At 71.3% G+C, this 55630-nt stretch carries 57 protein-coding genes (2 of these 57 running past the window's edge); 19 read left to right on the plus strand and 38 right to left on the minus strand.

What is annotated here, in order from left to right; all coding sequences use genetic code 11:
* Nucleotides 1-1329, minus strand: partial view of a DUF3152 domain-containing protein gene (locus ACGFZK_RS12555; protein WP_393848825.1) — the 5' portion only. 27 nt of this gene lie to the left of the window's left edge; the window shows 1329 of its 1356 coding nt (coding positions 1-1329); the start codon lies at nucleotides 1327-1329; its stop codon lies beyond the left edge, outside the window.
* A 5-nt stretch (nucleotides 1330-1334) separates the two neighbouring features.
* Nucleotides 1335-2330 (minus strand): alpha/beta fold hydrolase, encoded by a 996-nt coding sequence (locus tag ACGFZK_RS12560; protein ID WP_393848826.1) that lies wholly within the window; start codon nucleotides 2328-2330, stop codon nucleotides 1335-1337.
* Between the two features lie 133 nt (nucleotides 2331-2463).
* Between ACGFZK_RS12560 and ACGFZK_RS12565 the strand changes: the two genes are divergently transcribed.
* From ACGFZK_RS12565 to ACGFZK_RS12580, 4 genes are all read left to right on the plus strand, one after another.
* Nucleotides 2464-2679 (plus strand): hypothetical protein, encoded by a 216-nt coding sequence (locus ACGFZK_RS12565; RefSeq protein ID WP_393848827.1) that lies wholly within the window; start codon nucleotides 2464-2466, stop codon nucleotides 2677-2679.
* A gap of 172 nt (nucleotides 2680-2851) precedes the next feature.
* Nucleotides 2852-3490 (plus strand): TetR/AcrR family transcriptional regulator, encoded by a 639-nt coding sequence (locus ACGFZK_RS12570; protein ID WP_202199848.1) that lies wholly within the window; start codon nucleotides 2852-2854, stop codon nucleotides 3488-3490.
* A gap of 155 nt (nucleotides 3491-3645) precedes the next feature.
* Nucleotides 3646-3873: a DUF3107 domain-containing protein gene (locus ACGFZK_RS12575; protein WP_030011334.1), complete on the plus strand. Its 228-nt coding sequence runs from the start codon at nucleotides 3646-3648 to the stop codon at nucleotides 3871-3873.
* 109 nt (nucleotides 3874-3982) lie between these two features.
* Entirely contained in the window at nucleotides 3983-4285 is a 303-nt protein-coding gene (locus tag ACGFZK_RS12580; RefSeq protein WP_393848828.1) for a hypothetical protein, read from the plus strand.
* 111 nt (nucleotides 4286-4396) lie between these two features.
* On the opposite strand, the gene ACGFZK_RS12585 is transcribed toward ACGFZK_RS12580, so the two are convergent.
* The gene (locus ACGFZK_RS12585) at nucleotides 4397-5155 is read right to left on the minus strand and encodes a ferritin-like fold-containing protein (RefSeq protein ID WP_393848829.1); all 759 of its coding nucleotides are present in this window, start codon (nucleotides 5153-5155) and stop codon (nucleotides 4397-4399) included.
* A gap of 471 nt (nucleotides 5156-5626) precedes the next feature.
* Here ACGFZK_RS12585 and ACGFZK_RS12590 point away from each other — a divergent pair, with 471 nt between their 5' ends.
* The 3 genes from ACGFZK_RS12590 (at nucleotide 5627) to ACGFZK_RS12600 (ending at nucleotide 8806) form a co-directional block, all read left to right on the plus strand.
* Nucleotides 5627-7591, plus strand: coding sequence for a DEAD/DEAH box helicase (locus ACGFZK_RS12590; RefSeq protein WP_393848830.1), 1965 nt, complete (start codon nucleotides 5627-5629; stop codon nucleotides 7589-7591).
* A 107-nt stretch (nucleotides 7592-7698) separates the two neighbouring features.
* On the plus strand, nucleotides 7699-8556 hold the full coding sequence (locus ACGFZK_RS12595) for an alpha/beta fold hydrolase (protein ID WP_393848831.1): 858 nt from the start codon (nucleotides 7699-7701) through the stop codon (nucleotides 8554-8556).
* Between the two features lie 97 nt (nucleotides 8557-8653).
* Nucleotides 8654-8806: a hypothetical protein gene (locus ACGFZK_RS12600; RefSeq protein WP_167745535.1), complete on the plus strand. Its 153-nt coding sequence runs from the start codon at nucleotides 8654-8656 to the stop codon at nucleotides 8804-8806.
* 73 nt (nucleotides 8807-8879) lie between these two features.
* On the opposite strand, the gene ACGFZK_RS12605 is transcribed toward ACGFZK_RS12600, so the two are convergent.
* The 4 genes from ACGFZK_RS12605 to ACGFZK_RS12620 all read right to left on the minus strand — a co-directional run bounded on the left by ACGFZK_RS12605 (nucleotide 8880) and on the right by ACGFZK_RS12620 (nucleotide 11774).
* Nucleotides 8880-9485 (minus strand): MarC family protein, encoded by a 606-nt coding sequence (locus ACGFZK_RS12605; RefSeq protein WP_393848832.1) that lies wholly within the window; start codon nucleotides 9483-9485, stop codon nucleotides 8880-8882.
* 74 nt (nucleotides 9486-9559) lie between these two features.
* Nucleotides 9560-10423, minus strand: coding sequence for a PHP domain-containing protein (locus ACGFZK_RS12610; protein ID WP_393848833.1), 864 nt, complete (start codon nucleotides 10421-10423; stop codon nucleotides 9560-9562).
* 61 nt (nucleotides 10424-10484) lie between these two features.
* On the minus strand, nucleotides 10485-11129 hold the full coding sequence (locus ACGFZK_RS12615) for a DUF6758 family protein (protein WP_393848834.1): 645 nt from the start codon (nucleotides 11127-11129) through the stop codon (nucleotides 10485-10487).
* A 60-nt stretch (nucleotides 11130-11189) separates the two neighbouring features.
* Complete coding sequence (locus ACGFZK_RS12620) at nucleotides 11190-11774, minus strand: suppressor of fused domain protein (RefSeq protein WP_393848835.1); 585 nt, start codon at nucleotides 11772-11774, stop codon at nucleotides 11190-11192.
* A 394-nt stretch (nucleotides 11775-12168) separates the two neighbouring features.
* Between ACGFZK_RS12620 and ACGFZK_RS12625 the strand changes: the two genes are divergently transcribed.
* Together ACGFZK_RS12625 and ACGFZK_RS12630 are read left to right on the plus strand one after the other, a co-directional pair.
* Complete coding sequence (locus ACGFZK_RS12625) at nucleotides 12169-13284, plus strand: magnesium and cobalt transport protein CorA (protein ID WP_393848836.1); 1116 nt, start codon at nucleotides 12169-12171, stop codon at nucleotides 13282-13284.
* Nucleotides 13285-13342: 58 nt separating this feature from the next.
* A complete protein-coding gene (locus ACGFZK_RS12630) occupies nucleotides 13343-13858 on the plus strand; it encodes a hypothetical protein (RefSeq protein ID WP_393848837.1) in 516 nt (171 codons plus the stop codon).
* A 209-nt stretch (nucleotides 13859-14067) separates the two neighbouring features.
* Here the strand turns inward: ACGFZK_RS12630 and ACGFZK_RS12635 are convergent, their stop codons facing one another.
* Nucleotides 14068-14859, minus strand: a complete 792-nt coding sequence (locus ACGFZK_RS12635) for a hypothetical protein (protein WP_393848838.1) — start codon at nucleotides 14857-14859, stop codon at nucleotides 14068-14070.
* A 187-nt stretch (nucleotides 14860-15046) separates the two neighbouring features.
* Here ACGFZK_RS12635 and ACGFZK_RS12640 point away from each other — a divergent pair, with 187 nt between their 5' ends.
* From ACGFZK_RS12640 to ACGFZK_RS12650, 3 genes are all read left to right on the plus strand, one after another.
* Complete coding sequence (locus ACGFZK_RS12640) at nucleotides 15047-16318, plus strand: magnesium transporter MgtE N-terminal domain-containing protein (protein WP_393848839.1); 1272 nt, start codon at nucleotides 15047-15049, stop codon at nucleotides 16316-16318.
* Nucleotides 16319-16403: 85 nt separating this feature from the next.
* Nucleotides 16404-17000, plus strand: a complete 597-nt coding sequence (locus ACGFZK_RS12645) for a DUF1003 domain-containing protein (RefSeq protein ID WP_393848945.1) — start codon at nucleotides 16404-16406, stop codon at nucleotides 16998-17000.
* Nucleotides 17001-17087: 87 nt separating this feature from the next.
* Entirely contained in the window at nucleotides 17088-18203 is a 1116-nt protein-coding gene (locus ACGFZK_RS12650) for an Mrp/NBP35 family ATP-binding protein (RefSeq protein ID WP_393848946.1), read from the plus strand.
* Between the two features lie 110 nt (nucleotides 18204-18313).
* On the opposite strand, the gene ACGFZK_RS12655 is transcribed toward ACGFZK_RS12650, so the two are convergent.
* The 5 genes from ACGFZK_RS12655 to sigE all read right to left on the minus strand — a co-directional run bounded on the left by ACGFZK_RS12655 (nucleotide 18314) and on the right by sigE (nucleotide 22562).
* Nucleotides 18314-19045 carry a hypothetical protein gene (locus tag ACGFZK_RS12655; RefSeq protein WP_393848840.1) on the minus strand — a complete coding sequence of 244 codons (732 nt, stop codon included), beginning with the start codon at nucleotides 19043-19045 and terminating at the stop codon, nucleotides 18314-18316.
* A gap of 139 nt (nucleotides 19046-19184) precedes the next feature.
* Nucleotides 19185-19637, minus strand: a complete 453-nt coding sequence (locus tag ACGFZK_RS12660) for a sec-independent translocase (protein WP_393848841.1) — start codon at nucleotides 19635-19637, stop codon at nucleotides 19185-19187.
* 118 nt (nucleotides 19638-19755) lie between these two features.
* Complete coding sequence (locus ACGFZK_RS12665) at nucleotides 19756-21066, minus strand: S1C family serine protease (RefSeq protein WP_393848842.1); 1311 nt, start codon at nucleotides 21064-21066, stop codon at nucleotides 19756-19758.
* Nucleotides 21067-21120: 54 nt separating this feature from the next.
* Entirely contained in the window at nucleotides 21121-21786 is a 666-nt protein-coding gene (locus tag ACGFZK_RS12670; protein WP_393848843.1) for a zf-HC2 domain-containing protein, read from the minus strand.
* Nucleotides 21783-22562 carry an RNA polymerase sigma factor SigE gene (gene sigE, locus ACGFZK_RS12675; protein ID WP_393848844.1) on the minus strand — a complete coding sequence of 260 codons (780 nt, stop codon included), beginning with the start codon at nucleotides 22560-22562 and terminating at the stop codon, nucleotides 21783-21785. The genes ACGFZK_RS12670 and sigE overlap by 4 nt, the downstream gene beginning before the upstream one ends.
* Nucleotides 22563-22740: 178 nt before the next feature.
* On the opposite strand from sigE, the gene ACGFZK_RS12680 reads away from it, so the two are divergent.
* Nucleotides 22741-23403 carry an O-methyltransferase gene (locus tag ACGFZK_RS12680; RefSeq protein ID WP_393848845.1) on the plus strand — a complete coding sequence of 221 codons (663 nt, stop codon included), beginning with the start codon at nucleotides 22741-22743 and terminating at the stop codon, nucleotides 23401-23403.
* 51 nt (nucleotides 23404-23454) lie between these two features.
* Here the strand turns inward: ACGFZK_RS12680 and ACGFZK_RS12685 are convergent, their stop codons facing one another.
* Nucleotides 23455-24072, minus strand: a complete 618-nt coding sequence (locus tag ACGFZK_RS12685) for a hypothetical protein (RefSeq protein ID WP_393848846.1) — start codon at nucleotides 24070-24072, stop codon at nucleotides 23455-23457.
* Between the two features lie 129 nt (nucleotides 24073-24201).
* The gene (locus ACGFZK_RS12690) at nucleotides 24202-24369 is read right to left on the minus strand and encodes a DUF3117 domain-containing protein (RefSeq protein ID WP_003966491.1); all 168 of its coding nucleotides are present in this window, start codon (nucleotides 24367-24369) and stop codon (nucleotides 24202-24204) included.
* A gap of 333 nt (nucleotides 24370-24702) precedes the next feature.
* Here ACGFZK_RS12690 and ACGFZK_RS12695 point away from each other — a divergent pair, with 333 nt between their 5' ends.
* Complete coding sequence (locus ACGFZK_RS12695; protein ID WP_393848847.1) at nucleotides 24703-25506, plus strand: enoyl-CoA hydratase/isomerase family protein; 804 nt, start codon at nucleotides 24703-24705, stop codon at nucleotides 25504-25506.
* 19 nt (nucleotides 25507-25525) lie between these two features.
* On the opposite strand, the gene ACGFZK_RS12700 is transcribed toward ACGFZK_RS12695, so the two are convergent.
* Together ACGFZK_RS12700 and ACGFZK_RS12705 are read right to left on the minus strand one after the other, a co-directional pair.
* Entirely contained in the window at nucleotides 25526-26104 is a 579-nt protein-coding gene (locus ACGFZK_RS12700) for a DNA-3-methyladenine glycosylase I (protein ID WP_393848848.1), read from the minus strand.
* Entirely contained in the window at nucleotides 26101-26484 is a 384-nt protein-coding gene (locus tag ACGFZK_RS12705) for a DivIVA domain-containing protein (protein WP_393848849.1), read from the minus strand. Before ACGFZK_RS12705 ends, ACGFZK_RS12700 begins: the two co-directional genes overlap by 4 nt.
* A gap of 76 nt (nucleotides 26485-26560) precedes the next feature.
* Between ACGFZK_RS12705 and folP the strand changes: the two genes are divergently transcribed.
* The gene (gene folP / locus ACGFZK_RS12710; RefSeq protein WP_393848850.1) at nucleotides 26561-27421 is read left to right on the plus strand and encodes a dihydropteroate synthase; all 861 of its coding nucleotides are present in this window, start codon (nucleotides 26561-26563) and stop codon (nucleotides 27419-27421) included.
* A gap of 367 nt (nucleotides 27422-27788) precedes the next feature.
* Here the strand turns inward: folP and ACGFZK_RS12715 are convergent, their stop codons facing one another.
* Both ACGFZK_RS12715 and dapE read right to left on the minus strand, forming a co-directional pair.
* Nucleotides 27789-28556, minus strand: a complete 768-nt coding sequence (locus ACGFZK_RS12715; protein ID WP_393848851.1) for a TIGR00730 family Rossman fold protein — start codon at nucleotides 28554-28556, stop codon at nucleotides 27789-27791.
* Between the two features lie 64 nt (nucleotides 28557-28620).
* Complete coding sequence (gene dapE / locus ACGFZK_RS12720; protein WP_393848852.1) at nucleotides 28621-29700, minus strand: succinyl-diaminopimelate desuccinylase; 1080 nt, start codon at nucleotides 29698-29700, stop codon at nucleotides 28621-28623.
* An 86-nt stretch (nucleotides 29701-29786) separates the two neighbouring features.
* On the opposite strand from dapE, the gene ACGFZK_RS12725 reads away from it, so the two are divergent.
* Nucleotides 29787-30749, plus strand: a complete 963-nt coding sequence (locus ACGFZK_RS12725; protein ID WP_393848853.1) for a hypothetical protein — start codon at nucleotides 29787-29789, stop codon at nucleotides 30747-30749.
* 260 nt (nucleotides 30750-31009) lie between these two features.
* Nucleotides 31010-31387: an ATP-binding protein gene (locus ACGFZK_RS12730; RefSeq protein ID WP_393848854.1), complete on the plus strand. Its 378-nt coding sequence runs from the start codon at nucleotides 31010-31012 to the stop codon at nucleotides 31385-31387.
* A 90-nt stretch (nucleotides 31388-31477) separates the two neighbouring features.
* On the opposite strand, the gene dapC is transcribed toward ACGFZK_RS12730, so the two are convergent.
* Together dapC and fdxA are read right to left on the minus strand one after the other, a co-directional pair.
* On the minus strand, nucleotides 31478-32572 hold the full coding sequence (gene dapC, locus ACGFZK_RS12735) for a succinyldiaminopimelate transaminase (RefSeq protein WP_393848855.1): 1095 nt from the start codon (nucleotides 32570-32572) through the stop codon (nucleotides 31478-31480).
* Between the two features lie 107 nt (nucleotides 32573-32679).
* A complete protein-coding gene (gene fdxA, locus ACGFZK_RS12740) occupies nucleotides 32680-33009 on the minus strand; it encodes a ferredoxin (protein ID WP_030011906.1) in 330 nt (109 codons plus the stop codon).
* A 117-nt stretch (nucleotides 33010-33126) separates the two neighbouring features.
* On the opposite strand from fdxA, the gene ACGFZK_RS12745 reads away from it, so the two are divergent.
* Complete coding sequence (locus tag ACGFZK_RS12745) at nucleotides 33127-34113, plus strand: GNAT family N-acetyltransferase (RefSeq protein ID WP_393848856.1); 987 nt, start codon at nucleotides 33127-33129, stop codon at nucleotides 34111-34113.
* A complete protein-coding gene (locus ACGFZK_RS12750; RefSeq protein ID WP_393848857.1) occupies nucleotides 34110-34904 on the plus strand; it encodes a transglutaminase-like domain-containing protein in 795 nt (264 codons plus the stop codon). Before ACGFZK_RS12745 ends, ACGFZK_RS12750 begins: the two co-directional genes overlap by 4 nt.
* Before the next feature lie 203 nt (nucleotides 34905-35107).
* On the opposite strand, the gene ACGFZK_RS12755 is transcribed toward ACGFZK_RS12750, so the two are convergent.
* The 17 genes from ACGFZK_RS12755 to ACGFZK_RS12835 form a co-directional block, all read right to left on the minus strand.
* Complete coding sequence (locus ACGFZK_RS12755) at nucleotides 35108-36964, minus strand: peptidoglycan binding domain-containing protein (protein ID WP_393848858.1); 1857 nt, start codon at nucleotides 36962-36964, stop codon at nucleotides 35108-35110.
* A 342-nt stretch (nucleotides 36965-37306) separates the two neighbouring features.
* Nucleotides 37307-37690 (minus strand): DUF6113 family protein, encoded by a 384-nt coding sequence (locus ACGFZK_RS12760; protein WP_393848859.1) that lies wholly within the window; start codon nucleotides 37688-37690, stop codon nucleotides 37307-37309.
* Nucleotides 37687-38583 carry an N-acetyl-1-D-myo-inositol-2-amino-2-deoxy-alpha-D-glucopyranoside deacetylase gene (gene mshB, locus ACGFZK_RS12765; RefSeq protein ID WP_393848860.1) on the minus strand — a complete coding sequence of 299 codons (897 nt, stop codon included), beginning with the start codon at nucleotides 38581-38583 and terminating at the stop codon, nucleotides 37687-37689. Before mshB ends, ACGFZK_RS12760 begins: the two co-directional genes overlap by 4 nt.
* A gap of 23 nt (nucleotides 38584-38606) precedes the next feature.
* A complete protein-coding gene (locus tag ACGFZK_RS12770) occupies nucleotides 38607-38801 on the minus strand; it encodes a hypothetical protein (RefSeq protein WP_030012369.1) in 195 nt (64 codons plus the stop codon).
* A gap of 352 nt (nucleotides 38802-39153) precedes the next feature.
* On the minus strand, nucleotides 39154-40209 hold the full coding sequence (locus tag ACGFZK_RS12775; protein WP_393848861.1) for an ABC transporter ATP-binding protein: 1056 nt from the start codon (nucleotides 40207-40209) through the stop codon (nucleotides 39154-39156).
* Nucleotides 40202-41185, minus strand: a complete 984-nt coding sequence (locus tag ACGFZK_RS12780) for an ABC transporter ATP-binding protein (RefSeq protein WP_393848862.1) — start codon at nucleotides 41183-41185, stop codon at nucleotides 40202-40204. The genes ACGFZK_RS12775 and ACGFZK_RS12780 overlap by 8 nt, the downstream gene beginning before the upstream one ends.
* Before the next feature lie 12 nt (nucleotides 41186-41197).
* Nucleotides 41198-42124 carry an ABC transporter permease gene (locus tag ACGFZK_RS12785; protein ID WP_393848863.1) on the minus strand — a complete coding sequence of 309 codons (927 nt, stop codon included), beginning with the start codon at nucleotides 42122-42124 and terminating at the stop codon, nucleotides 41198-41200.
* Between the two features lie 88 nt (nucleotides 42125-42212).
* Entirely contained in the window at nucleotides 42213-43136 is a 924-nt protein-coding gene (locus ACGFZK_RS12790; protein WP_393848864.1) for an ABC transporter permease, read from the minus strand.
* A 31-nt stretch (nucleotides 43137-43167) separates the two neighbouring features.
* Nucleotides 43168-44799, minus strand: a complete 1632-nt coding sequence (locus tag ACGFZK_RS12795; protein WP_393848865.1) for an ABC transporter substrate-binding protein — start codon at nucleotides 44797-44799, stop codon at nucleotides 43168-43170.
* Nucleotides 44800-44906: 107 nt separating this feature from the next.
* Entirely contained in the window at nucleotides 44907-45833 is a 927-nt protein-coding gene (locus ACGFZK_RS12800) for a GNAT family N-acetyltransferase (RefSeq protein WP_393848866.1), read from the minus strand.
* Nucleotides 45834-45966: 133 nt separating this feature from the next.
* Nucleotides 45967-47019 (minus strand): ABC transporter ATP-binding protein, encoded by a 1053-nt coding sequence (locus ACGFZK_RS12805; RefSeq protein WP_393848867.1) that lies wholly within the window; start codon nucleotides 47017-47019, stop codon nucleotides 45967-45969.
* Complete coding sequence (locus ACGFZK_RS12810; protein WP_393848868.1) at nucleotides 47012-48103, minus strand: ABC transporter ATP-binding protein; 1092 nt, start codon at nucleotides 48101-48103, stop codon at nucleotides 47012-47014. Before ACGFZK_RS12810 ends, ACGFZK_RS12805 begins: the two co-directional genes overlap by 8 nt.
* A 9-nt stretch (nucleotides 48104-48112) precedes the next feature.
* Complete coding sequence (locus ACGFZK_RS12815; protein WP_393848869.1) at nucleotides 48113-49036, minus strand: ABC transporter permease; 924 nt, start codon at nucleotides 49034-49036, stop codon at nucleotides 48113-48115.
* A gap of 23 nt (nucleotides 49037-49059) precedes the next feature.
* Nucleotides 49060-49953, minus strand: coding sequence for an ABC transporter permease (locus ACGFZK_RS12820; RefSeq protein WP_393848870.1), 894 nt, complete (start codon nucleotides 49951-49953; stop codon nucleotides 49060-49062).
* 230 nt (nucleotides 49954-50183) lie between these two features.
* Nucleotides 50184-51839, minus strand: a complete 1656-nt coding sequence (locus tag ACGFZK_RS12825) for an ABC transporter substrate-binding protein (RefSeq protein ID WP_393848871.1) — start codon at nucleotides 51837-51839, stop codon at nucleotides 50184-50186.
* A 471-nt stretch (nucleotides 51840-52310) separates the two neighbouring features.
* Nucleotides 52311-54215 (minus strand): translational GTPase TypA, encoded by a 1905-nt coding sequence (gene typA, locus ACGFZK_RS12830; RefSeq protein WP_393848872.1) that lies wholly within the window; start codon nucleotides 54213-54215, stop codon nucleotides 52311-52313.
* 335 nt (nucleotides 54216-54550) lie between these two features.
* Nucleotides 54551-55630: the end of an ABC transporter family substrate-binding protein gene (locus tag ACGFZK_RS12835; RefSeq protein WP_393848873.1), read on the minus strand. The gene runs 1248 nt beyond the window's last position; 1080 of the gene's 2328 nt are visible here — the last part of the coding sequence; its start codon lies off the right edge, out of view; the stop codon is at nucleotides 54551-54553.

Raw genomic sequence — 55630 nt, forward strand, 5'->3', positions numbered from 1 at the left:
GGCCTTGCACTCGATGCCGTTGATGTTGAGGGACTTGGTCTGCTGCTGCATGATCGGCGCGAGCGCGCCCGGCGTGCGGCAGTTCACGTGGTCGTGTCCGAGCCGGTGGCCGACCTCGTGGTTGATGAGCATCTGGCGGTAGCTGAGCATCTGCTCCGGGCCGTAGGTCGCGGACCCCTGCGCCCAGCGGAACGCGTTGATCATCACCCGCTCGGTGCGCGCGGAGTCGCAGGAGACGTTGTCGACGGTGGTGTCCAGACCGGACTTGGCGCACCAGACCCCGGTGGTCCCGGGACTGCCCAGGGTGATCACGAAATCGGCCTCGCCGCCCGGCACCCGCTCGAAGGTCCGCTCGCCGTTGTGGGCCCAGCTGCGCGGGTCGTTGAGGGTGCGGTGGACGGCCTCGGCGAAGAGCTGCGGGTCCAGGTTCAGGCCCTGCTCGACGTCGACCCGGTAGCGCACGAGCTTGCCCTTGCCGGGTGCCTTGGCCACACCGGGCACGGTGTCGAAGGTCCCGGGTCCGGCGAGCTTCGCGTCGATCGGCAGCTGCTGGGCCATCTTCTGCTCGTACGTCGGCTCCACCGCGGGCGCGGCGCCGGCCGGCGCCGCGGGTGCGACCGCCTGCGGCGGCGTCGGGCGGCCCTCCGAACGGGAGGCGCCCTCGTCGGTGCGGCTGTCGCCGGCGGCGGCCTGCGCGCCGGCCCGGCCGCCGTCCCCGTCCGTGAGCACCTGGCCCGCGACGACGACGGCGAGGACGGTGGTGACGGCCGCGGCGGCCATGCCGCTGTACGTACGGACCTTCAGGCCGCGGCCGGATCCGGGCGCTTCCCCGTCGACACCACCCGCGTCCGCGGGAGCGACCGGATCGACGGGCTTGCGCGGCCCGGGCACCCGGCGGTGCGAGCCGGTGGAGGTGACGGGGCCGAGGTCGAACTCGCGCGCCGGCGCAGGGGCGGCCGGCGGCGTCAGCGTGACCTGCGGGAAGCCCACCGCGGGGGTGCCGAAGGCCGGGGTGTCGGAGTCGAGGAGGGCGGCGGGAGCCGCCGCGGCCGGTGCGGCGGCGCCGTGCGGGCGCCGTACCCCGTGCCAGTCCCCGTACACGGAGTCGGGGCGTGCGCCCCAGGCGCCGCCGGACTCGTACTGCCGGGGGTGGCCCCCGGCCCGCGCGTCGGCGTAGGGCCGGTCCTGGGACCCGTACCCCTGATGGGTGACGGTCGGTTCCGGCCGGCGCGCGGTGGGCGGTTCCTCGTACGGCAGCGGCGCGGGCTCCGGCTGCGGCCGGGCAGCGGCCGGCGCCGGCGCAGGGGCCTTGCGACTATGTCGTCCCACGGTCCTCAGCCTCTGCCGTCTTCGGTATCTCGGTCACCCTCGCCCGTTCCGGTGTCGCACAACAGCTCCCGGAAGGCGGCGGCCACCACCTCGGGGTACTCCATCATCGCCACGTGCCCGGCCTCGGGCAGGCACAGCAGCCGCGAACCCCGGTAGGCGGCGGCCGCCTTGTGCGCCATACGGTACGAGACCAGCTGGTCCCGGCCACCGTAGACCAGCAGGGAGGGCGCGAGAACCCGCTGCGCCTGCCGCCACAGTCCGTGCTGGCCACCGAGGGTGTAGGCGTCGACGATGCCGCGCGAGGAGCGGGTCATCGCCTCCCAGAAGTACGGCAGGGCCATCCGCCGCTCCATCTCCTCCACGGCGTGGCCGAACCCCTCGGGTGTCACCCGCGAGGGGTCCCCGTAGCAGAGGTCCGTCACCCCCCGGGTGCGCTGCTCGGCGCTGAGTCCGCGCGTCAGCCGGCTGAAGAGGGCGGCCACCCCGGGTACGGCGAGCAGCGCGGTCGGCACGGCCGACCTCTGCACGCGCAGCTCGGGCAGGGCGGGCGAGACCAGGGTCAGGGTGCGCACGAGGTCGGGGCGGGCGGCCGCGACGCGGGTGGAGACGGCGCCGCCGAGGGAGTTCCCGAAGAGGTGGACCGGGCCGCGCCCGGCAGCGTCGAGGTGCCGGATGACGGCGCGGGCGAACGCGGTGACGGAGTAGTCCCGGTCGGCGGGTGGCGGGGACCAGCCGAAGCCCGGCAGGTCGAGGGCCTCGCCGTCGACGGTGTCGGCCAGCTGCGCCATGAGATCCGACCAGTTCTGCGAGGAACCGCCGAGTCCGTGCACGAACAATGCGGGCGGCAGCCCCGTACGCAGGGGCGGACGGACCCGGACGGCCAGTTCCAGGCCGGGCAGCGCGATGCTGCGCAGCAGCTCCCCGTCGGCCACCCGAACGGCTCCCACCAGGGAGGACAGCTCGGCGGTGGACCGTACGCCCGGCAGCTCGGTCGAAGACATGCGGGCAATGTTACGAGACGATCACGCTCCTCCTCTTGTGTTCGCCGTCACAGACACAGGCCGGATCCGTCTAGCGGTGCATCCGCGATCCTCCTAGGCTCGTAAGTGAGCACAAGGAAGCGAGGGGAGCGGCATGACTGTCGACCCTGCGGAGCCGGACACCTTCCGGGAGCAGTTTCCGGAAACCCTCGATCCCGAGGCGCCCGAGGCGGATGTGGCGGAGCAGCTGGCCGATCTCCGGCCGGACGAGGACGACCCTGTCACCGCCGGTGCGGTGGGCGAGGCCACGGACGGGGATGCCGTCGAGCAGTCACGGGTGGTGCCGCTGGACGAGGACGACTACCGCTGACCCGCAGTTGACCGAGCACCGACCAAACCGCTGATCAAACCGCTGACCAGCGCCTCCGGCCCGTCCGTACCGCGAGAAAACTCGGCTTGAACCCTCCAGATTCGGTTACCGAAAAGTACGATGGCCGCGCGGCGCAGAGCGCACTGTGTTCTTAGAGAAAGTGGGAGGCGGCGTGACAGCCATCGAGCAGACCGAGGCAGCGCGTCCGCGGGGCACGCGACTGCCGCGCCGAGCCCGGCGCAACCAGCTGCTGGGCGCGGCCCAGGAGGTCTTCGTCGCGCAGGGCTACCACGCGGCGGCGATGGACGACATCGCCGAGCGGGCCGGAGTGAGCAAGCCGGTGCTGTACCAGCACTTCCCCGGCAAGCTCGACCTGTACCTGGCGCTGCTGGACCAGCACTGCGAGGCGCTGCTGCTGGCCGTGCGCACCGCCCTCGCGTCCACGACGGACAACAAGCTGCGGGTGGCGGCCACGATGGACGCCTACTTCGCGTACGTCGAGGAGGAGGGCGGCGCCTTCCGGCTGGTCTTCGAGTCCGACCTGACGAACGAGCCGGCGGTGCGCGAGCGCGTCGACCGCGTCTCGCTCCAGTGCGCGGAGGCCATCTCCGACGTCATCGCCGAGGACACCGGCCTGTCCAAGGACGAGTCGATGCTGCTGGCCGTGGGTCTGGGCGGGGTCTCGCAGGTCGTGGCCCGTTACTGGCTCTCCAGCGAGAGCCCGGTCGCCCGCGAGACGGCGGTCGGTCTGCTGACCTCCCTCGCCTGGCGCGGTATCGCCGGCTTCCCGCTGCACGGTACGGAGGCCTGACCTGACGGACCGCTCGCGACGGCGTCGGCGGCCCTCACCGGCCGCTGTTCGCTGCGAGCGTGTCCGCTCTGCGCAATCCGCGTCCCCTCCGGGCTAATGTGGACCGCGTACGGCGCGGCTGATCGCGCGAACCGGATCGTCGGAGGGACAAAGCCGTGGAGGTCAAGATCGGCGTGCAGCACGCACCCCGGGAGATCGTGCTGGAGAGCGACCTGAGCGCCGAGGAGCTGGAGAGCATCGTCACCGCCGCTCTGTCCGGCACCGCGCCGCTGCTGAGCCTCACCGACAACAAGGGCCGCAAGGTCCTGGTGCCGTCCGACCGCCTGTCGTATGTCGACCTGGGCGAGCCGAGCGTGCGCAAGGTGGGCTTCGGCGCGCTCTGAGAACTGTGGTGAACGGCCCGGTGGTTGATTCCACCGGGCCGTTTCTGTTTCTTCCGCTTCGGGTAGGACCGCAGTGACCCGGTTTGCCCTGACGTATGGGAGAGACCTCATGCTGCTGATGGAAGTGCTCGGCTCCGCACTCCTGGGCCTCGCCCTGTCCGCGACAGCTGTCCGAGTGCTCGCACGCCGGTTGCCTTCCCGCAGAGTGGTGCTGGTCAGCGGGGTGCTGGGAGCGCTGTTCGGGGCGTATCTCACCCACTTCGCCCTGGGCCCCGGGCACAACACCCTGACCGCGACCCTCATCGGCGCGGTGCTGGTGTCGGCCGTGGTCCTGTCGCTGCTGCTCCGTCCGGCCGCAGGGCCCCGCAGGCAGTCCCACAGGACTCCGTTTTCGCTCCCGTCGCGGGGCTGATCCCTGATCCACCGACGCCGTGAAGGCCTGAAGGCCTGAAGCCCTGAACGACATACGCCGGCCCCGGCGCGCACGGTGCGCGCCGGGGCCGGCGTATGGGGCGTGCTCCGGTCAGGCGGCGAGGCCGAGGGCAGCCATCCGCTTGGTGTGCGCCTTGGTGATCCGGGTGAACATCTCGCCGACGGCCGCGAGGTCGAAGCCCGCCGCCATCCCGTCGACCCCGCCGACCAGCATGGTCGAGAGCGCGTCGCGCTCGGCGACCACGCGCTGGGCCTGCGAGAGGGCCTCGCCCATCAGCCGGCGGGCCCACAGCGCGAGCCGGCCGCCGCAGCGCGGGTCCGCCTCGATCGCCGCGCGCACCTTCTCGACGGCGAAGTTGCCGTGGCCGGTGTCGTCGAGCACACCGAGCACGAGCGCGCGGGTGTCGTGGTCCAGGTGGGAGGCGACCTCACGGTAGAAGTCGCTGGCGATGGAGTCGCCGACGTAGGCCTTGACCAGGCCCTCCAGCCAGTCCGACGGCGCGGTCTGGCGGTGGAAGTCGTCGACGCCCTTCGCGAAGGGCTCCATGGCGGAGGTGGGCTCGACCTCGATCGCCGCGAGCCGGTCCCGCAGCCGCTCGAAGTGGTGGAACTCGGCGGAGGCCATCGCGGCGAGCTCGGCCTTGTCGTCCAGGGTGGGCGCGAGCTTCGCGTCCTCCGCGAGGCGCTCGAAGGCCGCGAGCTCTCCGTACGCGAGGGCGCCGAGCAGGTCCACGACGGCGGCCCGGTACTGCGGCGAGGCAGAGGCGGCGGCCCAGTCCTGGGAGGCGATACCCACGGCTTCGGCGGGGGCGCTGTCGTCGGCGGACGAGGCGTTTTCTACGGTCGACATGCTCCGCACAATAGCCCGCCGAATGGCTCTCCAAAGCACCATGCCGGATCGTTGCCTGTCCAGCTAAACGCGCCTACCCGGTGAATTCACCCGACACAGCTGCGCGATTCCGGGGTACAGTGGTAATGCGCCTGCCGAATACTCGGCGGGCCGTCCGAATGAGGATGCCCGGTCGGTGGCCCGATCGGCTCCAACCGACCGCCCTCGGTGTGGTGCGTACGTTCATGCGTACCGCCTCTTACGAGGGGCCCCCTCAGCGGCAGATGCGCCTGAGCGAAGGCTAGTGGTCCCGCGCAGCTTCGTACGTAGCAGTACTGCAAGCACGGCACGGTACGACCCCCCTCGCCGCCTCGCGCCGCGTCTCACAGAAGAGGCAGCACCCTGACTACGTTCCGAGACCTCGGGATCTTTCCCGAGACGGCCGAGGCCCTTGAGGCCGTCGGCATCGTGTCCCCCTTCCCGATCCAGGAGATGACCCTCCCCGTCGCCCTTTCCGGCACGGACGTCATCGGCCAGGCCAAGACCGGCACCGGCAAGACGCTCGGTTTCGGCCTTCCCCTGCTGGAGCGGGTCGTCGTCCCCGCGGACGTCGAGGCCGGCCGGGCCACGCCCGCGCAGCTGACCGACGCCCCGCAGGCCCTCGTGGTGGTTCCGACCCGCGAGCTGTGCACCCAGGTCACCAACGACCTCCTGACCGCGGGCAAGGTCCGCAACGTCCGCGTCCTCGCCATATACGGCGGTCGCGCGTACGAGCCCCAGGTCGAGGCGCTCAAGAAGGGCGTCGACGTGATCGTCGGCACCCCGGGCCGCCTGCTCGACCTGGCCGGCCAGAAGAAGCTCGACCTCTCGCAGGTCAAGGCGCTCGTCCTGGACGAGGCCGACGAGATGCTCGACCTGGGCTTCCTGCCCGACGTCGAGAAGATCATGGGCTACCTGCCCGTCAAGCGTCAGACGATGCTGTTCTCGGCGACCATGCCGGGCGCGGTCATCGGCCTGGCCCGCCGGTACATGACGCAGCCGACCCACATCCGCGCCGTCTCCGAGGACGGCGAGGGCGCGACCGTCGCCAACACCACACAGCACGTCTTCCGTGCGCACAACATGGACAAGCCGGAGCTCGTCTCCCGCATCCTGCAGGCCGAGGGCCGTGGCCTGGCCATGATCTTCTGCCGCACCAAGCGCACGGCGGCCGACATCGCCGAGCAGCTGGAGAAGCGCGGCTTCGCCTCGGGCGCCGTCCACGGCGACCTGGGCCAGGGCGCGCGCGAGCAGGCGCTGCGCGCGTTCCGCAACGGCAAGGTCGACGTGCTGGTGTGCACCGACGTCGCCGCCCGCGGCATTGATGTCGAGGGTGTCACCCACGTCATCAACTACCAGACGCCGGAGGACGAGAAGACCTTCCTGCACCGTGTGGGCCGCACCGGTCGCGCGGGCAAGAAGGGCATCGCCGTCACCCTGGTCGACTGGGACGACATCCCGCGCTGGCAGCTGATCAACAAGGCGCTGGAGCTGGACTTCCACGACCCGGTCGAGACGTACTCCACGTCTCCGCACCTGTTCGAGCAGATGAACATCCCGGCCGGCACCAAGGGCATCCTGCCACGCGCCGAGCGCACGCGGGCCGGCCTGAAGGCCGAGAACCTCGAGGACCTGGGCGAGACCGGCGGCCGCGGTGGCCGTGGCGGCCGCTCCGGCCCGGCGGCTGCCGCCGTGGTGACCGAGGAACGTCCGGCCCGTACCCGTACGCCGCGCCAGCGCCGCCGTACGCGGGGCGGAGCGGAGCTCGCCGAGGGCGCCGAGGCTCCTGCCGCGGTGACCCCGGCGCAGGCGCCCGAGGCCCCCGCGGCCCCGGCCGCCGACGAGCCGCGCAGGCCGCGCCGCCGCCGCACCCGTGTGGCCGCGGTGCCGGCCCAGGCCCCCGCGGCCGCGCCGGTCGTCGAGGCTGCGGCCCCGGCCGCCGCCCCGGTGACCCCGGTCGCCGAGGTCCCCGCCGAGGAGGCTCCGGCCAGGCCGAAGCGCGTCCGTCCCCGCAAGGTCGTCGAGACCGCCCCGGAGCCGGACTTCCAGATGGCCCCGCTGGTCGAGCCCGTTCGGGCCCGGCGCCCCCGCAAGGCGGCCCCGGCCGCCGCCCCGGTGACCCCGGTCGCCGCCCCGTTGACCCCGGTCGCCGAGGTTCCCGCCGTGGCCGAGGAGGCTCCGGTCAAGCCGAAGCGCACCCGCACCCGCAAGGTCGCGGAGGCTGCTCCGGCCGTCGCCGAGACCGTCACGGTGACGGTGGCCGTGGCCGAGGAGGCTCCGGTCAAGCCGAAGCGCACCCGGACCCGCAAGGTCGCCGAGGCCGCTCCGGCCGCCGAGGCCGCCGCCGTGGCCGAGGAGGCTCCGGTGAAGCCGAAGCGGACCCGCACCCGCAAGGTCGCGGCCGCGCCCGAGGCATAGGCCCCGCGCAGCACTGCGCCGATGGCCCCGATCCCCTTCCGAGGGGGCCGGGGCCATCGGTCTGCCCGGGCCGTGCCCGGCCCCGTACGGGCCGGTAACCTCGGGCCATGAGCAAGCCGCCGCGTCTGACCCTGCCCGCCGTCGCCCGCGCGTACGTCCTCACCACGGAGCGCGGCGGGTTCGCCGTGCACGAAGCCGGTGAGCCCGTCCGCGGCACCGCCCTGCTGGTCCCCGGCTTCACGGGCAGCAAGGAGGACTTCATCGGCCTCCTGGAGCCGCTGGCGGCTGCCGGGTACCGGGTCGTCGCGGTGGACGGCCGGGGCCAGTACGAGACGCCGGGCCCGCGCGAGGAGGCCCCGTACGCCCTGGAGGAGCTGGCGCGGGACGTCCTCGCGCAGGTCCGCGCGCTGGGCGGGGACCTCGTACACCTGGTGGGCCACTCGCTCGGAGGGCTGATCTCGCGCGCCGCCGTGCTGCGCGAGCCCGCCCCCTTCGCCTCGCTCGCCCTGATGAGCAGCGGGCCGGCCGCGATCTCCGAGGATCAGCGGGCCCGGACGAAGCTGCTGGTCGCCGCGCTGGAGGCGATGGGCGACGACATGCCGGGGATCTGGGCGGCGATGCGGGCCCACGATCCCGAGGACGCGGTCGCGGACTCCCCCGAGCTCGCGCACTTCCTGCGCGAGCGGTGGCTGGCCACCGTCCCCGAGCAGCTGGTCGTCACCGGCCGGACACTGATCTCCGAGCCCGACCGGGTGGCGGAGCTGAGCCGGGTCGACCTGCCGAAGCTGGTCCTGTCCGGGGCCGTGGACCAGGCCTGGCCGGTGCCGCTGCTGGACGACATGGCCCGGCGCCTGGGGGCGCAGCGGGTGATCGTGCCGGGGACGGACCACTCCCCGAACGCCGAGGATCCGGCCACCACGGCCGCTGCGCTGGCCGCGTTCTGGGGCTCTTGCACCCGCGCATAGTTAGCCAGTGAAAAAATTTCTTTAGCGTAGGGAATGATTGCGGCCTACACTTCGTTGTCACAGTGCAAGGAGAAACACTGACGAAGGGAGAAGCCCCATGCGCTTCGAGATTCTGCGCCTGGACGACGTCGACGGGTCCGCCGTGGACAGCACCGTCGTCGACGCGGCCTCCGTCAACCGGATCGTGCAGCAGGCCGCAGCCGTCGGCCAGCGCATTCTGATCCGACCGGCCGAGAGTGCGTCCTGCTGACGCATCGCACGAAGAACGTTCGCGCCCCCGCACCGATCCGGTGCGGGGGCGTTCGCATGAGCGGGCGCGCGCGTCAGGCTCCGCGGACGACCTGGAGCACGCCGTTGATGATCTGCTGCACGGCGATCGCCGAGAGCATCATGCCGGCGAGCCGGGTGACGAGGACGACGCCGCCGTCCTTGATGACCCGGATGATCACCAGCGAGTAGCGCATGGTGATCCACAGCACGACGTGCATGGCCACGATCGCGGCCCAGACCGAGACCTGACCGGCGGCGCCGTCCGCCTTCTGCACGGCCAGGATGACCGACACGATCGCACCGGGTCCGGCCAGCAGCGGCATGCCCAGCGGGACCAGGGCCACGTTCACGTCCTTGGTCTGCTTCGGCTCGTCGTTCTTGCCGGTGAGCAGGTCCAGGGCGATGAGCAGGAGCAGCAGACCACCGGCGATCATCAGCGCCGGGACGGAGACGTGCAGGTAGTCCAGGATCTGCTGGCCGCAGATGCCGAAGACCGCGATGACGCCGAAGGCCACGCAGACGGCCTGCCAGGCCATGCGGCGCTGCACCTTGACAGGGCGGCCCGAGGTCAGGGCGAGGAAGATCGGCGTGATCCCCGGGGGGTCCATAATCACGAAAAGGGTGAGAAAGAGGGATCCGAAGACGGCGAAATCAAACACAGTGATGCCTTGCAGGAGAGAGGGGTGTCGCGAAGAAGAGTGTGGGACGGGTGGAGCGGGCCGGGTCCGGCCGGTCAGCGCTCGCGTCCGCCCGCGCCCGGCACCGGGAAGGCCCCGGTCGCGCGGCGCGTGATCTCGCCGTAGATCTCGGGGTCGGTCGTGAACTCCCCGAGGCGGCAGGTCTTGCGGCTGCCGTGGTAGTCACTGGACCCGGTGGTCAGCAGGCCGACCTCGCCCGACAGACCGCGCAGCCGCGCACGGGTGCCGGCGTCGTGGTCCATGTGGTCCACCTCGATGCCGTCCAGGCCCGCGGCCGCCAGGGCTGCTATCGCGGACTCGGAGACGCACCGGCCGCGCTTGGCGGCGGCGGGGTGCGCGAGGACGGTGACACCGCCGGCCGCCTTGACCAGGCGTACGGCCTCGAAGGGGTCGAGCTCGTGCTTCTCGGCGTACGCGCGGCCGCCGTCGGCGAGCCATTCGGGCGTGAAGGCGTCCGAGACGGTGGGGACGACGCCCAGCTCGACGAGGGCGGTCGCGATGTGCGGCCGCCCGACCGAGCCGTCGCCGGCGATCCGGGCGACCTGCTCCCAGGTGACGTCGACGCCGAGGCCCTGGAGCTTTCCGATCATGGTCCGGGCGCGCGGGGCGCGGTCGTCGCGGACCAGCTCCCGCTCACGGGCCAGCTCGGGCTCCTGGGGGTCGAAGAGGTACGCGAGCATGTGCACGCCGATGCCGTCGAGACGGCAGGAGAGCTCGGCCCCGGTCACGAGGGTCAGTCCGGCGGGGAGGGCGGCGAGGGCCTCGCCGTATCCGTGCACGGTGTCGTGGTCGGTCAGCGCGACCACGTCCAGCCCGGCGGCGGCGGCGTTGCGCACCAGCTCGGCAGGGGTGTCCGTACCGTCGGAGGCCGTGGAGTGGGCGTGCAGGTCGATGCGCACAGCCTGGCTCCATGGGTCGTACGAACGGGGACACTCCAGGATAGCCGGGCCCGGGCACCCCTCAGGCAGGGCCCAGGATGCGCGGGCTCAGGGCCCCGCACGGAAGGAGCTCGACCTCGGCGCCCGCGTCACGCAGGTCGGTGAGGACGAGCTCGTCGTACATCAGGAGGCCGGACTGCTCCGGCCAGACGATCGCCCAGAGCCACAGGCCGCGCGCCTCGCCGGCGAAGACGGCCCGGTCGTCGGGGCCGCCGTTCACGTGCCACAGCGGTGTCGGGCGGCCCGCCGCGACCACCTTGGCGTGCGGCGGCGCCGACACGTTGATGGACGAGCCGGGGTCGAGGCCGTCGATGCCCGCGTACCGCGCGCCCAGGCCGACGCCCAGCTCCTCCGCGATCAGCAGCAACTCGCCGATGCCGCCCAGCGGGCCGGGACCGGAACAGGCCACGGCCGTCGCCCGGCCCCCGCTGCGGTCGTCACCGGCGGACGCCACCCCCGTGAACAGCCACCCCACGGGCAGCGGCCACGGCATCCACACCGGCACCTCGGCCCGGTGCGCGACCACGCTGAGGCCTTCGACACTCGGCGGGATGACGGGTTGCAGGGGGTGGACAGCACCGTGCACCGCGCACTGCCAGGAGTCGGAGAAGAGTCCGGGCGCCCTGACCCGGCCACCGCACTTCGGGCAACTTGGTTCACCCCTCATAGGAAGTTACGCTCCTCCCCGCCCGGCCCCCAGTCAAGGCACGCTCACCCGTCCGGGCTGTCAGTCCAGTGCGACAGCGGTACGCAAAGGGTCCCTCAGGTCGGTCCCGCGCGCGAGCCAGCGCTCCTGGAGGGCGGCCGCGCCGTGCACGCGTTTCCAGGCCGCCTCGTTCGCCGTCATCGGCAGCAGGGGGAGGAACTGCACCGGATCCATGGGCTCGTCGAGCTCCAGGTCCGCGACCAGACCGCCCGGTTCCGCCACGAGGACGGAGCTGAAGGGGGCCCCGTCCCAGAGCGGCTCGCCCACGTCCAGCGAGGCCCCGGGGGCCACGATCAGCCCCTCGACCTGCGGGGACGCGGCCAGCACCGCGAGCGGCCGCAGCAGTTTGTCGGTGGCCGCCAGCCCCGCCCGTAGGGTCAGCACGAGCTCGGCGCGCGGGCCCCGTACGGGGTCGGCGACCACGGCGGTCGGATCGGTCATCGGGTGCGCGGACATCCCGAGGGTCGCGTACCGCACGAGGTCGCCCTCGGCGAAACGGAGTACCTCGATGCGGTCGGTGCCCAGGAAGGTGACGGCGGCGCGTGCGTCGGGTTCACCGAACACCGTGCGCAGCCGGGCCTCCACGAGGGCCAGAATTTCTGCCATGAAGCGAGCATAGAACTCGTATCAGCCGGGTAAAGGGCGGGTCTTGACCATCCGTCGGCTGATAGTGTTGACAGCTGTTCGGGGCCGCACGCAGAAGCGGTGTTTCAGCGCCCCGGCTACAGGACGTCCCTCACGGGGGACCGGCCGGAGGAGGTGGGGCTGCGGTGGACCGAAGTCGATCGTGCAGTACCAATCGCTCTTCCACTTCTGTGACGGGCGCATCCCGCCCCCTTTGATCTGCCCGGTCCGCGCGATCCGCTGATCAGTAGAAGAGCGACGGCAGAACGTTGTCCTCCCGTCCTGTTCCCTCCCCCTGCCCGGGCCTGCCCGCCCGCTGCCGGTGGAGGGTCTCCCACCCGTACGGTCCACAGCCGTGCGTGCGAAGGAGCCTGCCATGTCGATGCTGCCCTACCTGCGTGCGGCCGTGCGCCCGTCCCTGCGCCGGGCCACCCCCGTACAGCCCGGCTACGACACGACCCGCGATCCGTCGGCGAGCAGCGCGGTGGTCGACTGCGCCGTGTACCGCGACGGGCGGCGGGTGCTGGGTCCGGTGTGCCTGACGCCCCGTGAGGCGATCCGCCGGGTCCGCGAGGACGGCGGATTCGCCTGGATCGGCCTGCACGAGCCGACGGAGGCCGAGTTCGCGGGGATCGCCGCCACCTTCGGGCTGCACCCGCTGGCCGTGGAGGACGCGGTGCACGCGCACCAGCGGCCGAAGCTGGAGCGCTACGACGACACCCTCTTCACCGTCTTCAAGACGATCCACTACGTCGACCACGCCGAACTGACCGCCACCAGCGAGGTGGTGGAGACCGGCGAGGTGATGTGCTTCACCGGCCCCGACTTCGTGATCACCGTCCGGCACGGCGGCCAAGGGTCCCTCAAGGGGCTGCGCCACCGGCTCCAGGACGACCCGGACCTCCTCGCCAAGGGCCCCTCGTCGGTCCTGCACTCCATCGCCGACCACGTCGTCGACGGCTACATCGCGGTCGCCGCGGCCGTGCAGGACGACATCGACGAGGTGGAGAGCGAGGTCTTCGCCGCCCCCGCCAAGGGCAGTGCGCGCGGCGGCGACGCGGGCCGCATCTACCAGCTCAAGCGCGAGGTACTGGAGTTCAAGCGGGCGGTCTCGCCGCTGCTGCGTCCGATGGAGCTGCTGAGCGAGCGGCCGATGCGGCTGGTGGACCCGGACATCCAGAAGTACTTCCGGGACGTCGCCGACCACCTGGCGCGGGTGCACGAGCAGGTGGTGGGCTTCGACGAGCTGCTGAACTCGATCCTCCAGGCCAACCTCGCGCAGGCGACGGTCGCCCAGAACGAGGACATGCGCAAGATCACTTCCTGGGCGGCGATCATCGCCGTGCCGACGATGATCTGCGGGGTGTACGGGATGAACTTCGAGCACATGCCGGAGCTCCACTGGCGCTACGGCTATCCGATGGTGATGGCCGCCATCGCCGCCTCCTGCTTCACCATCCACCGCGCGCTGCGCCGCCACGGCTGGCTCTGACCCGGGCCGGTCCCGGACGGCCGCTCGCGCGCGGGGAGCGACCCCCTACGCTGTCGGCATGACTCTCAGCACGCTCGACCTGGCCCTCGTCGAGGAGGCCACCAAGAAGTCCGGCCTGATCTGGGTGCGCGGTGGCGGGGCCGACCGCGCCCTGTGGCACGCCTGGGTGGACGGCGCGGCCCATGTGCTGGGCGACGGGCCCGGCGAGCAGCCGTTCCCGGGGCTGACGGACGGTGCGACCGCCGAGGTGACCGTGCGGAGCAAGGACAAGGGCGGCCGGCTGGTGGCCTGGACGGCGACGGTACGGGAGCTCCCGCCCCGCGGCGAGGAGTGGGCGGCGGCGGTCGCCGAGCTCAAGGGCAAGCGGCTGAACGCGCCCGACTCGCAGGACATGACCGAGCGGTGGGCGCGCGAGTGCCGGCTGCTGCGGCTGGAGCCCGAGTCGGTCCGGGCGCAGCTCCCGGACGGTTCGCTCACCGCGGCTCCGCTGCCGTCCCCGGCCACGACCCGCAGGGCCATGCCGGCGGGCCTGCCGAAGCTGCTGCTGAAGCGCAGGAAGGCCGCCCGGGGCTGAATGCCGCCCGCGCCCTGCCGTAAGGGGTGACGGGGCCGGGTGTGTGCCGGGGCGTCCCCGCAGGGCGCCGAACGCACTGCCGCCGCACTCTCCGCCCCCCGGCCACGTTCGTCGCCCGAGGAGACGCCCCGGCGCGCGCCCGGCCCCGGCGCGACCGGACCCGCCTGCGGCGCGGCCACCGCGAGCCCCGTCTGATCGGCAGGACTCCCCTACGGCTTCGTCGGGTTGGCGCCCTGGCCGGAGCCCTTGGAGGGGGCCGGGGCCGGGCCGCCGCCCTGGTCCTTGGTCGTCGGCAGCTGGGACCCGTAGTCGACCGTCTGGTCCTGCGCCGGCGGGTCGAGCGGGAACGTCTTGCCCCACTCCGCGAGTTCCACCCGGCCGGCGCCGCCCGCACGCTCCATCAGCAGCGGGTACGGGGTCCCCTCCAGGGAGACCGAGAGCTTGCCGCCCTTGCCCTCGTCCGCCGTGACCTGCACCGCGCGGGTGTGCCCGACCTTGGTGTACGAGCCCTTGGCGAGCTTGCCCTCCAGGCCTAGCAGCCCGTCCAGCAGCACGTCCATGTCGGTGAAGCCGCGGAACTGCTTGTAGGAGGGGTCGCCCTCGGGCACCCTCACGTACTTGTCGCCGAGCTTGCCGGCCGAGTCGGACTCGCCCCAGAACGCCGCGCTCGCCTTCAGGTACAGCTGCTCCCCCACCCGCAGCAGCTGGAAGGTGTCGTCCTTCGACTTCACCTCGCCGGAGCCGCCGTCCGCCTTCAGCCGCATGTCGAGCGTGAAGGACTTGCCGCCGCTCACCAGCGTGCCGGACAGGTGCACCGCCTCGGCCTCCGTCGCGGCCGCCTTCGCCTTCGCCTCGATCTTCTCCGCGGAGAGCTTGCCGACGCCGTTCGTGCCCTCGTCGGGGTCGTCCCCGCAGCCCGTACCGGTGACGGCGAGGCCCGCGCACAGCGCACCGATGAAGGCGGCCCGGCGCAGCCGCGCGGCAGGGAAGTAGGCGGTCACGTGCAGGTGCCTCTCGTCGGTCGTCTGCGAGCAGCAGGCAGCGTACCCGTCCGTACGCCGGGGCCCGCGACCGCGCCCCGGTGTTCCCCGGCCCCCGGGCGGACCGCCCCACCAGGACGCTTTCCCGCGGCACGGGCTAGCCTGAGGGGCGGCACGACTCTTGATCGACGCACTAGGAGGCGCTCGGATGGTTGCAGGCGCCCCGCGGATCTTCGTCTCGCATCTGTCGGGTGTGCCCGTCTTCGACCCCAACGGCGACCAGGTCGGCCGGGTCCGCGACCTCGTGGCGATGCTCCGGGTCGGCGGCCGCCCGCCGCGGCTGCTGGGCCTGGTCGTCGAGGTCGTCAGCCGGCGGCGGATCTTCCTGCCCATGACCCGGGTCACCGGTGTGGAGTCCGGGCAGGTCATCACCACCGGTGTCATCAACATGCGGCGCTTCGAACAGCGCCCGACCGAACGCCTGGTCCTGGGCGAGCTGCTGGACCGGCGGGTGACGCTGGTCGGGAGCGGCGAGGAGGTCACCGTCCTGGACGTGGCCATCCAGCAGCTGCCGGCCCGCCGGGACTGGGAGATCGACCGGATCTTCGTACGGAAGGGAAAGTCGGGGGCGCTGCGCCGGCGCGGCGAGGCCCTGACGGTGGAGTGGTCGGCGGTGACGGGCTTCTCGCTGGAGGAGCACGGGCAGGGCGCCGAGAACCTGGTCGCCACCTTCGAGCAGATGCGGCCGGCCGACGTGGCGAACGTGCTGCACCACCTGACGCCGAAGCGGCGCGCCGAGGTGGCCAGCGCCCTCGACGACGACCGGCTCGCGGACGTCATGGAGGAGCTGCCCGAGGACGAGCAGGTGGAGATCCTCGGCAAGCTGAAGGAGGAGCGCGCCGCCGACGTCCTGGAGGCGATGGACCCGGACGACGCGGCCGACCTGCTCTCCGAGCTGCCGGAGGACGACAAGGAGCGGCTGCTGACGCTGATGCAGCCGGACGACGCGGCCGACGTGCGCCGTCTGCTGTCCTACGAGGAGAACACCGCCGGCGGTCTGATGACCACCGAGCCGATCGTGCTGCGGCCGGACGCGACGGTCGCCGACGCCCTGGCCCGCGTACGGCAGGCGGACCTGTCGCCGGCGCTGGCGGCGCAGGTGTACGTGTGCCGGCCGCCGGACGAGACCCCGACGGGCAAGTACCTGGGCACGGTTCACTTCCAGCGGCTGCTGCGGGACCCCCCGTTCACACTGGTCAGCTCGATCGTGGACACGGACCTGCCGCCGCTGCGGCCGAACGCCTCGCTGCCCGCGGTGACCACGCACCTGGCCGCCTACAACATGGTGGCCGTGCCGGTGGTCGACGAGAGCGGCTCCCTGCTGGGCGCGGTGACCGTGGACGACGTGCTGGACCACCTGCTGCCGGACGACTGGCGGGAGACGGACTTCCATTCCGAGGAGGCCCTGGGTGGCCGCTGAGCGAGGACGCTTCGACCGGGGGCGGGGCGAGCAGGCGCGCGAGCGGCGCCGCGAGCAGATCAGGGAGCGGCGCGAACAGGCGCGGATGCAGGCCCGCGAGCACGGGCTGGCGGCGGACGCGGCGGAACGTTCCGGCGAGCGCGCGGCGAAGGCGGCGAGCACCGGTTCGAGCGCGCTGACGCGCTCGCGGGTGCGCCTGGACCTGCCGCGCGCGCCGCGCCGGTCGCTGCTGCCCGAGTACGACCCGGAGGCCTTCGGGCGGCTGTCGGAGCGGGTGGCGCGGTTCCTGGGCACCGGCCGGTTCATCGTCTGGATGACCCTGGTCATCATCGTCTGGGTGCTGTGGAACATCTTCGCGCCGGACGGCCTGCGGTTCGACCCGTACCCGTTCATCTTCCTGACGCTGATGCTGTCGCTCCAGGCCTCCTACGCGGCTCCGCTGATCCTGCTCGCGCAGAACCGGCAGGACGACCGCGACCGGGTCACCCACGAGCAGGACCGCAAGCAGAACGAGCGGTCCATCGCCGACACGGAGTACCTGACCCGGGAAATCGCCGCCCTGCGGATGGGTCTGGGCGAGGTCGCCACGCGCGACTGGATCAGGTCCGAGTTCCAGGACCTGATCAAGGAGATGGACGAGCGGCGGCTATTCCCGGCCGAACGTGATGAAGGCGACCGCTGACGGGCTTTCCTGCGGCCTGCTACCGAGCCGTACCATCGGGACATGGCTACCGACACAAGCTCCGCCTCCGTGCCCGAGCAGGACGCGATCCTGGACGCGCTGGCGACGGTGAACGACCCCGAGATCCACCGGCCGATCACCGAGCTCGGCATGGTCAAATCGGTGGAGATCGGCGAGGGCGGCGCGGTCGCCGTCACGGTCTACCTCACGGTGTCGGGCTGTCCCATGCGCGAGACCATCACGAAGAACGTCACCGAGGCCGTCGAGAAGGTCGCGGGCGTCACCTCCGTCGCCGTCACCCTCGACGTGATGAGCGACGAGCAGCGCAAGGACCTGGCGGCCACGCTGCGCGGCGGCACCGCCGAGCGCGAGGTGCCCTTCGCCAAGCCGGGCTCGCTGACCCGTGTGTACGCGGTCGCGTCCGGCAAGGGCGGTGTCGGCAAGTCGTCCGTCACGGTGAACCTGGCCGCGGCGATGGCTGCGGACGGCCTGAAGGTCGGCGTGGTCGACGCGGACATCTACGGCCACAGCGTGCCGCGCATGCTGGGTGTGGACGGCCGTCCGACCCAGGTCGAGAACATGATCATGCCGCCGTCGGCGCACGGGGTGAAGGTCATCTCCATCGGCATGTTCACCCCGGGCAACGCCCCGGTGGTGTGGCGCGGGCCCATGCTGCACCGCGCGCTCCAGCAGTTCCTGGCCGACGTGTTCTGGGGCGACCTGGACGTGCTGCTGCTGGACCTGCCGCCTGGTACGGGTGACATCGCGATCTCCGTGGCCCAGCTGGTGCCGAACGCCGAGATCCTGGTCGTCACCACCCCGCAGCAGGCCGCGGCCGAGGTCGCCGAGCGGGCCGGCTCGATCGCCGTGCAGACCCACCAGAAGATCGTCGGTGTCGTCGAGAACATGTCGGGCCTGCCGTGCCCGCACTGCGACGAGATGGTGGACGTCTTCGGCTCGGGCGGCGGCCAGAAGGTCGCCGACGGCCTGACCAAGACGGTCGGCGCGACGGTGCCGGTGCTGGGCTCGATCCCGATCGACGTCCGGCTGCGCGAGGGCGGCGACGAGGGCAAGCCCGTCGTCCTGTCCGACCCGGACTCCCCGGCCGGTGCGGCCCTGCGCTCGATCGCGGGCAAGCTGGGCGGCCGCGCGCGCGGTCTGTCGGGCATGTCCCTGGGCATCACCCCGCGCAACAAGTTCTGACGGTCCGCGGCACGCGGACACCCGACCACGCGCAAGGGGCGCCGCTCGGCGAGCGGCGCCCCTTGCGCGTACCTGGTACCGGCAGTCCGTTACCCGTTACCCGTTTCGCGTCACTCGTACGAGCCGAGGTCCGCGATGGCGGAGAACCCGAGCCCGTACGCGCTCATCCCGCGGCCGTACGCACCCAGGTGGACCCCGCTCCCGGTGGACCCGGCCAGCACCCAGCCGAATTCCGACTCGCGGTAGTGGAACGGCGTCGGCTCCCCGTCCACCGGCAGCAACAGCGTGGACCAGTCCTCACCGGCCAGGTCGTCCGCCAGTTCCCAGGCGGCCTCGGTCTGCTGGTCCAGCCAGTCGTCGCGCAGCGTGTGGTCCATCTGCCCGGGCCAGCTGTACGCCAGCAGCCCGGAGCCGGCCAGCCAGGCCGCCGAGGCGACCGAGGTGGCCTCCAGGACTCCGGTGCCGTCGGCGCTGCGGCGCAGCGGGTTGCTCGCCACGGTGATGACCACCGCGAACCGTTCCTTCTCGCCGGTGGCGATCTCGCCCCGGGCGGAGGGCTCGTCGCCGTGGCCGGTGGAGCCGTGCTCCACGGTGCCGTCGGCGGCGGTGCCCACCTGCATGAGCCAGCGGGGGCCGGTGAAGGCCCCGTCCAGCCCGTACCAGGGGAAGTCGGCAGCCAGGAACCCCTCCGCCGTCCGGCGGGCCGCCGGTACGGGCGCAGAGGCCTCCTGTGGCTGCGTATGGCTGTCGGGGCCGGTATCCGGCTCCTGGGCGGGTGCGATGGCGGGGGCGGGGGCCTCCGCGGTCTGCGCTCCTACCCGGCTGCTGCTCGTCGTCTCCATCTGGGCGGCCTCTCGTTCCGTGGGGTCCGGAACGGCCCTCCCCCTCGCTTCGCTGGGGGGACCCCCTCCCTCGGGCGTCCTGCGATCCGGACAGATGGAGGATAGCCATCCGACCGCGGATCGCCGGGCAGGCCGCGCGTCAGGTGGCGTCGGCGTCGAAGCGCGAGTGCTGGTCCGGGGCGGGGGCGGCGGGCTTCTTCAGCAGGTCCGGGCCGGTCACGGCGGGCGTGGCGGCAGCGGTGGCGGCAGCGGCTGCCGGGGCGTCGTCGGCGGCGCTGCTCTTCACGGCGTCGGAGACGTCGTTGAGCTCCTTGCGGAGATCGAAGCTGCTGCGGATGTCCTTGAGGTCCTCGTTCTCGGACAGCTGCTTGCGGATGAAGGTCTTCGGATTCAGGTCCTCGAACTCGAAATCCTTGAATTCCGGGCCGAGTTCGGAGCGGATGTCGTGCTTCGCGCTGTCCGAGAACGCGCGGACCTTCCGGATGAACCCGGTGACGTCCTGAATGACCTTGGGCAGCTTCTCCGGACCGAAAATGAGAATGCCGAGCACCACGATCGTGACGAGTTCGAGTGCGCCTATGTCGTTGAACACCTTGCCGCTCCTCGGCTCTGTCTCACTTCGGGCCCCGACACACGGTACCCGCCGTTGTCCGCAGGCCCCTACCTGCCTGCCACCTCCGCGGCGGTTTCACCCGGCTGTCATCCCGCGCTCATGAACCGTTCGCCGATCCGAGGACCACCTTCAGTGTGCTTTCGCGGCCGTCGCGGAGCACGGTGAGGGTGAGTGCGTCGCCCGGCCGGTGGGCCCGGATCTTGACGATCAGCTCGTCACCGCCCCGGACCCGCTGGCCGTCCACCTTGGTGATCACGTCCCCGGCCCTGATCCCGGCGCGCGCGCCCGGTCCGCCGGCGACCACGGGGGGCTTGCCGTCCTCGCCCTTGTCCCCGACCCGGGCTCCGTCGCCCGTGTACTCCATGTCGAGCGTGACTCCGATGACGGGGTGCGTGGCGCGGCCGGTGCTGATGAGCTCCTCGGCGACGCGCTTGCCCTGGTTGATGGGGATGGCGAAGCCGAGCCCGATGGAGCCGCCCTGCCGGGTGGGGTCGTCCTTGTCCGCCCCGCGGATCGCGCTGTTGATGCCGACCACGTGGGCCCTGGCGTCGAGGAGCGGGCCGCCGGAGTTCCCCGGGTTGATGGGGGCGTCGGTCTGCAGCGCGTCGACGTAGCTGATGTCGCTGCCGTCGCCCTTGTCGCCGCCCGCGGTGACGGGCCGGCCGGTGGCGCTGATGATGCCGGCGGTGACGGTGTTCGACAGGTCGAAGGGGGCGCCGATGGCCACCACCGGGTCGCCGACCTTCACGTTCTCGGAGTTCCCCAGGCTCAGCGGCCGGAGCCCGCGCACCCCGCTGACCTTGACCACGGCCAGGTCGTAGCCGGAGTCGCGGCCGACCAGCTCGGCGGTGACGCTCTCGCCGGTGCTGAAGGTGACCGCTATCTCCTTGGAGTCGGCGACCACGTGGTTGTTGGTCAGGATGTGCCCCTGCTGGTCGAGTACGAAGCCGGTGCCCGTGCCGCTGCCCTTCTCGCCCCGCACGTGCAGGGTCACCACCCCGGGCAGTGCGGTGGCCGCGATCCCGGCCACGCTCTCGGGTGCCCGGCCCCGGTCCGCGGCCGCGGCCTGGGGCAGTTCCAGGCGGGTGCTGCTCCGGCGCTCGGCGAGCACGCCGAGGTACCCGCCGATCCCGCCGGCGAGCAGGGCCGTACCGACGCTGAGGGCCACCACCTGCCACAGCCGGATCCCGCGCGGCGTCCGGCCCCGGTCCACGACCTGCAACGGCTGGACGCCCCAGGGGTCGTACCGCACGACGGGGGCCGCGGAGGCGGCCTGTGCGCCGCCCTCGCCCTCGGCCTCGACCTCGGGCCGCGGTGCGGGAACCCCTTCGCGGCGGGCGTCGCCGGCCGTGCCCTCGGGCCGGCTCCACCACTGCGGAGCCGGATCGGTCTGCTGCCTGTCGGCCATGGGCGCTCCCCGCGTGACTGTGCGCATGTGCCGCAGATTCAATCAGGTCCCGCGTCAGCGCAGCAGGGAGACCGGACGGGCCGGGATCTGCGGGGAGGGCTGGAGCGGCGGCAGCGGGGTCGCGACGGCCGACAGGAGGGTCGGGACGGCCCCGGGGGTGGGCAGGCGCTCACGGGCCCCTGCATCGGCCACGGGCAGGGCGGGACCGGGCCGGGAGGCCGGGGCCGGGGAATCACCGCGGAGGTTCGGATCCGCCTCCAGCGGCAGGGCGCCACCGAGCGCGAGCGCGGCCAGCGACACGGCACCGGCGGCGACGAAGGCGAAACGCCGGCGCGGCCGGCCCACCTCGTGGATACGGAAGCCCTCCTGCTGCTGGGGGCGCGCGGCGACCGGCAGCCCGTACGCGAACGCGTCGAACGGGTCGCCGCCCGCTCTGCCGGGCGGACCGGCGGGACCGGACGGGCCGGAGGGATCGTCGAGACCGCCGCCCGGCAGCCCCTGCAGCCGGGCCAGCAGCCCGGCGGACAGCGGCGGGGGCGCGCTCTCCACGAACATGGTCTTCAGACGGCGCTGGGCATCGGCCTCGGCCTTGCACTTGGCACAGGTCGCCAGGTGGGCCAGGACCCGCTCGCGCGCGTCGTGCTTCAGCTCCCCGTCGACCAGAGCGGCAAGCCGGTCGCCCAGGTGCTGCTCGGCGGGGGACGGACTGACTCCGCTCACTCGGCTCCGCCCTCTCCCCCGGCGCCGGGGGCGCCCATCGCCACTCCGGCCAGTGCGCGCTGCTCGGCACGGGCCTCGGGGGACCGGTGCTTGAGCGCCTTGCGCAGGTGCGAACGGCCGCGGTGGATACGGCTGCGCACGGTGCCGAGCTTCACTCCGAGGGTCGCGGCGATCTCCTCGTACGACAGGCCCTCGATGTCGCACAGCACCACGGCCGCGCGGAACTCGGGGGCGAGGGTGTCCAGCGCCTGCTGGACGTCCGCGTCGAAGTGGGTGTCGTGCAGCACCTGCTGAGGGGACGGCTCACGGCTCGGCAGCCGGTCGGCGGCGTCGTCGCCGAGCGCGTCGAAGCGGATGCGCTGCTTGCGGCGCACCATGTCCAGGAACAGGTTCGTGGTGATGCGGTGCAGCCAGCCCTCGAACGTGCCGGGCGTGTACGTGGACAGCGAGCGGAAGACGCGGACGAAGACCTCCTGGGTCAGGTCCTCGGCGTCGTGCTGGTTGCCCGTCAGACGGTAGGCAAGGCGGTAGACCCGCGCGCTGTGCGTGCTGACGATCTCCTCCCACGAAGGGGGGGTCCACGCCTGGGAGCCCGCATCGGCGGCAAAGGTCGCGGTGGTTGCGGTGTCTGCGGTGTGGAAGCGGTCAGCAGTGTTGGTCACGGATTTCGGCTCACCCGCCGACCAGAAGAGGCGTCTCAGCACGCCCCCACGATCCCCAGGCGCAGCCGCACCTCCCCTATCGGCTCTGGTGGTGTCCAGTGGAGTCCCTACCATAGCCACCCCCTCTGTCAGCTCCGGATAAGCGTTTTTGCAGTATCTTTACGCGAGACTTAGGCCCCGGAGCGGTCCCGGCCGTCGATCTGCCCGGCACCGTCCCTTCTTATCCCGCCTCCACCCTTCACAACGCCCGGTCCCATCTGCGGGTTCCCGACGTCAACGGATACAGTCACCGTTGCGCCAACTATGGGGACAGGAGAGGGTCATTACCGGCAACCGGCAGACGAGCTGGGCGTTCGCCGACGCGTTTGTCGCCGAGGACGACGCTCTGCGATGGGCCCGCGACCGGTCCAGGGAAGCGGGCCTGCGGTCCGTCTCCCCCGGCACCGGGGCTGCGCTACGCCTGCTGGCCGCCACCGCGGACGCCAAGGCGGTCGCCGAGATCGGCACCGGAACCGGCGTCTCCGGCATCCACCTCCTGCACGGAATGCGCCCCGACGGGGTGCTGACCACCGTGGATCCGGAAGCGGACCGGCAGGCCTTCGCCCGCCAGGCCTTCCGCGCAGCCGGCTTCGCGGGCAACCGCGCCCGCTTCATCCCCGGCCGCGCCCTCGACGTGCTCCCCCGACTCGCCGACGGCGGGTACGACCTCGTCTTCTGCGACGGCGACCCCTCCGAATCCCTCGACTACCTCGCCGAATCGTTGCGGCTGCTGCGCCCCGGCGGACTGGTGTGCTTCGAGGGGGTCTTCTCCGAGGGCCGTACGGTCGACTCCGCGGCCCAGCCGGTGGAGGTGCTGCGCGTCCGCGAGCTGCTGCGCAGCGTCCGCGAGAGCCCCGCCCTGGAGGCCGCACTGCTCCCGGTGGGCGACGGCCTGCTGTGCGCCGTGCGCCGCTGACCACCCGGGCACGCCGCCCGGCCCCGTAGGAGGGCGTCCACGGGCCCCGGATCAGCTCAGGAGGGCGAAGGTGAGGGCCGCCGTGCCGCCCAGGGCGGTGCCGGCGAGGAGCTGGGCCGGGGTGTGCGCCTTCAGCACCAGCCGGGACCAGCCCACCGCGGCGGCGATCAGGACCGCGGGGAGCACCTGGGCCCCGAGGACGAGCAGCAGGATCATCACGGTGCCGCCGGCCACCGACATGTGGATCGATATCTGCCAGACCACCGTGACCAGCAGCGACGACACGAGGCCCACCAGCATCGCGACGACGAGCGCGAACACCTGCCGGGGCGCGCCCAGGACGTGCAGCAGGGTGACCCCGGCGACGACGGAGACCAGGCTCAGGGCCATCGGGACGACCCGCTGGCGCCGCACCCGGATGTGCTGGTCGGTCAGCGCGCCCCGCCGGACGCCGAGGCTGATGATCCCGATCGGGACCACCCCGCAGAACAGGGCGGCGAGCAGGCCCCAGCCGAGCCCGGTCCACGAGGTGGTGCTGCGCCATCCGATGAGCAGGAGCAGGGCGACCACCAGGTTCGCCGGCGCCAGCGTGTCGGAGAGGACCCGGGCCGCCTTCTGGCGGGGCGTGCAGTCCGCGAAGGCGGGCGGCGCGGGCGGGGTGAAGGTCACGGCGTGGCTCCCGAAGAGGTCATGGCCTCGAACACGACACAACACTGCCCCGGCCGCAGATCGCGGTCGGGGCAGTGCAGAGAATGCAGAAACGCAGAAGGTGGAAGTGCTGTCAGTGTCCCCGGGGGGTCAGCCGACGACCTTCTTCAGGGCGTCACCCAGGGCGTCCGCCTCATCAGGGGTCAGCTCGACGACAAGCCGACCGCCGCCCTCGAGCGGTACGCGCATGACGATGCCCCGCCCCTCCTTGGTGACCTCGAGCGGGCCGTCGCCCGTCCGCGGCTTCATGGCCGCCATGCTCGTTCCCCTTCCTGAAACCAGCTCATCGTCAGCCGACGGCCCCATTCAGGCGCCTAATACCCGGCATCGAACACATTGCTTCCCAGCCATTATCCCGCATGTCAGGACCCGATGACCAACATCGCCCGTGAACGCTTGGGCAACGCGCTCGGCCAAAACCACTCATTTCGGGGATCCGCCTGCGATACTTCGCCGCCGCACCCGGGAAGCGGCATCGGCTTTCTTTGACGCACATCACATGTGCGCGCCACGTCCGGTCCGCCATGCTGGCCCTTGCACCGGACAGTACCGACCGGTAGCCAAGCCCGCGACGAAGGGGGACCCCCTGCCATGGCCGACAGCGTGCTCTACGAAGTGACCGACGGACTCGCCACCATCACGATCAACCGTCCGGACGCGATGAACGCGATGAACACCGAGGCCAAGGTCGCCCTGCGCGACGCGGTCCAGGCGGCCGCCGCGGACGGTGCGGTACGGGCCGTGCTGCTCACCGCGGCCGGCGACCGGGCCTTCTGCGTGGGCCAGGACCTCAAGGAGCACATCGGGAACCTCGCCTCGGACCGCGAGACCGGCTCCTCGCTGACCATGAGCACGGTCGCCGACCACTACAACCCGATCGTGCGGGCGCTCACCGAGATGCCGAAGCCGGTCGTGGCCGGGGTGAACGGCGTCGCGGCCGGGGCGGGCTTCGGCTTCGCGCTGGCGGCGGACTTCCGCGTCGTCGCCGACACCGCCTCCTTCAACACCTCGTTCGCCGGGGTCGCGCTGACCGCCGACTCCGGGGTCTCGTGGACCCTCCCCCGGCTGATCGGCGCCTCCCGCGCCTCGGACCTGCTGCTCTTCCCGCGTTCGATCAAGGCGCAGGAGGCGTACGAGCTCGGCATCGTCAACCGCCTGGTGCCCGCGGACTCCCTGCACGCCGAGGCCGAGTCCGTGGCCCGCACCCTGGCCGCCGGCCCGACGGTCGCGTACGCCGCGCTGAAGGAGTCCCTGGCCTACGGGGCCTCCCACACGCTCTCCGAGGCCCTGACCCACGAGGACGCCCTCCAGACCCGGGCGGGGGCCTCCGAGGACCACGCCATCGCCGTCCAGGCCTTCCTCGCGAAGCAGCCGCCGAAGTACCTGGGGCGCTGAAGATGTCCCGCGGCCCGGCTCAGGCCGGGTCGCGGGAGGCGCAGGCGGCCAGGTGGTCGTTGACCAGCCCGCAGGCCTGCATCAGGGCGTAGGCCGTCGTGGGGCCGACGAAGCGGATGCCGGCCTTCTTGAGCGCCTTGGCGAGGGCCGTGGACTCCGGCGTGACGGCCGGCACCTCGGTGACCGCCAGCGGGGCCGGTCCCGGCTCCTCCGGGGCGTGGGACCAGATCAGGGTGTCCAGCTCGCCCGGCTCCCACCCGGCGAGGACCTTCGCGTTGGCCAGGGTCGCCTCGATCTTGGCCCGGTTGCGGATGATCCCCTCGTCCGCCAGCAGCCGCTCCGCGTCGCGCTCGTCGAACTCCGCGACCGCGGCGATCGCGAAGTCGCAGAAGGCCTTACGGAACCCTTCCCGGCGGCGCAGGATCGTCAGCCAGGACAGCCCGGACTGGAAGGCCTCCAGGCACAGCCGCTCGTACAGGGCGTCGTCGCCGTGGACCGGCCGGCCCCACTCGGTGTCGTGGTAGGCCACGTAGTCGGGCGTGGACAGCGCCCACGGGCAGCGCAGCAGCCCGTCCGCGCCCGCCACCGGACCGGTCACCGCTCACCGCCCTTGCCGAGGTCGACGTGAGCGGCCGGGCCGGCCGGAGCCGCGTCGTCGGAGGCTGCGTCCGCCGGGACCGCGTCCGCCGGCTCCGCGGCCGTCAGCTGCGCGATCCGCGCGTCCCGCTCGGCCAGTTCGGCCGCGAGCCGCTCCAGTACGTCGTCCACCTCGGCCATCCGGTACCCGCGCGGGGCGACCGGCAGCCGTAGCGCGTCGATGTCCGCCCGTACGACGGGCCGGGTCTCCGGCAGCCCGTCCGCCACCCGGTCCGGCTCCGCTTCCGGCAGGACGGCCTCCGAGCCGCCGCCGATCACCGCAAGGGTGACCGCTGCCACGACCACGACCAGCGCGATCATCAAGAAGAAGAACACGATCAACTCCCCTGAGAGACTCCGGCCACCAGGTTAAGGTCGCAGGCGAGGCGCGAGGGCCGCCGAAGGAGGAAAGAGCAGGATGCTGCGACTGGGCAGGCGCGAGTTCGACACCCACGAGCCGGTGATCATGGCCATCGTGAACCGGACGCCGGACTCCTTCTACGACCAGGGCGCGACGTTCCGCGACGAGCCGGCGCTGGACCGGGTCGAGCACGCGATCGCCGAGGGCGCCGCGATCATTGACATCGGCGGGGTCAAGGCGGGCCCGGGCGAACACGTGGACGCGGCCGAGGAGGCGCGGCGCACGGTCGGCTTCGTGGCCGAGGTCCGGCGCCGCCACCCGGACGTGGTGATCAGCGTGGACACCTGGCGGCACGAGGTCGGCGAGGCGGTCTGCGAGGCCGGTGCCGATGTTCTCAACGACGCCTGGGGCGGGGTGGACCCCAAGCTGGCGGAGGTCGCCGCGCGCCACGGCGCGGGCCTGGTCTGCACCCACGCGGGCGGCGTCGAACCGCGCACCCGGCCGCACCGGATCGCGTACGACGACATCATGGAGGACGTCCTGCGCGTCACGGTCGGTCTCGCGGAACGCGCCGCCGCACTCGGCGTACGCCGGGACGCGATCATGATCGACCCCGGTCACGACTTCGGGAAGAACACCCGGCACTCGCTGGAGGCCACGCGCCGGCTGGACGAGATGACGGCGACGGGCTGGCCCGTCCTGGTCTCCCTGTCCAACAAGGACTTCGTCGGCGAGACCCTCGACAAGCCGGTCAAGGAGCGCCTGCTGGGCACCCTGGCCACGACGGCCGTCTCGGCCTGGCTGGGCGCGCAGGTCTACCGCGTCCACGAGGTCGCGGAGACCCGGCAGATCCTGGACATGGTCCGGTCCATCCAGGGCCACCGCCCCCCGGCGGTCGCCCGCCGCGGCCTGGCCTGACCCCCGACGGCCGGAGGCCGGCGCAGCCGCCCGAAGCCGGTAAGGCGCCCCCGCGCCGCACCGCGCGAGCGCGGCGTCGAAAAGGAGACATGGTCCGGTCCATCCAGGGCCACCGCCCCCCGGCGGTCGCCCGCCGCGGCCTGGCCTGACCCCCGACGGCCGGAGGCCGGCGCAGCCGCCCGAAGCCGGTAAGGCGCCCCCGCGCCGCACCGCGCGAGCGCGGCGTCGAAAAGGAGACATGGTCCGGTCCATCCAGGGCCACCGCCCCCCAGCGGTCGCCCGCCGCGGCCTGGCCTGACCCCCGACGGCCGGAGGCCGGCGCGGCCTGGCCTGACGCCGCCGGGCGGCGGCGTCGGGCCCCCGGCTGCTACTTGCCGACTTCCTTCGTCACCAGGGCGATCGCCTCGTCCACGTCGTCCGTGACGTGGAACAGGTAGAGGTCCTTCTCCGAGGCCTTGCCCTGGGCGATCACCGTGCCCCGCAGCCAGTCGATCAGGCCGCTCCAGTACTCCGTGCCGAACAGCACGATCGGGAAGCGGGTGATCTTCTGGGTCTGGACCAGGGTGAGCGCCTCGAACAGCTCGTCCAGCGTGCCCAGACCACCCGGCAGGACGACGAAGCCCTGGCTGTACTTCACGAACATCGTCTTGCGGACGAAGAAGTACCGGAAGTTCAGCCCGAGATCGACGTGCTGGTTGAGCCCCTGCTCGAACGGCAGCTCGATACCGAGGCCGACCGAGATGCCGTTCGCCTCACGGGCGCCCCTGTTGGCCGCCTCCATGGCCCCCGGCCCACCGCCGGTGATCACCGCGAAGCCGGCGTCGACCAGAGCGCTGCCGATCCGCACGCCCGCGTCGTACTCGGGCGATCCCTCCGGCGTCCGGGCGGACCCGAACACACTGATCGCGGGCGGCAGCTCGGCGAGCGTGCCGAAGCCCTCGATGAACTCCGACTGGATGCGCAGGACCCGCCAGGGATCGGTGTGCACCCACTCGGAGGGCCCGGCCGAATCCAGCAGCCGCTGGTCCGTCGTACTGCCCGCCTGCACCTGGCTCCGCCTCCTCAGCACCGGCCCGAGCTGCTGCTCCTCGGGCCGGCGACGAGCGGAACCTTCGGGATTGCCGTGGTTGCCCATGCTGTGCTCCCTCCTGCTGATCGTTGGATCAGGGTAGGCGCACAAAGGTGACGAGAAGCGGAATTCAGGAGGTCAGCCAGGCGCGGAGTCGTTCCTCGCAGTGGAGGATCGCCTTCGTCGCGACGCGTTCGTCGACCTTGTGCGCCAGCAGGGCGTCGCCCGGGCCGTAGTTGACCGCCGGGACGCCGAGGGCGCTGAAGCGGGAGACGTCCGTCCAGCCGAACTTGGGCATCGCGCGGCCGCCCACCGCCTCCATGAAGGCCGCCGCCGCCGGGTGGGAGAGGCCGGGGAGGGCGCCGGCCGAGGAGTCGTCGACGACGAACTCGGCGATGTCGCAGTCCGCGAACACCTCCCGTACGTGGGCCAGCGCCTCGGCCTCGGTGCGGTCCGGGGCGTAGCGGAAGTTGACCGTCACCGTGCACGCGTCGGGGATCACGTTGTTGGCGACGCCGCCCTCGATGCGGACCGCGTTGAGACCCTCGTGGTACTCCAGGCCGTCGATGACCGGCTTGCGGGGCTCGTAGGACGCGAGGCGGGCGAGGATCGGGCCCGCCGAGTGGATCGCGTTGGAGCCCATCCAGCTGCGCGCGGAATGGGCGCGCTCGCCGGCGGTGCGGAGCAGGACGCGCAGGGTGCCCTGACAGCCGCCCTCGACCTCGGCGTTGGAGGGCTCCAGCAGGACCGCGAAGTCGCCCGTCAGCCAGTCGGGGTGGGCCGCGGCGACCTTGCCGAGGCCGTTGAGGTCGGCGGCGACCTCCTCCTGGTCGTAGAAGACGAAGGTGAGGTCCCGGTTGGGCTCGGGCACGGTCGCGGCGATGCGCAGCTGTACGGCGACACCGGACTTCATGTCGGTGGTGCCGCAGCCCCACAGCACGTCGTTCTCGTCGAGGCGGGAGGGGACGTTGTCCGCGATCGGCACGGTGTCGAGGTGGCCGGCGAGTACGACGCGCTCGGCGCGGCCGAGGTTCGTACGGGCGACGACGTTGTTGCCGAAGCGGTCCACGGTGAGGTGCGCCAGGCCGCGCAGCGCGTGTTCCACGAGGTCGGCGAGTACCTTCTCGTCGCCGCTCACGGAGGGAATGTCGACGAGCCGGGCGGTCAGCTCGGCGGCGTCCAGGGTGAGGTCCAGCTCGGATTCGGACATGGACCCGACCCTAACGCCCCGGGCTGCGGCGGGCCCTCGTACGTCCGGCCGGTGGACGCGTCATATGCCTCAAGTACGGTGGGCGCGTGTCCGAGATCCGTGGTCCCCGTCCTCGACGCCGCCGGCTGCTCCGGGCGGCCGTCGGCCTGCTCGTTCTGCTCGCGGTGATCGGGTACTTCGCCGTGCAACGCAATTCGAACGGTGGGGGCGGCGCCCCGTTCTGCACGGCCAGCGCGGATCCGGTCGGCGAGGACGGAACCTCCGAAACGTACGAAATGTCTCCGGAGCAGGCGGCGAACGCGGCGACGATAGCCGCCGTCGGCGTCGCCAAGGGCCTGCCCGACCGGGCGGTGACCATCGCGCTGGCGACCGCCATGCAGGAGTCCGCGCTGCGCAACCTCGACCACGGCGACCGGGACTCGCTGGGCCTCTTCCAGCAGCGGCCCTCGATGGGCTGGGGCACGCCGGAGCAGATCACGGACCCGGTCTACTCGGCCGGGATCTTCTACGACCACCTCGTCGACGTACCGGGGTACTCGCGGCTGCCGCTGACGGTGGCCGCGCAGAAGGTGCAGCGCAGCGGGTTCCCGCAGGCGTACGCGAAGCACGAGCCGGACGCGACCGTGCTGACGGCGGCCTTCGCCGGCGGCGGCACCCTGAACTGCGGCGGCCCCGCGCCGGCCGGGCCGGGCGACCCGGAGCGGGTGCGGGCCGACCTGACCCGGATCTTCGGCAAGGACGGGCTGCACACCCCGCCCCCGCAGGCCGCCGCCCAGGCCGGCCGGAACACCGGCGACGGGGGCGCCGTCGAGGAGGCAGAGGTCACCCTGGCCGAGAAGCGGGGCGGCGGTGAGGACGCGACCCGCCGCACCCGGGCGATGGCCCACTGGGCGGTGGCCAACTCCAAGGAGCTGGGCATCTCCCGGGTGTCGTACGGCCCGCACGGCTGGATCGGCGGCAAGGACCGCGGCAGGTGGCGGGACGAGGACGGCAAGGGGGACCCGCACAACGCCGGGCCCGGCGAGGTGCGGATCTTCATGGCGCGCTGACCTCCCGCGGCGGACGGACCGGGGCACGCACCGGGGGCGCCCGTGCTCACGTGCGAGTGATCACTCCTGCGGGGGGATCCGTGTAGCGGGCCACGGATCCCGGATCCGGACGGAACCCCTGGTCGGCGCGTGTCCGATGCGCTTGTCGCGGAAGCCGATTAAACGATGCGTTACCGATCCTTTACCCACCGGCACCGCAACTCCACCCGCCCCGGCAGCGGTTAGGCACGGCGTACTCAGCCGCTACCGCTAGGAGCAACATGTCTCTCCCCCTGACCCGTCGGATCGCCCGTGCCGCGCTGCTGATCGCAGCCGGGGCAGCGCCCGTGGTCGGTGCGGCCGGCGCGGCCAGTGCCGCCGGTCTGGAGTCCGTGCCGCAGCTGGGCCAGCTCACCGCCCCCGACACCGCCGTGGCCACGGACGCCACGGCCGTGGCCACGGACGCCGTGGACACCGCGGGTGGCGCCGCCAAGACCCTGCCGGCCCCCGCCTCCGACGTGGCCGGCGCCGCGCAGGGCCTGCTCGGCGGGCTGCCCGCGGCGCAGGAGCTGCCGGTGTCCTCGCTGCCGACCTCCTCGCTGCCCACGTCCGGCGTCCTGCCGGCCGGACTGCCCGGTGGCCTGCCGCTGGGCGGCTGACCCCGTAGGGATCGGCGCAGGAACCACCGAGGGGGCCGGGAGTGCGAACTTCCGGCCCCCTCGGGCGTTTCCGTCGTGGCGCGGGGCCGGTCAGCCGAGGCGCTTGACCGCCGCCTCCACGCGCTCGTCGGTGGCGGTGAAGGCGACGCGCACGAACCGCGCGCCCGCCTCGCCGTAGAAGTCTCCCGGCGCGACCAGGATCCCCAGGCCCGCGAGGTGCGCGACGGTGTCCCAGCAGGGCTCGTCGCGGGTCACCCACAGGTAGAGGCTCGCCTCACTGTGCTCGACCCGGAAACCGTGCGCCTCCAGGGCGGTGCGCAGCGCCGCGCGGCGGGCCGCGTAGCGCTCGCGCTGCTCCTCGACGTGGGCGTCGTCGCCGAGCGCCGCGACCGTGGCCGCCTGCACCGGGGCGGGGGTCATCATGCCGCCGTGCTTGCGGATCTCCAGCAGCTCACCGAGGACGGCCGCGTCACCGGCGACGAAGGCCGCCCGGTAGCCGGCCAGGTTGGAGCGCTTGGAGAGGGAGTGGACCGCGACGATGCCCTCGTACGAGCCACCGCACACGTCGTCGTGGAGGACGGAGACGGGCTCGGCCTCCCAGCCCAGCTCCAGGTAGCACTCGTCGCTGAAGAGCAGGATCCCGTGCTCGCGCGCCCAGGCCACGATCCGGACCAGGTCCTCCTTGGCGAGGACCTTGCCGGTGGGGTTGGACGGGGAGTTGAGCCACAGCAGCTTCACGCCGGCCGGGTCGAGCTCGGTGGGGTCGTCGTACACGACGGCCTCGGCGCCGCACAGCCGCGCGCCGACCTCGTACGTGGGGTAGGCGAGCCGGGGGTAGGCGACCTTGTCACCGGCGCCGAGGCCCAGCTGGGTCGGCAGCCAGGCCACCAGCTCCTTGGAGCCGACGACCGGCAGGACGTTGCGGTGCTCGGCGGCGCTCGCGCCGAGGCGGCCGCGCACCCAGCCGGTGATCGCGTCGCGCAGGGCCACGGTGCCCCACACGGTCGGGTATCCCGGGGAGTCCGCGGCCTCGACCAGGGCGCGCTGGATCAGCTGCGGGACCGGGTCGACGGGGGTGCCGACCGACAGGTCGACGATGCCGTCCGCGTGGGCCGCCGCCGTGGCCTTGTACGGCTCCAGCTTGTCCCAGGGGAAGGCGGGAAGACGGTCGGATACTGCGGCCACGGTGGTCTCTGCTCTCTCTGCGTGCTGGTGGGTACGGCTGGGAAAACACGTCGGTCCCGTGCGGCGGGAAGGCCGTACGGGACCGAGGGGCGCGTCTGACGTGGAGGTCAGTGCTCGCCGTTGATACCGGCGGGCAGCGCCGCGACGAAGGGGTGGTCGCGCTCGATCAGGCCGAGCTTGGAGGCACCACCGGGCGAACCGAGCTCGTCGAAGAACTCGACGTTCGCCTTGTAGTAGTCCTTCCACTCCTCCGGAGTGTCGTCCTCGTAGAAGATGGCCTCGACCGGGCAGACCGGCTCACACGCACCACAGTCGACGCACTCGTCCGGGTGGATGTACAAGGACCGCTGGCCCTCGTAGATGCAGTCGACGGGGCACTCTTCGATGCATGCCTTGTCCTTGACGTCGACACAAGGCTCCGCGATGACGTAGGTCACGCTCTCGTTCCTCCTCGGTAGGGCTTTCCATATCGCGCGGGAGCGCGGCGTCGTCGATGCCCGCACCTAGTATCTCCGTTCCCGGGCACGATCCGAACAGGAGGGGCGGACAGAGCTGTGGAAATCACTGCCGGTGGACTGCTGGAGGTCCGAATTACCCCGGCTGACGTGGGTAAACGAGTCTCTGTACGACGGGTGGAGGCCGTAGTGAGCGGATCACCCGAGTTCACGGACACGGTCGGGGTTCTCACATCCTGGGACCAGGGTGTGCTGCTGATCACAAAGAAGGACGGACAGTCCGTCCGTATCGCGGAATCTTCGCTGGTGGCGGGCAAGATCGTGCCTGCCGCGCCGGCCCGGCGGCGGGGTCCGGCGGCCTCCTTCGAGGAGCTCTCGAGGGTCGCGGCGCGGGCCTGGCAGCCGCTGGAGAGCGAGCAGCTGGGCGACTGGACGCTGCGGGCGGCCGCCGGATTCACCCGGCGGGCCAATTCCGTGCTGCCGCTCGGCGATCCCGGGATACCGCTGGACGATGCACTCGCGCGAGTGACCTCCTGGTACGCACAGCGCTCCCTTCCGGCCTATGTGCAGGTCGCGACGGGGGCCGCCGGCACCCAGGAAATGCTCGCCGCGGAACTGGAGCGGCGCGGCTGGGTGTCCGAGGTGTCGGCGGAGGTACGGATCGGGGCGCTGGCGCCGGTGGGCGACGTGGACGCGCCCGCGGCCGAGGCCGTACGTCTGACCCGCGTCCCGGACGAGGAGTGGCTCGGGCGCTACGGGAAGGTCGGCGATCCGGACCTGGCCCGGCGGATGCTGGTGGAGGGCCCGTCGGTGTGGTTCGCGGCGCTGCCCGGGGGCCGGGCCGTCGGGCGGTGCGTGGTGGACGGGCGGTGGGCCGGCTTCGCGGCGGTGACGGTCGATCCCGCGCACCGGCGCGAAGGCCTGGCGACGGCGGTGATGGCCGCGCTGGCCCGGCGGGCACTGGAGGAGGGCGCGTCGGCGGCGTGGCTGCAGGTGGAGACGGACAATCCGGGCGCGCTGGCGCTGTACGACGGGCTGGGCTTCGCGACGCACCACACGTACCACCACTACCGGGCGGCGTCGTGAGTACGGCGGCCCGGCGGGAGCAGTTCGCGGAGCAGGCCCGCGCGGAGCGGCCCGACCTGGCGCTGCTGTGCCTGTTGCTGGCCACCGAGGGGGATCCGGACCTGGACGAACGCGCCATGGACTGGGCGCAGATCGAGCTGGACCGGCTGGCCGGGATGCTGCCGTACGGGCTGCGCGGCGGGCGGGCGTGGGCGTCCGCGGTGACGGAACTGCTGGGCGGGCGCCTGGGGTTCCACGGCACCCCGGCGGACTACGACCGGCTGTCGTCCTCGCTGCTGCACGAGGTGCTGAGACGGCGGCGCGGGCTGCCGATCCTGCTGTCGGTGGTGTGGCTGGAGGTCGCCCGGCGGGCCGGGGCGCCGGTGTACGGGCTGGGGCTGCCGGGGCACTTCGTGGTGGGCTTCGGCGACCCGGAGGAGGGCGTGGTGGTGGACCCGTTCGCGGGTGGCGCGTCGCTGGGCACCGGGCCGGCGGAGCTGGCGTCGGGGCCGCGCGAGCCCGCCAGGACGCTGGACATCGTGCTGCGGATCCTCGGCAACATCCGGGCCTGGGCCGCGGCCCGGCCGGAGCAGTCGGGGGTCGCCCTGTGGGCGCTGGAGCTGTCGCTGCTGCTGCCGTCGCATCCGGCGGCGCTGCGGTACGAGCGGGCGCGGCTGCTGGTGGAGCGGGGCTCCTTCGGGGAGGGGGCGGCCGAGCTGGACGCGTACGCGGGGGTGGTGTCCGCCGTGGACGCCGACGCGGCGGCCCGCATCCACGCGGAGGCCGTCTCCGCCCGTGCCCTGCTGAACTGACCGGGGCCGATCGAGCCCCTCCGGGCCCATCCAGCCCCGCCGGCGGCATTTCCAGCCTCGCCGGCGCGTGGGGCGCGGGTCCGGGCGGAGCCCGGTGTCCGGCGGAGCCGGGCTCGTCGCCGCGGGCCACCCGGACCCGTACCTCGATGCGGCGGACGTGACGGTGCCCCCGCCCGAAATGCGGGCGGGGGCACCGGCACGACCTAGCTCGGGTTGGTGTCGACGACCACGGTGCGCTCGGCCGTGGTCTTGCCGCGCAGCGCCTTGACGAGGGCGCCGGCGATGTCCTGCGGGGTGACGGCCGTCCGGTCGCCGCTGCCGCGGGTGATCAGGATCCCGTCGAAGGTGTTCCCGTAGGTCGCCTTGAGCGCCTCCAGGTCGAACTTCTCGGTCAGGCGGCCCTCCACGGGCTGCATGCTCAGGATCTTGGGCAGGGACTTGCTGCCGAAGGCGATGGACTTGGGGCCGACCTTGACGACCGCGTTGGCGGACATCGCGGGCTCGGCGAACTCCTTCATGGCCCGGTCCAGTTCGGCCTGGCCGATGGTCGGCGCCTTGGTGGTGCTCGGCAGTTCGGCCACGGCGGCCTTGCCGGTGGCGACCTGGTCCTTGAAGGCCTTGGCCACCAGCTGGACGGAGGCGTCCACGTCGAGGGTGGTGCCGGGGGCACCGGGGACGGCGACGGCCTTGCCGGTGTCGAACTTGATGGTGGCCTCGGTGACCGAGCCGGACGTGCCGGCGAGCTCCTGCAGCGCGACCTGGAGCTTCTCCTCGTCGGTCGGCATCACCGGTTCGGCCACGCGCTCCTGGCCGAGGAGGGAGCCGATGACCGTGACCGGGTTGTAGTCGCTGCCGGCCGCGTTGCGGACGGTGGTCTGGCTGTCCAGGGTCAGGCCGGCCTTCTCGGGCTTCAGCTCGACCTGCTTGCCGCCGACGCTGAGCTGGATCGGGGCGGCGGCGCGGGTGCCGAAGGCGGTCTGGAGCTTGGAGACGGCCTCGTCACGGCTGCCGCCGATGTCGACGCCGAGGACGGTGGTCCCCTTGGGGACGTCGGAGTGGTTCAGGAGCAGCCCGGCGCCGTAGGCCACGCCGAGGAGGCCGATGACGGCGCCGCCGAGCAGGACCAGCTTGGAGCGGCCCTTCTTGGCGGGCTTGCCGGTGGCCTTCGGCTGCGCGGGCGCGGGGCGGGGCGCGGCCGGCGCGGGGGCCGGGACCGGGGTGGGCAGCGGGCCGTCCAGGTCGGGGCCGGGCCACTGCGCGGCGTCGTCGAAGGCGGGCCCGCCGGCCGGGCCGCCGACGGGGCCGGTCCCGAAGCCGGGGCCGCCGGTGGGTCCGGCGGGGCCACTGCCGTAGGCCGGGAAGGCCTCGGTGACGGGGCCGGCGTCGCCGTGGTCATCCCCGTACACCGGGAAGCCCTGGGTCGATCCGACGCCCGGGCCGCCGGGCGCGGGGGCCGTGGGTGCGGGCGCCTGGGCGTAGCCCTGGCCGTAGTCCGCCACCGGCGGCGGCGGGGTGCGCGGCGGTGCGAAGGCGGCGTCCTGCGCGGGCGCCGGCGGGGCCTGGGTGCGCGGCGGCGGCGCGTAGCCCCCGCCCGGGACGGCCGGCGGCGGGGTGGGGGTCGGGGTCGGCGTCGGGGACGGCGTCCGGGTGGGCAACGGACGCTGCGCGGCCGGCGGCATCGGGGCCGCGGCGGGGGCCGGTGCGGGCGCCTGGGCGGCCGGCTTGCGGGGGGCGAACCAGTTGCTGGGGGCCGCCTCCTCGCCCTCGGCCGGGGCGGGCGCCGGTGCCTGGGCACCGGCCGGCTCCGGCTCGGCCTCGATACGGGTCGGCTGCGGCCCCCGGCGCTGCGCGAGCGGCGGCTGCGAGGCCGGCTCGGGCGCCCGCTCCGGCGGGGTCTGCTCCCCGCCACCGGCCGAGCCGCCGGAGTTGGTGCCCATCGCCTTGCGCACGACCACCGGCGGGATCGGCCGCGAACCCGGGATGTTGATCCGGATCCGGGTCGTCAGGGTGGTCTCGGTCTTGGGCCCGTCGGAATCGGGCGTGGACGGCTTCGAGGTCACAGGGTTCTCCTCCGGAGCGGTCGCCGCAGCGTCCGTGGACGGGTATTGGCCGGTTCCATACGGCGGTGTTCCCGAGGGGTAGGCGGCTCCACCGTGCCCCTTGGGCCCGGAGGACGAACTGTCGGTTTCACGACTCAAGGCAGGTTCTCCCGGTTGGCTCCGCCGCCCGTCATACCGTGCGCGGGCAGCTCGGCGGCCCGTCCACCATACTGGCCGCCGCCCGCAGGCAACTGACTGCCGGGAATCAGGGGTTCCAGTCAGCGCCCGTCAAACCCCTCTGAACCGCCCGTCGAGCCCTTGCGCGCCCCCTCGGCAGACCTCCCTACGAGGTCCGACACCACGTCACTTGGCAGGCGGCGCGGCCGAAACCGGCCGATCCGCCGGGCCCTGCATCGTGGCGCACATCACAGCGAGGACGGTTCCACCCAAAAGGTAGACGTACATGCCGATTCCGGACGAACCAAGGAGGAAGTCCCCCTCGGGGCGCGGAAGGCTGAGCATCACGTACGAGAGGAACCAGCCGGCCGCGGCGCCGCCCACCCCGAAGCCGGTCCCGAGGGCGATCCGGCCCCCGAGGAACAGCCCGAAGACGGCCAGCAGGGCGAGCACCAGGCCGCCGGGGAACCACAGGTCCACCACCAGCCACCCGGCCGCGCCGGTCAGCACGCCCAGGAGCAGCAGACCCAGGCAGCCGGCGATCCGCCCGGCCGTCACCGGGCCGGTCACGCCTCCACCCCCGCGAAGAGGTCGTGTTCGCGCTCGCCGGCCGGGGCGCCCGGCCTGCCCTGGACCAGTTCGTAGTACTCGCGGGTGAAGAGCGGCTGCGCCAGGTCGTTGGAGAGGGCGAAGAAGGGCCCGTCCACGGCGATCTGGGTGGCGTGGGCCCGCATGGCGGCCGCCTTCGCCGCCACGAAGGTGTCCTTGGCGTCGATCTCGGCCGTGATCCGTTCGTCGGCGACGACTCCCGGCACGTCCTCGGGCGAACCGAGCCCGGGGAAGGTCACCTCGCCGCCGGCGGCCCGCAGCCGGGCGAAGCCCTCCTCGACCACCGAGCGCGGGACGCGGTTCCAGTAGATCTTCCCGACCGCGTGGGGTGCGCCGAGGTCGCGCCGGTACGCGGTCTCCGCGGCCAGTTCGGTGGCGCGCATGGCGACCCGGTGGGCCTGGATGTGGTCGGGGTGCCCGTATCCGCCGTCCGGGTCGTAGGTGACGAGCACCTGCGGGCGCAGCTCCCGGATCACCTCGACGAGGTACGCGGCGGCCTCGTCCACGTCGGCGGCCCAGAAGGCCTCCGGGCGGTGGTTCTGCGGGGCGCCCATCATCCCGGAGTCCCGGAAGCGGCCGGGGCCGCCGAGGAACCGGTGGTCGTGGACGCCCAGTTCGGCCATGGCCGCGGCGAGCTCGCCGACGCGGTGGGCGCCGAGGGCGTCGTCGCGGTCGGCCGCCAGGTGGGCGAGGCCGGGCGGGATGACCTCACCCTCCTCGCCCAGGGTGCAGGTCACCAGCGCGACGTGGGCACCCTCGGCCGCGTACTTGGCCATGGTGACGCCGTTGTTGATGGACTCGTCGTCGGGGTGCGCGTGCACGAGGAGCAGACGACGGGCGGGAAGACCGTTCATGGGCCTAGCCTACGAGGCCGGGTCTAGAACTTGAGGCCACTGATCATGCTCGCCACGTTCGAGGTGAGCTGGCTGAGGGTCGGGGCGATGGTGGAACTCGCCAGGTAGAAGCCGAGCAGCACGCAGACCACCGCATGTCCCGCCTTCAGGCCCGCCCGTCGGACCAGCAGGAAGACGATGATCGCCAGCAGCACCACGGCGGAGATCGAGAGTGCCACGGCGTTTCACCTCCACGTCGAGCGGACATCGGTTCGCGTATTCGTGCTCGGCGAGAGTCATACCCACCGTGCGCTACGGATCATAACTATCCGTGCCAGCGCATCGATCGAAATCCGGCAGCACAAGGGGCGCACGCCGTGCATGAGTGGGGTCACGGGGAGGCCGGCCGGGGAGGCTGTACGCCTCCCCGGCCGGCTGTCGGCACCCGCACGGCCGCACGGCATCCAGGGTGCATGCCCCAGATCTCGGGGCAGAAACGGTCAAGTTGCCCCCACGTAAACGGAGTTGTCGGGCGTGTCGGCCGTTTCCCCACCTGACGCACAGCGGTGGCCGGAAATCATCGGTCGGCGGCTACTCCTTCGTCAGCGGATCCGCCGGCGGCCGGCCGGACGGCGGGACCACCTGCTTCTCCGCCGCGAAGTGGCAGGCCGAGGGGTGCGCCGCCGGGCCCGAGGGGAAGACCTGCGGGACCGCGAGCAGCGGGACCTCCGCCGTGCAGCGGGGCTCGGCCTTCCAGCAGCGCGTGCGGAAGGGGCAGCCCGACGGCGGGTTGGCCGGGGACGGCACGTCGCCGGTGAGGATGATCCGCTCGCGGTGGGCGCGGGCCTCGGGGTCCGGGACCGGGACGGCGGAGAGCAGCGCCTGGGTGTACGGGTGGGTCGGGTGGTCGTAGATCTCGGTGTCGGTGCCGATCTCGACGATCCGGCCCAGGTACATGACGCCGACCCGGTCGGAGATGTGCCGGACGATCGAGAGGTCGTGCGCGATGAAGACGTAGGACAGGTCGAAGTCGCTCTGGAGCCGGTCCAGCAGGTTGATCACCTGGGCCTGGACGGAGACGTCCAGCGCCGAGACGGGCTCGTCGGCGACGATGATCTCCGGTTGCAGGGCGAGACCGCGGGCGATGCCGATGCGCTGGCGCTGGCCGCCGGAGAACTGGTGCGGGTACCGGTTGATGTACTCCGGGTTCAGGCCCACGACGTCCAGGAGCTCCTGGACCTTCTGCCGGCGCGAGCCCTTGGGAGCCACCTCGGGGTGGATCTCGTAGGGCTCCCCGATGATGTCGCCCACCGTCATGCGCGGGTTCAGCGACGTGTACGGGTCCTGGAAGACCATCTGGATGTTGCGGCGGACGGCCTTCAGGGCGCGGCCCGACAGCTTGCTGATGTCCTCGCCCCTGTACGAGATGGCACCGGCCGTCGGCCGCTCCAGGTTGACCAGCATCTTGGCCACGGTGGACTTCCCGCAGCCGGACTCGCCGACGATCCCGAGGGTCTCGCCGGCGCGCAGGTCGAAGGAGACCCCGTCGACGGCCTTGACCGCACCGACCTGTTTGCGGAAGACGATGCCCCGGGTCAGCGGGTAGTGCTTGACCAGGTCCTTCACTTCCAGAAGGGACTCAGCCATGGAGGCACTCCTTCCAGAAATGGCAGGCGCTGGTCCGTTCCACCGGGGACTCGGTCACCCGGTACAGCGGCGGGACGTCGGTGCGGCACACCGCCTGCGCCATCGGACAACGGGGGTTGAAGGCGCAGCCGGGCGGGATGGCCAGCAGGTTCGGCGGCAGGCCCTTGATGGCGTACAGCTCCTCGCCCTTCTGGTCCAGGCGCGGGATCGAGTCCAGCAGGCCGCGCGTGTACGGGTGCGCGGGCGCCTTGTAGATCTCGTGGACCGGGGCCGCCTCGACGATCCGGCCCGCGTACATGACCGCGATCTTGTCGGCCACGTCCGCGACCACGCCCAGGTCGTGGGTGATCAGGATGAGGCCCATGTTCAGCTCGCGCTGGAGCTCGGCCAGCAGATCCATCACCTGCGCCTGGACGGTGACGTCCAGGGCCGTCGTCGGCTCGTCCGCGATGATCAGGGAGGGCTCCAGGGCCAGCGCCATGGCGATCATGATGCGCTGGCGCATACCGCCCGAGAACTGGTGCGGGTAGTCACCCACCCGCTCCTTGGCCGCCGGGATCTTCACCCGGTCCATCAGCTCGACGGCCTTGACCTTGGCGGCCTTGCGGGACATCCCGCGGTGCACCTCGTACATCTCGCCGAGCTGGGCGCCCACGCTCAGGACCGGGTTCAGGGAGGAGAGGGCGTCCTGGAAGATCATCGCCATCTCGGCGCCACGGACCTTGCGCCGTTCCTCCTCCTTCATCTTGAGGAGGTCCCTGCCCTTGAAGAGGATCTCGCCGCCCGCGATCCGGCCCGGCGGCATGTCGAGGATGCCCATCACGGCCTGGGCCGTCACCGACTTGCCGGAGCCGGACTCGCCGAGCACGGCGAGCGTCTCGCCCTCGGCCACCGAGTAGTTGACGCCGTTGACGGCCTTGGCGACTCCGTCGCGCGTCTTGAATTCCACGTGCAGGTCGCGGACTTCGAGCAGCATGTGCGGGGCTCCTCAGCGCAGCTTGGGGTCGAGGGCGTCGCGCACCGCGTCGCCGAGCATGATGAAGGCCAGGACGGTCAGGCTCAGCGCGCCCGCCGGCCAGAGCAGCATGTGCGGGGCGTTGCGGATCTGCGAGGCCGCGTTGGAGATGTCGATGCCCCAGGAGACGGTGGGCGGGCGCAGGCCGACGCCGAGGAAGGACAGGGTGGCCTCCAGGGCGATGTACGTGCCCAGCGCGATGGTGGCGACGACGATGACGGGGGCGACGGCGTTGGGCCCCACGTGCCGCAGCAGCATCCGGCCGTTGCCGGCGCCGAGCGCCCGGGCGGCCTGGACGTAGTCGTTCTGTTTCGCGGTGATGACGGAGCCGCGGCCGATGCGGGCGATCTGCGGCCAGCCGAGGAGCACGATGAAGCCGACGACCGGCCAGACGGTGGTGCTGGTGACCACGGACAGGAAGACCAGGCCGCCGAGGACGACGGGGATGCCGAAGAAGATGTCGGCGACCCGGGAGAGCAGCGCGTCGCCCCAGCCGCCGAAGAATCCTGCGAGCCCGCCGAGGACCGAGCCGAGCAGGGCGGCGCCGACGGTGGCGCAGACGCCCACGGTGATCGAGGCGCGGGCTCCGTAGACGGTGCGGGTGTACACGTCGCAGCCCTGGGTGTCGTAGCCGAAGGGGTGGCCCGGGGAGGAGCCCTGCTGCGATTTGGACAGGTCGCACTGGAGCGGGTCGCCGCTCGCGATGAGCTGCGGCCAGATCGAGATGATCACCAGGAAGGCGATCATCAGCGAGGAGATGATGAAGACGGGGTTGCGGCGCAGCTGGTGCCAGGCGTCGGACCACAGGGAGCGGGCCTTCGCCCCGGGGCCGGTGACGCCCGGCCCGGGGGTCTTCTCGATGCCCTCGACGCTCTCGGCCTCCTCCAAAGCGAGATCCATCGGCCCTCCCTGGCCGGTCGGGGAGATCGCCTCGCGCGGGCGGGGACCGACGGGATCGTAGCCGCCGGGCCCTTCGGGACGCTCGGGGTCAGGCATAACGGATCCTCGGGTCCAGGACCGCGTAGAGCAGGTCCACGAGCAGGTTCGCCACCAGGAAGACGATGACGAGGATGGTCACGAAGCCGACGACCGTGGGTGAGTTGTTGCGCAGGATGCCCTGGTAGAGCTGGTAGCCGACGCCGTGGATGTTGAAGATCCGCTCGGTGACGATGGCGCCGCCCATCAGGGCGCCGATGTCGGTGCCGATGAAGGTGACGACGGGGATGAGCGAGTTGCGCAGCAGGTGGCGGGTGACCACCCGGCGGCGCGGCAGGCCCTTGGCGGTCGCGGTGCGCACGTAGTCGGCCTTGACGTTCTCGGCGATGGAGGTGCGCGAGAGCCGGGTGACGTAGGCGAGGGAGACCAGCGCGAGCACGATGCCGGGCAGGATCAGCTCGCTCCAGGGGGCGTCCGGGGAGACCGTGGGCCGCACCCAGCCCCATTTGACGCCGAACAGGTACTGGAGCAGATAGCCCGTCACGAAGGTCGGCACGGAGATGACGACGAGGGTGAGCACCAGCACGCCGGTGTCGACGGACCTGCCGCGGCGCAGGCCGCTGATCACGCCGAGGGTGATGCCGACGACGATCTCGAAGAAGATCGCGACGATGGTCAGGCGCAGGGTGACCGGGAAGGCGCTGGCCATCAGCTCGGTGACGGGCTGTCCGTTGAAGGCCGTGCCGAAGTCGCCCTGGAAGATCTGGCCCATGTAGTGGAGGTACTGCCTCCACAGCGGCTGGTCGAGGTAGAGGTCCTTGCGGATGCGCGCGGCGGTGGCCGGGTCGGGTGCCTTGTCGCCGAAGAGGGCGGCGACCGGGTCACCGAGCGCGTACACCATGAAGAAGATCAGGAACGTGCTGCCGATGAACACCGGGATCATCTGGAGCAGCCGCCGGATCACATAACGTCCCATGGACTGCTCCAGGATCGATCCGAAACGTGGGTCAGCTGACCTTGATCTGGTCGTACACGGGGACGCTGAACTGGTTGAGCGCCACGTCCGTGAGCCGCTCCGCGTAGCCCGCGCTGCCGTTCTGGTACCAGAGCGGGATGGACGGCATCTGCGCGGCGAGGATCTTCTCGGCGTCCTGGAACTTCGTGATCGCCTTGGCCGCGTCGCTCTCCTGGTTGGCCTCGTCGACGAGCTTGTCGAAGTCCGCGTTGCTGAACTTCCCGTAGTTGGAGGAGGCGCCGGTGTAGTAGAGCGGCTGGAGGAAGTTCTGGATCAGCGGGTAGTCGGCCTGCCAGCCGGAGCGGAACGGGCCGGTCAGCTTGAAGCTGCTCTGCTGGTTCCTGAAGTCGGCGAAGGTGCCGATCGGGTTGACCGTGCAGACCGGGCCCTCGCCCAGCGCGTTGTTGATGCTGTTGCAGACGGCGTCCATCCAGTCGCGGTGCGAGCCGGTGTCCACGTTGGAGGTCAGCGTGACCTTGCCGCCGGGGAGCCCGCCTGCGTCCGTGATGAGCTTCTTGGCCGCTGCCGGGTCGTATACGCAGGCGTCGCCGCAGACCGTGGAGGAGAATCCGCCCTTCTCGCCGAGGGCCGGGGAGGTCCAGTCCTTGGCCGGGGTCCGGGTCTCCCGGAAGATCTGCTTGGTGATCTCGTCGCGGTTGATCGCCATCGAGATCCCGCGGCGGACGTTCTCCATGCCCTCCTTGTTCCACTGCGGGTCGTACAGCGGGAAGGTGAGGGTCTGGATGATGAGGGCCGGCTGGTTGATGTACCGGTCGCCCAGGTCGTTCTTGACGTTCTTCAGCTGCTGCGCCGGGACGTCGTCGACGAGGTCGAGGTTGCCGGAGATCAGGTCGGTGTAGGCGGTGTTGTTGTCGGTGTAGACCTTCAGGTCCACACCGCCGTTCTGCGCCTTGTCCGTGCCGGGGTAGGCGTCCCACTTGCGCAGCTTCATGCCGGTGCCCTTGGTGTACGAGTCCACCGTGTACGGGCCGTTGCCGATCGGCTTGTTGAGCCAGCCGGCGTGGTCGGTGAAGAAGGCCTTGGGCAGGGGGGAGAAGGCCTGGTAGCCGAGGGTCTCGGGCCAGGTGGAGAACTTGTTCTTTAGCGCGACCGTGAAGGTCTTGGCGTCCTTGACGACCAGCCCGGACATCGTCTTGGCCTTGGGCTCTCCGGAGGCCGGGTGGACGTCCGCGTAGCCGACGATGTCGGAGAAGAACGGCGAGTTGTTCTGCTTGTTGCGCACGTCCGCGCCGTAGTTCCACGCGTCGACGAAGGACTGGGCGGTGACCGGCTCGTCGTTGCTGAACTTCCAGCCGTCCTTGAGCGTGACGGTGAAGTTCTGGCTGTCCGTCGTCTCGATCTTCTCGGCGACCATGTCGAGGGCCTCGCCGGTCTTCGGGTCGTAGCGCTTGAGACCCCGGAAGAGCATGTCCAGGACCTTGCCGCCCTGCACCTCGTTGGTGTTGGCCGGCTCCAGCGGGTTCTGCGGGTCACCCCACGAGGAGCTGACGATTCCCGACTCGCCCCCGCCTCCGCCGCTGTCGCTTCCGCCGCCGCAGGCCGTCGCCGCGAGGGCGACGGCCACCGCACATGCGGCCCACTTGGCGTGGGTGGCTCCGCGCATGGAGTGCCTCCTAGGGGTCCCGAGACTCGCTTAGGGGCCAATGTCACCCTATGTGGGGTCCCGTCCACTCATGGTTGGACCGATTGCACCCGCGCGCCCCGCCCCTGTCACCCCTGCGGGTGCAAAGGCAGCTCCCAGGAGTCGACGGCGTAGTGCAGGCCCATCCCGTGCGCCTCGTACAACGCCAGTGCGCCGGTTTCGTTGTGGGTGTCCACGCCGAGACCCAGGGTGTCCCGGCCGCGCTCGGCGTAGACGGCGAAGCCGTGGCGCAGCAGGAAGCCGCCGATGCCGCGGCCGCGCACCTCCTTCGCCACGCCGATGTGGCTGACCCAGGCCATGCTCGTGCGGTCGTCCCGGGTGAGCAGGACGGCGGCGTCGCCGTGGCCGGGCAGGCTCGCGATCCACACCAGCGACCAGTCGAGCTTGCGGCCGTCCATGTGGTCCAGCCAGGTCTCGTACGGGCGGTCCACATGGCCGAAGTGCGCGGCGAAGGTCCGCTCGATCAGGGCGTGGGCCCGGCGGCGGTCGGCCTCGTCGTCGGCGCAGTGGCGCAGGGTGAGCCCGGCCGGAGGGGCCGGCGCCGGGTCGGCGGCCGGGGACAGGGAGCGGGTCATGACCTGGTAGCGGCGGATGGTGCGGTAGCCGCGCCCGGCGAGGAGGGCGAGGTCGATGGTGGGGGCCACGTTGAGCTGGAGTCTCAGTACGCCGGGCCCGGCGGCCAGTTCACGGGCGCGGGCCTCCATGCGCTCCAGCAGGACGACGGCGGCCTCGTCGTGGCCGGGCAGCACGTAGTGGTCCGCGTCGACGCGGCCCGGCCCGGAGTCGGCCCAGACGAGGGCGTAGGCGACGAGCCGGCCGTCCTGCAGGGCGAGCCAGGAGTCGGTGGCCAGGTTCACGTCGGGGGCGTTGAGGTCGGACTCGACGGTGCCCAGATCGGTCTCCGGGCGGCCGATCTCGATCATGTCGACGGCGTTGAGCAGGGCGCAGATGTCGGCCGCGTCCCCGGGCCCGGCGGGCCGTACGGTGAGGGTCATGCCGCCACTGTCCGGCCCGGGCTCCCGCGGTCGCAACCGGTTTGCGCGGGAGGCAGCCGGGCCGCACGCACGAACGGCCGGTCCCCGGCGCCGTGCGGCGCCGGGGACCAGCCGTGGTGAGGGAACGCGCGGGTCAGACGGCCAGGATGGCCTTCTCCTCCGCGAAGTGGCACGCCGAGTCGTGCGCGGCCAGGGTGTTCAGGCCCTTGAAGCGCTCGGGGATCGCCAGCAGCGGCTCCTCGGTGGAGCACTTGTCCTGGGCCTTCCAGCAGCGGGTGCGGAAGCGGCAGCCCGACGGCGGGTTGGCCGGGGACGGCACGTCACCGGTGAGGATGATCCGCTCACGGCCCTCGCGCGCGTCCGGGTCCGGGACCGGGACGGCGGAGAGCAGCGCCTGGGTGTACGGGTGGGTCGGGTGCTCGTAGATCTCGGCGTCGGAGCCGATCTCGGCCATCTTGCCCAGGTACATGACGCCCACGCGGTCCGAGATGTGCCGGACGATCGAGAGGTCGTGCGCGATGAAGAGGTAGGAGAGGTTGAACTCGTCCTGCAGCTTCTCCATCAGGTTGATGACCTGGGCCTGCACCGACACGTCGAGCGCGGAGACCGGCTCGTCGCAGATGATGATCTCCGGCTGCAGGGCGAGGCCGCGGGCGATGCCGATGCGCTGGCGCTGGCCGCCGGAGAACTGGTGCGGGTACCGGTTGATGTACTCCGGGTTCAGGCCGACGACGTCCAGGAGCTCCTGGACCTTCTGCCGGCGCGAGCCCTTGGGAGCCACCTCGGGGTGGATCTCGTAGGGCTCCCCGATGATGTCGCCCACCGTCATGCGCGGGTTCAGCGACGTGTACGGGTCCTGGAAGACCATCTGGATGTTGCGGCGGACGGCCTTCAGGGCGCGGCCGGACAGCTTGCTGATGTCCTGGCCCTTGTAGAAGACCTCGCCGGCGGTCGCCCGCTCCAGGTTCATCAGGAGCTTGGCGACCGTGGACTTGCCACAGCCGGACTCGCCGACGATGCCGAGGGTCTCGCCCTGGTAGAGGTCGAAGGAGACCCCGTCGACGGCCTTGACCGCGCCGACCTGCTTCTTGAACAGGATTCCCTGGGTCAGCGGGAAGTGCTTGACCAGGTTGCGGACCTGGAGGATCGGCTCGCGCTCGGTGGCGTTCTTGGTGAGCTCAGCCATGGATCTGCTCCTTCCAGAAGTGGCACGCGCTGCCGCGGCCGGGCAGTTCGGTGCCGTCCTGCTCGGTGACCGGGTGCAGCACCGGGATCTCGGTGCGGCAGATGTCCTGCGCCTTGGGGCAACGGGGGCTGAAGGCGCAGCCCGCGGGGATGCGGAGCAGGTTGGGCGGCAGGCCCTTGATCGCGTAGAGCTCCTGGCCCTTCTGGTCCAGGCGCGGGATCGAGTCGAGCAGGCCGCGGGTGTACGGGTGGGACGGGCGCTTGTAGATCTCGTGGACCGGAGCGGTCTCGACGATCCGGCCCGCGTACATGACCGCGATCTTGTCCGCGACGTCGGCGACGACGCCGAGGTCGTGGGTGATCAGGATCAGGCCCATGTTCATCTCGCGCTGGAGCTCCGCGAGCAGGTCCATGACCTGTGCCTGGACCGTCACGTCGAGAGCCGTGGTCGGCTCGTCGGCGATGATCAGGTCCGGCTCCAGGGCCAGCGCCATGGCGATCATGATGCGCTGGCGCATACCGCCGGAGAACTGGTGCGGGTAGTCACCCACGCGCGCCTTCGCGGCGGGGATCTTCACCCGTTCCATGAGCTCGATGGCCTTGAGCTTCGAGTCCTTCTTGGACATGCCCCGGTGGACCCGGAACATCTCGCCGAGCTGGTCGCCCACCGAGTAGACCGGGTTCAGGGAGGACAGCGCGTCCTGGAAGATCATCGCCATCTTGTTGCCACGGAGCTTGCGGCGCTCCTCGTCGGACATCTTGAGGATGTCCTTGCCGTGGAAGCGCACCTCGCCGCCGGAGACCCGTCCGGGCGGGCTGTCGAGGATGCCCATGATCGCCTGGGCGGTGACGGACTTGCCGGAGCCGGACTCGCCGAGCACGGCGAGGGTCTCGCCGGCGCTGACGCTGTAGCTCACGCCGTTGACGGCCTTGGCGACCCCGTCACGGGTCTTGAACTCGACCTGAAGGTTGTCCACCTCCAGCAGCGGCACGGCGGTTCCGCCGCCCGTCTCCGCAACGCTGAGAATCTCCGACGTCGTCACGCCGCCACCTTCGTCCTGCTTGCTGATGTTGTCTCGGGGCATCGGGCGGCCCTACCGGAGCTTCGGGTCGAGCGCGTCACGCAGGCCGTCGCCGACGAAGGCGAAGCCGAGCACGGTGACGACGACGAACAGGCTCGGGTACACCCACAGGAAGTCGGCGACGCCGATGAACGCCTGACCGGCCGCGAGCATGTTGCCCCACTCCGGGACGTCGACGGGGACGCCGGCGCCGAGGAAGGAGAGCGCCGCGACGCCGATGATCGTGGTGCCGACGTTGAACGTCGCGTAGACCAGCACGGCGGTCAGCGAGTTGGGCAGGATGTGCGTGCGCACGATCCGCCAGCCGCTCGCGCCGAGTGCCTTGGCCGCGTGGACGTAGTCCATCTCGCGCACCGACAGGATCGAGCTGCGCAGGAGCCTGGAAACGGTGGCCCACGAGAAGATCGCGAGCGAGATGATCACCGGCGTGATGCCGCGGCCGGTGACCAGGATGATGACGACGGCGCCGATCATCAGCGGGAACGCGAGGAAGACGTCCGCGATGCGCATGACGAGGGTGTCGGCGAAGCCGGCGAAGTAGCCGGCGATGGCGCCGAGGGCGACACCGATCAGCACCGCGAAGAAGATCGAGGCGAGGCCGACGAACATGGCCACGCGGGTGCCGGCTATGAGGCGCGAGAACATGTCGCGGCCCAGGGCGTCGGTACCCATCCAGTGGGTGCCGTCGGGCGAGGCGAGGGTGTTCTCGAGGTCCTGCGCCGAGGGGTCGAACGGCGCGAGCATGTCGCCGAACACCGCCGTCAGGAACAGCAGGGTGATGATCACGAGGCCGAGGACGGCCAGCTTGTTCTGGACGTAGCGGTGACGGATCTCGCCCCACTGGCTCATTTGCTTGGGTCGGGGTTCGGCCGGGGCCGAAGCGGACGACACGGGGTTCTCGTCCCCGATCGCCGGGCTCGTTGCGAGCTCAGACATGAGGAAATCCTCCTTGGGGGCGGTCAGCTGAGGCGGATACGCGGGTCGAGGGCCGCGTACAGCAGGTCCACGATGAGGCTGAGGACGACGAAGATGGCGACGCTGTACGTCACGACGCCGATCACGATCGGGTTGTTCTGCTGCTGAATCGCCTGAACCAGTGCCAGACCGACACCGTCCCAGTTGAAGATCGCCTCAGTGATGAGCGCACCACCGAGGAGTCCGCCGAACGAGATGCCCAGGTAGGTGACCACGGGGATGGACGAGTTGCGCAGCACGTGCTTGAACAGCACGCGACGGCGCGGAAGTCCCTTGGCCACGGCCGTCTTCACGTAGTCCGCGCGCAGCACCTCGAGCATCGTGCCGCGGGTGAGGCGGGCGACGAACGCGATGTCGGTGACGGCGAGGGTGATCGCGGGAAGGACCATGCCTTCGAGCTTGTCGCCGCCGAGCTGTGGGAACCACTGGAGTTCCACGGCGAAGTACTTCATGAGCAGCATGCCGATCACGAACGTCGGGAATCCGACGGCCATGGTCGTAAAGAATGTCGTGGCCATGTCCAAGATGCTGTATCTGTACAGGGCGGCGATGATGCCGACCCCCATACCGAACACCGTCACGAGAGCGATGGCCAGCAGGGCCAGCTTCGCGGTGTTCTGCAGCTTGGGAGCAAGGATGTCGGACACCTCGCGGCGCTGGACGAAGTCCTCACCGAGGTCTCCGGTCGCAACCTTTGCCACGTAGTTCACATACTGCTCGGGCAGCGACTTGTCGAGCCCGTAACGCGCCTTGAGCTCCGCGACCACTGCTGGGTCGCGTGCCTTGTCACTGCCCGCAATCGAACCCACGGGATCGCCGGGGAGAACGAACAGACACGCGAACAGAACCATGGTCGCGCCGATGAGGACTATGACCATCTGCCCGAGGCGACGGGCGACGTACCTTCCCATGTTTTGCCTCTCTACCTGGCCGCTTCTGGGAGCAGCGGCCTCCGACCCTAGGAACGGGACGGCTCTCGGCCTGCGGGGATTGCCCGCGGATGTGAGGGGTGCCGAAGTAAAAACGGCCTGCCGAGCGGGGCCGCGGCCCACCGGTCACCCGGGGGCCGCGGCACGTTCGCTCCTGACGGATATACCGTCCGAACCGATTACTTCTTGATCGAGATCTTCTCGAGGATCGGGTCCTCGTTGAAGTTGATGTCGTCCAGACCGTTGAACTTGTCCGTCGCCATCAGGCGGAACTGGGAGCGGTTGAAGGTCGGGATGAGCGCCATGTCGTCCATGGCCATCTTCTCGGCCTGCTTGTACATCGCCAGACGCGCGGCCTCGTCCTTGGTGGCGCGGGCCGTGTCGATCAGCTTGTCGAACTCGGGGTTGTTGTAACGGACGCGGTTGTCACCGGTCACGTTGCCATCGGCGTCCTTGGCCATCGAGGACGAGTGCAGCAGCGGGAACAGGAAGTTCTCCGGGGTCGGGTAGTCCGCGCCCCACGCGAAGCGGTAGATGCCGCTGGCGCTCGAACCCTGCTGCTCCTTGAGCATGCCCGGGAAGTCCTTGCCGTCCAGCTTGACCTTGACGCCGAGGACCTCCTCGACCTGCTTCGCGATGGCCTGGACCCACTCTTCGTGGCCGGCACCGGTGTTGAAGCTGAAGCGGATCTCGGTACCCGGCTTCAGGCCGCCCTTCTCGGCGTGCTCCTTGGCCTTGGCGGGGTCCTGCTTGATGCAGGAGACGCAGAGGTCCTTCTGGTACGCCTTCGGGAACGCCGGCGGCACGATGGTCGTCGACGGGGTCTGGTAGCCCTGGAAGACACCCTTGGCGATGGCCTGACGGTCGATCGCGTAGGAGATCGCCAGACGGGCGTCCTTGTTGCTGGTCGGGCCGTTGTCACCGATCGGCAGAACGAAGTTCATGCCGTTGGTGTCCTTGGCGAACCACTTGTTCTGCGGCTTGTACTTCGCCTCGGCCGTCTTCAGCATCGGCGTCGGGATGTGCGCGTAGTCGAAGGTGCCGGCCTGGAAGCCGTCGTACTCGAGCTGCTGCGCGGTCTTGTCGTTGAGGAGCGTGACCTGGACCTTCTCGAGGGAGGCCTTCTGCAGACCGTACCCGTCGTTGCGGACCAGGTTGATCGCCTTGTTGTGCTCCCAGGTGCCGTCCATCTTGAACGGACCGTTACCGACGGGGGCCTCGCCGAACGCCTTGTCCTCTTCGCCGACCTTGGCGACCTTCGGGACCGGGCTGTAGGCGGCGTGCGCCGTCTTCAGGACGAACTCGCAGTCGGCCTTCGACAGGTCGACCTTGATGGTGGTCGGGTCCGGCGTGGTGACACCGGCGAAGGTCTTGGCGGAGCCGTCCTGCAGCTCGGCGTAACCCTTGATGCCGGCGAAGTGGTACGCCACGTCGGACGCGGCGGCCTTGTGCGCAGCACGGGCCCAACCACGGGCGAACGCCTCGGCGTCGACGACCTCGCCGTTGGAGAACTTGGTGTCGGGCTTGAGCTTGAAGGTCCAGGAGGTGCAACCCTCGTCCGACGTCGCCGACTCGGCGAGCGCGGGCTCGGCGAGACCGTCCGGCGTGTTCCCGTACAGGCCGGTGAACAGCGCGTTGGCCAGCAGGATACCCGTGGACTCGTGGGCACGCCCCGGGTCGATGGTGTCCGGCTCGGTGCTGCCCAACCGGAACACGCCACCGTTGGCAGCGCTTCCCTTGTCCTTGCTGTCACCGTCACCGCCGCCACAGGCAGTAGCGGCCAGGGCGACGACAACCGCGCCCACGACCCACTTGGCGCTCTTGGCACCGCGCATGGGTTTCCTCCTCATGAGTCCACTGATCGACTTGAGGGGCAAAGAAACCTCGCCGACACCCCTGACGGCGAGCAATTTCCTGCCCATAGTGTGCTCGTGAGTCGGCGCGCTCCCCACAGCGCGTGACCCATTGACCCGAGCTCAATGGAGCCATCCTCAGGGACTGCCAGGCCGTAAACCACACTTAAGTGGTCTCGTTTTCACAACATCGATCCGCGGCAGAAACCCGAAATCCGGACAAACGGATAGGAGACAGACACGTGCGAAACGGACGGTTAGCTCATCTTCCGGAGTGTCACGGTCGGTATGCGGACACCTGAACGCAAAAATCCGCTTGACAAAAGCGAACAGCCCCTCCCTTCACGGACTCCGTGAAGGGAGGGGCTGCTGCTTATCCAGGTACTGCGGCCCGTCAGGACCAGCGCGGCCGCCCGCCCGAGCAAATCCGGGCGAACGGCCGTACGGCTGTTACTACTTGCCGGACTTGGCGCGCGACGCGGTGCGCGAGCGGTCCTTCTGGTCCAGGACGACCTTGCGGATGCGCACGGCCTCCGGGGTCACCTCGACGCACTCGTCGTCGCGGCAGAACTCGAGGGACTGCTCCAGGGAGAGCTTGCGCGGGGGCACCACGTTCTCGGTGTTGTCCGCGGAAGCCGCACGCATGTTGGTGAGCTTCTTCTCCTTGGTGATGTTCACGTCCATGTCGTCGGAGCGCGAGTTCTCACCGACGATCATGCCCTCGTACACCTCGGTGCCGGGGTCGGTGAACAGGACGCCGCGCTCCTGCAGGTTGATCATCGCGAACGGCGTGACCGAACCGGCGCGGTCGGCGACCAGCGAGCCGTTGTTACGGGTGACCAGCGGGCCGAACCACGGCTCGTGGCCCTCGTGGATCGAGTGGGCAATGCCGGTACCGCGCGTGCCCGTGAGGAACTCCGTACGGAAACCGATGAGACCGCGCGACGGGACGACGAACTCCATGCGGACCCAGCCGGAGCCGTGGTTCGACATGTTGTCCATGCGGCCCTTGCGGACGCCCATGAGCTGCGTGACCGCACCCATGTGCTCCTCGGGCACGTCGATCGTCATGCGCTCGACCGGCTCGTGCACCTTGCCGTCGATCTCCTGCGTGACCACCTGCGGCTTGCCGATGGTCAGCTCGAAGCCCTCGCGGCGCATCTGCTCGACCAGGATGGCGAGCGCGAGCTCACCACGGCCCTGGACCTCCCAGGCGTCGGGACGCTCGGTGTCGAGGACGCGGAGCGAGACGTTACCGACGAGCTCGCGGTCCAGACGGTCCTTGACCTGGCGGGCGGTGACCTTGCGGTCCTTGACGGCGGACTTGGCGTCCGCGCCCTTGCCGCTGCCGCCGCGGCCGACCATCGGGGAGGTGTTCGTACCGATGGTCATGGAGATCGCCGGCTCGTCCACCGAGATCAGCGGAAGCGCGATCGGGTTCTCCGGGTCGGCCAGGGTCTCGCCGATCATGATCTCGGGGAAACCGGCGACCGCGCAGATGTCACCCGGGCCCGCCACCTCGGCCGGCTTGCGGGTGAGCGCCTCGGTCATCATCAGCTCGGTGATGCGGACGTTGGAGATGGAGCCGTCACGCTTGATCCACGCGACGGTCTGGCCCTTGCGCAGCTCGCCCTGCTCGACGCGAACCAGCGCGATACGGCCGAGGAAGTTGTCGGCGTCCAGGTTGGTGACGTGGGCCTGGAGGGGGGCCTCCTCGTCGTACACCGGGGCGGGGACGTGCTCCAGGATGGTGGAGAAGAACGGCTCGAGGTTGGTGCTGTCCGCCGGGACGGTGCCGTCCTCGGGCTTGGTCAGCGAGGCCACGCCGTCACGGCCACAGGCGTAGACGATCGGGAACTCGATCTGGTCCTCGTCCGCGTCCAGGTCCAGGAAGAGGTCGTACGTCTCGTTGACGACCTCGTCGATCCGGGAGTCCGGGCGGTCGGTCTTGTTGATGCAGAGGATGACCGGCATCTTCGCCTGCAGGGCCTTGCGCAGGACGAAGCGGGTCTGGGGCAGCGGACCCTCGGAGGCGTCCACCAGCAGAACGACGGCGTCCACCATCGACAGACCGCGCTCGACCTCACCACCGAAGTCGGCGTGGCCGGGGGTGTCGATGATGTTGATCGTGATCGGGGCCCCGCCGTCCTTGGGGTGATACTTCACCGCCGTGTTCTTGGCGAGGATCGTGATGCCCTTCTCACGCTCCAGGTCGTTCGAGTCCATCATGCGGTCGTCGAGGTGCTGGTGGGCGGCGAAGGCACCGGCCTGCTTGAGCATGGCATCGACGATGGTCGTCTTGCCATGGTCGACGTGGGCGACGATGGCGACGTTACGGATGTCGTGGCGCGTGGGCACTTCGGCGCTTCTCCCGGGATCGTGGATGGCGTCGCGTACGGTCCGGCACGCGCGCCTCGGCCGGGCGAAAACCTGCCACGGCCTTACCCCATGGTACGTCGAGTGGCGGGAACCGCCTGCCGAGGGGTCTGTCAAGGGGCCGGATGCATGAGTGCGGCCGAGTGCTGCATGGGGTGCCTCGGCCGCCGTTCCAACCGGTATTCACGCGGGTCAACGGGTATGCACGACCTTGCCCGCCGGGGGATCCGGCGGGCAAGGGACTTGAGTCACATCTGAGCTTGTGAGCCGCGGGTCAACCTGACAGGCACCGCTTTGTCACCACTTCTTCTCCCCCGCTACTTCTTCTTGTCCTTCACCGCCGGGGCCTTCTTCCAGCCGATGTCCTGGTAGCGGGGAGCGCCGAGGCCGAAGGCGCCGGCATTGGCCAGGCCCGGCTTGACGGCCACCAGCTCGGGGCGCTGGTAGAGGGGGATGGAGCCGGCGGCGGCCCAGATCCGGGCGTCCGCCTTGCGCATCAGCTCGCGGGACTGCTCCTCGTCCAGCTCGCCGACCGCCTGGTCGAAGAGCTGGTCGATGTGGTCGGTGCCGACCCGTGTGTAGTTCTGTTCGACGAGGAGGGAGCCGTCCGCGGCCGGCTCCGGCTTGGCGAAGATGGGCCGGGCGTCGGTGGCCGGGTAGGCCGTCGCGGGCCACGAGTACAGGGCCAGGTCGTACTGGCCCGAGGCCACGTGGTCCTTGAAGAAGCTGTCGTCGGCCACCTTGACCGTCTCGGTGTTCACACCGATCTTGCGGAGCATCGCGGAGATCCGCTCGCCGACCGTGCGCAGCGACTCCGAGCCGGGGCCGGCCGGGACGACGAAGCGCAGGCTGAGCGCCTTGCCGTCCTTGGCCAGCATGCCGCCGGAGGTGCGGGCGGGCTGCTTGGCCGGGGCCGGCGCCGGGGAGGCCTTGTCGGCGTCGGCCGCGTCACCCTCGCGGGCCGGAGCGCCCTTGCCGTCGTCCACGGCGACGGGCTTGGCGGCTCGGGCCGCCTGGGCGAGCAGCAAGGCCTGCTGCTGGGCCCCGAAGGGGGCGGGTGCGAGCACCGGGGACGGCCCGTCCTGGGCGCCTGCCGGGGCGGCGCCGGTCCCCGTACCGGTGCCGGTCTGGGTGCGGGCCGCGGAGGCCGACCGGGGCTCGCCGTTGGCCCCGTCGTCGCCCACGATGTAGAGCCCGTCGTTCCCGGTGCCCGGGCCGGCCGGGGTCTTCCCGTCGTCCTGCGGGGCGCTCTCCGGGCCGGCCTTGGCACCCGCCGGCTCGGTGATCTTGCCGTTCTTGCGCCAGCCCGCGTCCGCGAGCAGGGCCTGGGCCGCGTGGGTGTCCTGACCGCCGAGGGCGTCGCTGTTGTCCGCGTACGCCCGCTGCCCGGCCAGTGC

The sequence above is a fragment of the Streptomyces sp. NPDC048257 genome, assembly GCF_043201855.1.
Lineage (GTDB): Bacteria > Actinomycetota > Actinomycetes > Streptomycetales > Streptomycetaceae > Streptomyces.

Bases quoted from the DNA above. Each gene is read 5' to 3' on its own strand.
- ACGFZK_RS12560 (WP_393848826.1), bottom strand. From the start codon at position 2,330: ATGTCTTCGACCGAGCTGCCGGGCGTACGGTCCACCGCCGAGCTGTCC.
- ACGFZK_RS12565 (WP_393848827.1), top strand. From the start codon at position 2,464: ATGACTGTCGACCCTGCGGAGCCGGACACCTTCCGGGAGCAGTTTCCG.
- ACGFZK_RS12580 (WP_393848828.1), top strand. From the start codon at position 3,983: ATGCTGCTGATGGAAGTGCTCGGCTCCGCACTCCTGGGCCTCGCCCTG.
- ACGFZK_RS12585 (WP_393848829.1), bottom strand. From the start codon at position 5,155: ATGTCGACCGTAGAAAACGCCTCGTCCGCCGACGACAGCGCCCCCGCC.
- ACGFZK_RS12590 (WP_393848830.1), top strand. From the start codon at position 5,627: ATGACCCTCCCCGTCGCCCTTTCCGGCACGGACGTCATCGGCCAGGCC.
- ACGFZK_RS12595 (WP_393848831.1), top strand. From the start codon at position 7,699: ATGAGCAAGCCGCCGCGTCTGACCCTGCCCGCCGTCGCCCGCGCGTAC.
- ACGFZK_RS12600 (WP_167745535.1), top strand. From the start codon at position 8,654: ATGCGCTTCGAGATTCTGCGCCTGGACGACGTCGACGGGTCCGCCGTG.
- ACGFZK_RS12615 (WP_393848834.1), bottom strand. From the start codon at position 11,129: ATGAGGGGTGAACCAAGTTGCCCGAAGTGCGGTGGCCGGGTCAGGGCG.
- ACGFZK_RS12620 (WP_393848835.1), bottom strand. From the start codon at position 11,774: ATGGCAGAAATTCTGGCCCTCGTGGAGGCCCGGCTGCGCACGGTGTTC.
- ACGFZK_RS12625 (WP_393848836.1), top strand. From the start codon at position 12,169: ATGTCGATGCTGCCCTACCTGCGTGCGGCCGTGCGCCCGTCCCTGCGC.
- ACGFZK_RS12630 (WP_393848837.1), top strand. From the start codon at position 13,343: ATGACTCTCAGCACGCTCGACCTGGCCCTCGTCGAGGAGGCCACCAAG.
- ACGFZK_RS12640 (WP_393848839.1), top strand. From the start codon at position 15,047: ATGGTTGCAGGCGCCCCGCGGATCTTCGTCTCGCATCTGTCGGGTGTG.
- ACGFZK_RS12645 (WP_393848945.1), top strand. From the start codon at position 16,404: ATGCAGGCCCGCGAGCACGGGCTGGCGGCGGACGCGGCGGAACGTTCC.
- ACGFZK_RS12655 (WP_393848840.1), bottom strand. From the start codon at position 19,045: ATGGAGACGACGAGCAGCAGCCGGGTAGGAGCGCAGACCGCGGAGGCC.
- ACGFZK_RS12665 (WP_393848842.1), bottom strand. From the start codon at position 21,066: ATGGCCGACAGGCAGCAGACCGATCCGGCTCCGCAGTGGTGGAGCCGG.
- sigE (WP_393848844.1), bottom strand. From the start codon at position 22,562: ATGGTAGGGACTCCACTGGACACCACCAGAGCCGATAGGGGAGGTGCG.
- ACGFZK_RS12690 (WP_003966491.1), bottom strand. From the start codon at position 24,369: ATGGCGGCCATGAAGCCGCGGACGGGCGACGGCCCGCTCGAGGTCACC.
- ACGFZK_RS12695 (WP_393848847.1), top strand. From the start codon at position 24,703: ATGGCCGACAGCGTGCTCTACGAAGTGACCGACGGACTCGCCACCATC.
- folP (WP_393848850.1), top strand. From the start codon at position 26,561: ATGCTGCGACTGGGCAGGCGCGAGTTCGACACCCACGAGCCGGTGATC.
- ACGFZK_RS12715 (WP_393848851.1), bottom strand. From the start codon at position 28,556: ATGGGCAACCACGGCAATCCCGAAGGTTCCGCTCGTCGCCGGCCCGAG.
- dapE (WP_393848852.1), bottom strand. From the start codon at position 29,700: ATGTCCGAATCCGAGCTGGACCTCACCCTGGACGCCGCCGAGCTGACC.
- ACGFZK_RS12730 (WP_393848854.1), top strand. From the start codon at position 31,010: ATGTCTCTCCCCCTGACCCGTCGGATCGCCCGTGCCGCGCTGCTGATC.
- mshB (WP_393848860.1), bottom strand. From the start codon at position 38,583: ATGAACGGTCTTCCCGCCCGTCGTCTGCTCCTCGTGCACGCGCACCCC.
- ACGFZK_RS12775 (WP_393848861.1), bottom strand. From the start codon at position 40,209: ATGGCTGAGTCCCTTCTGGAAGTGAAGGACCTGGTCAAGCACTACCCG.
- ACGFZK_RS12780 (WP_393848862.1), bottom strand. From the start codon at position 41,185: ATGCTGCTCGAAGTCCGCGACCTGCACGTGGAATTCAAGACGCGCGAC.
- ACGFZK_RS12785 (WP_393848863.1), bottom strand. From the start codon at position 42,124: ATGGATCTCGCTTTGGAGGAGGCCGAGAGCGTCGAGGGCATCGAGAAG.
- ACGFZK_RS12790 (WP_393848864.1), bottom strand. From the start codon at position 43,136: ATGGGACGTTATGTGATCCGGCGGCTGCTCCAGATGATCCCGGTGTTC.
- ACGFZK_RS12795 (WP_393848865.1), bottom strand. From the start codon at position 44,799: ATGCGCGGAGCCACCCACGCCAAGTGGGCCGCATGTGCGGTGGCCGTC.
- ACGFZK_RS12800 (WP_393848866.1), bottom strand. From the start codon at position 45,833: ATGACCCTCACCGTACGGCCCGCCGGGCCCGGGGACGCGGCCGACATC.
- ACGFZK_RS12805 (WP_393848867.1), bottom strand. From the start codon at position 47,019: ATGGCTGAGCTCACCAAGAACGCCACCGAGCGCGAGCCGATCCTCCAG.
- ACGFZK_RS12810 (WP_393848868.1), bottom strand. From the start codon at position 48,103: ATGCCCCGAGACAACATCAGCAAGCAGGACGAAGGTGGCGGCGTGACG.
- ACGFZK_RS12815 (WP_393848869.1), bottom strand. From the start codon at position 49,036: ATGTCTGAGCTCGCAACGAGCCCGGCGATCGGGGACGAGAACCCCGTG.
- ACGFZK_RS12820 (WP_393848870.1), bottom strand. From the start codon at position 49,953: ATGGTCATAGTCCTCATCGGCGCGACCATGGTTCTGTTCGCGTGTCTG.
- ACGFZK_RS12825 (WP_393848871.1), bottom strand. From the start codon at position 51,839: ATGCGCGGTGCCAAGAGCGCCAAGTGGGTCGTGGGCGCGGTTGTCGTC.